This window comes from Bacillus sp. FJAT-29937, assembly GCF_001509555.1.
In the GTDB taxonomy this organism is placed as follows: domain Bacteria; phylum Bacillota; class Bacilli; order Bacillales; family Cytobacillaceae; genus Cytobacillus.
In genome coordinates this window covers 346029-403699 of the sequence record NZ_LMAS01000002.1, presented here as the reverse complement: position 1 = coordinate 403699, position 57671 = coordinate 346029, and the positions used below count along the sequence as shown (strand labels likewise).

The following is a 57671-nucleotide window of genomic DNA, read 5'->3' as shown; positions in this document are numbered from 1 at the left end:
AACGGTCTTGTTGTTTTCTCCCATCTAACAACGTTTGCCCATTGATTGTATAACTTTGGCAGATCACGATAAGAGTGGATAATCTTACTATAATGCTCACAGAAAAGAACTTCAGAGGTAGGGCGAACAACTAAACGTTCTGCCAGCTCCTCTGATCCCCCGTGGGTTACCCAAGCTACCTCTGGAGCAAACCCTTCAACATGGTCTTTCTCCTTTTGAAGCAAGCTTTCTGGGATAAATAATGGCATATACACATTTTCATGGCCAGTATCTTTAATGCGCTGATCCAATTCATTTTTAATATTTTCCCATAAAGCGTAGCCGTAAGGGCGCATAATCATGCATCCGCGCACACTTGAATAATCGATTAAATCAGCCTTCGTCACAACATCCGTGTACCACTGAGAAAAATCTTCATCCATTGCTGTAATGTCTTTAACAAATTCTTTAGCCATTTCTTTACACCTCTTTTAATTTTTGAAGGACACGGGGTTGGTTTTAAACTTTTAATGGGACAATAAAACCGTTTCCCTATCCTTATTAAAAAAAGCCATACTTCAAATTAGGGACCAATGCATGGCGGTACCACCCTAATTTAAAGCATAGCTTTACACTCGAATCATGATAACGGATATGAACCCGCTTGTATCTTCAATAATTATCCGATACAGTACTCGGAGGCAGGTTCAAGTGGTTGTTTATAGAAGCCTTGCAGCAAATAGCTTCCTCTCTAGGATAAACTAAAAACACTTTACTAATCCTCGTCAATGTATTTACTCTATTTTTGGAAATTATATAAATAAATCTTCGCAATGTCAAATTTCATTGAAAAAGCCCCTAGCTTGAAGCTAAAAGGGCTTAAGTTGAAAAATCAATTCTTAGTTTTCGAATGCTTGGTCAACAGACACATACTCATAACCAAGGTCTTTAGCAACGGCTTGGTAAGTAACGTTTCCGTTTAGAACGTTAACACCTAGTTTTAACGATGCGTTGTCTTCAACTGCTTTCTTAACACCTTTGTTAGCAATTTGCAGTGCATAGTTAATTGTAACGTTTGTAAGTGCGATTGTAGAAGTTCTTGGAACAGCACCAGGCATATTAGCAACAGCATAGTGAACAACGCCATGCTTTTCATATGTTGGGTTATCATGAGTTGTAATATGGTCAACTGTTTCAAAGATTCCGCCTTGGTCAACAGCCACGTCAATAACAACTGAACCAGGAGCCATAGACTTAACCATCTCTTCTGTTACTAATTTAGGAGCTTTAGCACCTGGAATTAGAACAGCACCAACTACAAGATCGCTTTCTTTAACAGCTTGAGCGATATTGAATGGGTTAGACATTAATGTTTGGATGCTGTTGCCGAAGATGTCGTCTAATTGACGAAGACGCTCAGGGCTAAGGTCAATAATCGTTACTTGAGCTCCAAGTCCGATCGCCATTTTCGCTGCATTAATACCAACTACTCCACCGCCGACGATAGTAACTTTACCGCGTGAAACTCCTGGTACGCCTGCTAGAAGGATGCCTTTTCCGCCATTTGTTTTTTGCAGGAATTGAGCTCCAATTTGAGTAGCCATACGTCCAGCTACTTCACTCATTGGAGTCAGTAATGGCAATGTGCGATTTACTTCAACTGTTTCATATGCAATCGCTGTAACACCAGTATCTACTAGAGCTTTAGCTAATTCTGGCTCTGCAGCTAGGTGTAGGTATGTGAATAATACTAAATCTTTGCGGAAAAATTTATATTCAGACTCAAGAGGTTCTTTCACCTTCATAACCATTTCTGCAGCCCATGCTTCAGCAGCTGTAGGAACGATTTCTGCTCCAACCTCTTTATAATCTTCATTTGTGAATCCGCTTCCAAGACCTGCCTCTGATTCTACTAAAACTTGATGACCTGCTTTAACAAGTGTATAAACACTTGCTGGTGTTGCAGCCACACGGTTTTCATTATTTTTTATTTCTTTTGGTACCCCAATAATCATAGAAAATATTCCCCTTTCCTAACATTCTAAAAATTATAAGCACCTTAAGTATAATAATTGAATTCAGATTAATCAACATGATTCGAGTACTTGTAAATATTTTGTCAGTTGTTATATTTTTCTGACTATTACCTACTTTAAGTTTCCATTTATTAATATGATAGGGAATGATAGAAACATGTAGCATCTCCACTTTCTTTGCCGAAAATAAACTAGTTTTGTCATACAGGAAGGAGTTTATTTTTATTGGAAGAATTCAAATAAGTAATGAAGGAGGGGATCAGTGTGAATACAAGTGCTGTTGCAAAGTTATTAGGGGTTTCGCCAAGCACAGTACAGCGTTGGGTAAGACAGCTGGAGCTCCAAATGGATCGGAACGAGCTTGGTCATTATTGGTTTAATGAGGAAGATATTCAATTGCTTAGACAGGTTCAAGATCAGCTGAGTAATGGAATCATCCTGCAGAATGTAACTGTTCAAGACGGCAAGCCACGGAGAGGAAGTCTGACAACAACCGTAAATATCAATGACAAAGCAACTGAAAAGCTGCTGGAGAAAATCGAATTGCTGGAACAGAAAGTGAACGGAAAAGCAGATGATGTCGTGTCCTATCAGCTGTTGCAGCACCGCCGTGAGATTGAAGATCTTCAGGGTATTATTAAGAATTTAACTGAACGGATCGAATTACTTGAAAATAAACAGAGCAGCCTAAAAAATAAGCTGCCTGCCGAAAACTTATTAATATTTGATAATGAGAAGCCCAAAAAGAAGGCAAAAAGAAAAAATATTATTACATCTCTTTTCGGTTTTTAGGGCAAAACAAAGGTGCCAGTCACCTTAAGGGGCAAGGGGATATTCCCTTGTCCCTTTGTGTCCTTATACTTCAAATCTTTCTACAAGCAGGGCAAGTGTCCGTACCATTACGCCTGTTGCACCGGATGGCCCGAGATTATGTTCTTTGCGGGTCGTTGCTGTTCCAGCAATGTCAAGGTGCACCCACGGTGTTCCTTCAGCAAATTCTCCAACAAATCCGCCTCCCATAATCGCATGTCCTTCTCGTCCTGGAGAGTTATTTAAATCGGCAATTTTACTGCTTCTAATTCTTTGTTTATCTTTTTCAAATAAAGGAAGTCTCCAGATTGGCTCCCCTGCTTCATAGGATGCTTCTAGAACCTGCTCCCATAGTGCTTCATTATTCGTTAAGGCGCCTGTCGTTTCATTTCCGAGCGCAACAATGACTCCTCCCGTTAATGTCGCAACATCAATTAGATAGTTAGCTCCATGGAACTTTGCATACGTTACAGCATCAGCTAATGCAAGGCGGCCTTCAGCATCTGTATTCAATACTTCAATCGTTTTGCCGCTCATAGAGGTGATCACATCATCAGGCTTAAGCGCATTTCCGCTAATCATGTTGTCAGTTGAAGGAATAACTGCGACTACATTTTGTTCGGGTCTAAGCTCACCAATAACTTCCATTGCCCCAAGAACTGCAGCTGCACCGCCCATATCCGCCTTCATGCCAACAATTCCATCCTTAGGCTTAATGGAGTAGCCCCCAGTGTCGAATGTAATCCCTTTTCCTACTAAACCAATGACATCCTTCCATTCTTCTTTTCCTTGATACTTCAGCACAATCATTTTAGGAGGTTCCACAGAGCCTTGGTTAACGGCTAGTAAGGCTCCCATGCCAAGCTTTAGCATATCTTCCTTTTCAAGGATCTCTGCTTCAAAATCATATTTAGCCGCCAATTCTAGAGCATAGTTAGCCATATCTGTAGCCGTCAGCATATTTCCCGGAAGATTGACAAGTGTACGGGCTGAGTTCGTTCCTTTACCATATGTATAACCGACCGTTAAAGCTGCCTTAATTTCCTCTTCTTCTAAAGAATCGCTATAGACAGTTATATGCTCAATGAATTTTTCTGGCTCATTTGATTTTTGTTTATAGCCAGCGAAGGAATAAGTCGATAATGTAAGTGCTTCACCAACAGCATGTGCAGCATCCATTGCATCTACGTTTTCATTCGAAAATGATGAAAGGAAAACAGCTGCGTCCTGTAGCTTGTCTGCTTTTATAGCTTTAAATGATTTCCCAAGTGCCTCACGTAAAACTTCAAAGCTATAATCATTTTCCTTGCCAAGCCCGACAATATATAATCTTTTTGCCCCTATTTTCCCGAAAGTATGTACCTTTGAAACGGACTTTTTCTTGGCAGTCACATCACCGCCTCTAACAAGGTCTGTTAATTGCCCGCCAAATTCATGATCAAGGCTTGAAAGAACACCGTCGAATTTATTGGGTCTTTCAAAAATTCCAAGGATGAGGCATTCATGTTCTTTTGCAAAATTTAATTCCTTTAACACTGTAAACATATTTCCACCTCCATATTTAATGCTCTCATTATATCGGAAAAAGGAAATTATTTCGACTAACTAATCATTCAAAAACAATAGTAACTCAGGTAATTTAGGAAGAGACTCAACCTCTTCAAACGGAACACGGTCAATATCCTTTGGAAAAAGGGAAAGACATTCTTCCATAAATAAATAGACGTATTCAAGATCGATCCCCCAGTGCATTGGACGGTAATCCTGCAAATAATCATGTGCCGCCTGCATCATGAGCCTGGCGCCTTTAATATTGCCGTATTCATAATGATAAATCGCTACACTCATTTGCAGCAGCCCTTTAAAAAATAAATTCCCCTTATCGGTCATCCACATTTCCTCGAGAAGATCATGGCAAGTGTAGTAATCCCCTTCGTTAAACTTTATAAAAAACTCATAATATTCCAGTGGGTAGTCCTTCAATCAAATCACTCCCCTATGAGATATTTTACAAAAATAATACAATTCCCCTCTGCTTTTCCTTCTAAAACCATTGCACTATCAGCAAATTATTATTATCATCTTAACAAAAGGATTTAATTCTGCGCAAAATAGTCGAAATTTTTCTAAAAAAAACGACAGAATTAAATATATTTCCTTTCGGTTGTTTAAAAGGTGGTTAATAAATGGATTTATTATTGAATTTTCCTCTTTGGTCGGCCATAGCGGCCATCTTCTTTGCCCAGTTTGTTAAAGTCCCAATTCACTTTATTGCTACTCGAAAAGTCAATTGGGCATTGCTTACGAGCACAGGCGGAATGCCAAGCTCTCATTCAGCTGCCGTTACCGCACTTTCAACTGGTGTTGCTTTGGAAACGGGTTTAAACTCACCAGTGTTTGCAATATCTGCTGTATTTGCCATTATCACTATGTTTGATGCGACTGGAGTTCGCAGACAAGCCGGGGAACAGGCCATTGTGTTGAATCAATTAATGTCAGATTTTAACCGTTTTGTGGAAGAAGCAAAGGTTTGGCAGAAAAAAGCAGAACAAGAGAAAAGGAAGGAACTTAAGGAATTGCTTGGGCATAAACCAATTGAAGTTTTTTTTGGAGGCTTAACCGGCATTCTGTTAACCCTTTTTCTACATTATATTATTTCTTGATACATATAACCAAAAGGGGTGAAATCATTGAGAATCGTTTCTATATGTCCAAGTAATACAGAGCTAGTTGAATATTTAGGCCTTACTCACCAACTCATTGGTGTTGATGATTTTTCTGACTGGCCAGAACAAATTAAACATTTACCTAGGCTCGGGCCGGATTTATCGATTCATATGGATAAAGTGGAAGAGCTGCAGCCAGATTTAGTTCTGGCATCTTTAAGTGTGCCTGGCATGGAGAAAAACATTGAAGAATTAGAGAAAAGAAACATACCCCATATCATTCTAAATCCACAAAGCTTGAAAGATATTGAAAATGATTTAATGATTACCGCGAAAGCATTAGCTCAGCCTGAGGCCGGTGAAAAAGCTGCTTCGGTATTCCGCTCACAAATCGAAGAATTAAGGAAGATCGCTGCGAATATAGAGGAAAAGCCTTCTCTTTACTGGGAATGGTGGCCGAAGCCTGTCTTTACCCCAGGTCAAGTCAATTGGCTAACTGAACTAAGTGAACTTGCCGGAGCCGTTAACTTGTTTAAGGATGTTGAATTGGCGAGTGTTCAAACTGATTGGGATGATGTGTATCGCCGGAACCCCGATTATATTTGCCTTGCATGGGTGGGTGTTCGGAAGGAAAAAGTTAATCCAGAAATTGTTCTGAAAAGACCAAATTGGGATCAATTGAACGCAGTCAGAAATCAGCATATTCTAGTTCTTGAGGAAGAGCTCTACTGCAGGCCATCCCCTCGTTTGATCGAAGGAGCGATTAGGCTGGCGAAAAAAATTCATCCGGAAGCTTATAAATCAATATAAAAACAGGCAAATCCGTTATCCGTGGATTTGCCTGTTTTTTTTATTTTCGCTCTGATTTAATATATTGCTGACGAAAAACCTGCATGGATTCATTTTCATTTAAAGCATGTAATTCTTCTTCGGTAAGAGATCCGTCACCCATTTCAACTACATAAACTTCAATTGTTCTTTTTCCCCATTCATTATAAACATCATCGACTGTTTCAAAATAGAGGTCAACCTTATTTCCTTTAATTGCTCCCCCTTTATCAGCAACGACTCCATATCCATAATCAGGGACAAAAATGATCGTTCCAATTGGGAATACATTTAAATCTGCTGCTACTGTTGAATATAAATCTCTTTTCACCTTTACGCCTGAATATGTAATACCGAATCCAGGATGGCCAGGATTTTTCCCTGTTGATTCATAGAAAGCGGTATAACCTGTAGCTATTACTTGTTTCACCGGATATTGTGACCAATCAATGGCCTCCTCTAATTTTGGCGGTGTTCCAGATACCGCCTGACTAGAAGAAATTTTTAAATCTACATTTGCAATCTGCTTTAAATATTTATAGGCGATACCCACACTCTTAAACGTATGATTAAAAGGATGGTCATCTGAATTCTTACTTTGACGAAAATCATCGCTATTAAAATAATTGACGATTGATTTTGCATGTACTCCAGAAATGGATTGAAAGGTTGTTAATAAAGCTGCTAAAAATAAAGTTGACATGATTACACGTCTTGTCCAAGTTTTTATTCTATTCATATTTTTATTTCACTCCTCCCAAGAATATTCATCTCCAACTTTCAAGAGATTATTCATGGAAGGGCCAAAAAAATAAATTAAATTGTCTGAAAATGGTCATTTTTGATCCAAAAAACCTATAATTTATAAAGCTTTCCCTGAATTTTAACAAATAAAAAATCCCCGCTAAATGCAGAGATTTCCAACTCATAGAAAGTATTTTTAAAACATTTGATACCCTTTTTTACGAAGAACTTTAATCGTTATTCCTGCCACTATGGCACCTGCCATCCCGCTGCTCAAAATCAGTACATCCGCTGTGGCGAGCTGGGCTAATTCATTTCCCAAGCTTGAAAACGATTCTTTAGTCTTTTGAAAATACTCAATAAAACGCACCTTATCAATGATTAGTATTGCAACAATTGGGTAGATAATTGCCATGATCCATGACATTCTCAACAGCATATTTAAAATAAATCCAATTCCAAAAAACAACACAAAAAATAGCAGCATGGAAATTGGCAATACGAAAATAGTCATCTGCATTGATTCCGTTCCTCCCTCAGCACATCAATAATTAGTGTACTTAATGTAGATTTGGGAGTCAATTATTATATTGGGTTAAATTGTCCTATTTAGTTATATGCTTTTTGATTTTATGCGCGTTATTTTTTTTATTTGCACGATATCTCTGATTTATGCACGTTAATCATTTTATTTGCACGTTTACTTTTATAAAAAAAAACCTAAGGAACTTGCTATCCTCAGGCTTTTCATTCAATCGATTTTATAAAAAATTAAATTTCCCTTTTTTCATAACTAGTGATGGGCCGCCAATCATATAGAGGGAACGGTTGTCGATAACTTTCTTCATGAATGAAGCTTTTGTGCCAACCATTTTCTTTCCGAACGCAACTCCAATTGCATCGTCTTCCCCTAGAGAACATACAGTCCCTTTAATATCTGGCTTGAACGATTCCAGCTCCGTTTTATTGCGAATAAGCGCAGTAATGTTTCTGGCACAAACCTCACCTTGCTGCATAGCAATTTGTGCAGTTGGAGGGTAAGGACGATTAATTTCTTCGTTAATAACAAGCGCGCAGTCCCCGATAATAAATACATCGTCATGGCCAGGTGCTCTTAAATCCGGCTGAACCTTTACACGGCCTCGCATGGCTTCAAAGCCTGATTTCTCAATAAGTGAGTTCCCGCGTACACCAGCTGCCCAGATGACTGTACCTGCTTTAATTTCTTCTACTTCTTCCTCGCCTTTTCCTACAATAATTCCATCAGGAGTACACTCTTTAATTGCAGTGCCAATGCGGAATTCAACGCCTTTTTTCTCCAAATGAGCTACAGCATACTCCACTAGCTCAGGATCAAACCCAGGCAGAACCATAGGTGCAGCTTCCACACAGATGACCTTTACCTTTTCGTAATCAACGTCATACTCATTGCATAGTTCCGGAATACGGTTTCCTAATTCACCAAGGAATTCGATTCCAGTGAAGCCAGCTCCGCCAACAACTATGGTTAAACGCTCATCTTTTTTCTCAGCTTCTGTATTATAAATGGCAAATTGATATTCGATATGTTCACGGATTTGTCGTGCAGAGTTCACGTTCACAATTGAGAATGCGTATTCTTTTAAGCCTTTAATGCCAAATGTTTCAGATTCACCGCCAAGAGCAACGACTAAATAATCATAATCAATCTCACCATTTGCAAGAATAACTTTTTTCTCTTCTGTTTTTACTTCTACTGCTGTATCTTTAATAAAATCAACCTTGTTTTGATCAATGACCGTTTTAATATCATATCTCACTCGGTCATGATGAAGAGTTCCTGCAGATGCTTCGTGCAGCCACGTTGTTTCATAATGATAATCATTTTTGTTAACTAAGACGATATCGGCTTCATTGACCCCTATTGCCCTTTGTAACCGAGTCGCTGTCATTAAGCCGCCATAACCTGCTCCTAATATGACAATCTTTTGTTTTCTCAATGTATATCTTCCACCTTTTAGAAGTTTTATTTATTATTACCGATTCACGTTACTCTTAATACTTTTTGGTTATCAAGAGTTTGTGATGTAATTCACTTAAGATGTCAAAAAAAATTAAGAAATTTGTCACAAAAAATTAACATTCTATCTACCCTCATATTATTCTTTTTTGATATGGATTTCAAGCCTAAAAACGTGAAAGGAAAATATTCGGAAAATTCGGGCCGTTATGGTGAAATTATTACTTAAATGTTTCGTTTATTCATAATATTATTAACAAGGAAGTGAGGTTTGTAGAAAAATATGTTATTATATACTGTGAAATTGCACTATCATGGTTGGGGGGTTATGTAGTGAAAGAAGATCAAAGAGTATTTGATATAACGATTATTGGCGGAGGTCCTGCTGGTTTATTTACTGCATTCTACGGCGGAATGAGGCAGGCTTCTGTTAAAATTATAGAAAGCTTGCCACAGCTTGGCGGCCAATTATCAGCCCTATATCCTGAGAAGTACATATATGATGTAGCAGGATTTCCAAAAGTCCGCGCTCAAGAATTAATAAATAATTTGAAAGAGCAAATGGCTAAGTTCGCACCCGCAACTGCACTTGAACAGTCTGTAGAGAAGCTTGAAAAGCAGGCAAACGGCCTTTTTAAGCTAACAACGAATAAAGAAATACATTATACGAAAACGGTTATTATAACGGCAGGAAACGGTGCCTTCCAACCTCGACGCCTTGAATTAGCAAGTGCGGCACAATATGAAGGAAAAAACCTTCACTATTTTATTGATGACCTCAATCAATTCGCTCGTCAAAAAGTTGTTGTATTTGGCGGAGGGGACTCTGCTGTTGACTGGGCGCTTATGCTAGAGCCGATTGCTGAGAAAGTAACAATCGTTCATCGTCGCGATAAATTCCGTGCCCATGAGCATAGCGTTGAAAATCTTCACAATTCTAAAGTGAATATTAAAACACCATTTGTCCCTGCCGAATTAATCGGCGATGACAAGGGCATAAGCCAAGTAGTACTAGAAGGTGCAAATGATAAGACAAGGGAAACAATTGATGTAGACGCAGTCATCTGCAACTACGGATTCGTTTCTTCCCTTGGCCCTATTAAAGAATGGGGTCTTACCATTGAAAAGAACTCAATCGTTGTCAATTCCAAAATGGAAACAAATATTCCAGGCATTTATGCAGCTGGAGATATTTGCACGTATGAAGGGAAAGTAAAGCTAATTGCATGCGGATTTGGTGAAGCTCCTACAGCGGTCAACAATGCAAAAGCATACATCGATCCAAAGGCTAAAATCCAGCCAATGCACAGCAGCTCTATGTTTGACTAACCATTAAGGGTGCCTAAAGGGCACCCTAATTTATTAACATTCCTCTGGTGTACCTGCCGCGGCGGCAGTTCTGAAGGAAGACCCGCATCCGCATGACGCGATCGCATTCGGGTTATCAATCGTAAACCCGCCGCCCATCATCGATTGCTTATAGTCAATTTTTGTTCCATTCAGGATCTGTGCGTCCTCTTTGCTAACAACAATTTTGATTCCATGCTGCTCGAATTGGCTATCATTTTCTTCTACTTCATGGGCAAAACCCATCCCATAAGATAATCCGCTGCAGCCCCCGCCTTTTACAGAGACCCGCAATAAGGCAGTTTCCTCTTCGTTAGCCTTCATCATATCTTTAATTTGCGAAGCAGCAGCTTCTGTCAAAATAACAACTTCACTCATTTAACTTCACTCCTTTAATTCATTTATGATTGTAAATCCTTAATTTAAACTTAATCACGGTATAAACTATGAAAACATCCTCTTTCTATAATAGTATATACACTACAGTTCGTGACCTCAACTAATCAGTTTCTAACAAATATAATTGCATTTAAGGTTCCGAAAAAGATAACATAGTGCTTTTATCATGCAATAAAGGTTAATTTTAGTTATAATGGTATATATAACTTGCAGAAAAACTGAACCGATTTTCCTAGGAGGCAATCACGATGATTGAAATTGAACCCATCTTTGACAAAAAGTGCGAATGTAAAATGTGTAAAAAATCGTTTACTAGCAAAAAACTGCGTTCTAGGTTTATAAAGGTAAAGAACTATGACACTGATTTCTGCCCTAAATATACCTCTGAGGAAGCCAATCCGATCCTTTATCACGTTGAAGTTTGCCCTCATTGCGGATACTCTTCAACAAGCGATTTTTCTCCCTATTTTCCACCCGGAACGATTGAAGACATACAAGCTCAGGTTTGTGACCAATGGAGTCCCCAAGATCTTGGACAGAAGCGTAAATTAAGAGATGCCATCAAAACATATAAATTAGCCGTCTATTGCGGCCTGCTGAAAAAAGAGAAGCATATCACCATTGCAGGCATGTATATGAGGTTAGCGTGGATCTACCGAATCCTGGAAAATGAGGAACAGGAACAAAGATTTTTGAAGCTGGCAGTAAAAACGTATGTAGATTCATATATGGCAGATGATTTTAGGGGTACACAAGTTTCTGAAGTGAAGCTTATGTATTTAATAGGCGAGCTTTCTAGACGAACTCATCGAAATGACCAAGCTGTTAAGTTCTTTTCAAAGGTGATTGAACAGCAAAATCGGTCGATCGAATCGGGGATTATCGAAATGGCTAGGGAGAGATGGTATGAAATGCGTGACAGCCAGAAGACTGCTAAGCAAGTTTAAGAAAAGGGTGATAAGAAGAAATGCCAACCTTTTCATGACAAGCTGAAACTTGTTATGATGAACGGCAAAATCTTTTTATCACCCCATTTTTAAAAAATATATTAAAACATTGGATTTTCCTCTAAATATTGATAGATATTTTCAACTAGTTCATCAGGAGTTTCCCCTGTAACTACCTCCCCATTTACGAGAGCAAATAAGGCAGATGCACATTTTCCGCAATAGCCTAAACATCCATATTCAATAACATCGAGGTCATAATCCTTCTCTAATATTTCAAGCGCCTTTTGAGATCCGCTCGCCAAATTGCTGACACAAAACTCAATGATGGGCTTTATCACTACAATCACCTCAGCCTGAAGCAATCAATCCGAATACTTCATATTTAAACATAAACCCTTTTTCATGCTACCTTTTTTCACAGATTTCTGCAATATTTTTAACTTTTATTAGTAAAACGTATAGGAACAAAAAATATTCCAGTATTACATCATATGGATTGTATTGTCAAGCTTCAATCTTATTAAGGTTGTGATTTTATGACAATTTAGTTATACTTTCTATGGGAATAGCGATTTACATATACAATTTCAGCAAAGTTTTTTCAGAATGGACATAAAGGGGATACAATATGAAAAACCTTGTAATTCTGGGCGGAGGCTATGGCGGGATGCGAGCCATTGAACGTCTTCTTCCCAATCAGCTTCCAGATGATGTTTCCATCACTTTAATCGATCGAGTACCTTATCATTGTTTGAAAACAGAATATTACGCATTAGCTGCTGGGACAATCTCTGATCAGCATGTAAGGGTGGCCTATCCTGAACACCCAAGACTAGAAGTGAAGTTTGGCGAAATCACCGGCATTGATCTTACTAACAAAAAGGTAGACCTGCTTGAAGGCACTTCGGTTCATTATGATGACTTAATTATAGGTTTAGGCTGTGAAGATAAATATCATAATGTGCCTGGTGCAGACGAATTCACGTTAAGCATTCAAACCATTGAAAAGTCTCGAGCCACATACCAGGCTTTAAATAACTTAACTCCAGGGTCTGTCGTTGGAATTGTCGGTGCTGGATTAAGCGGGGTTGAAATTGCATCTGAGCTGCATGAAAGCCGTTCGGATTTAAACATTAAATTATTTGACAGAGGGAGCCATATCCTTTCTGCCTTTCCCGAAAGATTAAGCATGTATGTTGAAAACTGGTTTAACAACCATGGGATAGAAGTTGTCAGTCATTCTAATATTACCCGTGTAGAAGAAAATGTCCTTTTTAATCATGATGAGCCCGTTCCATGTGATGCCATCGTATGGACTGCCGGCATTCAGCCTAATAAGGTCGTTCGTGATATGGATGTTGAAAAGGACCCTCAAGGGCGTGTTATTCTAACTAAGCATCATAACCTTCCTGGGGATGAACATGTGTATGTTGTCGGAGATTGTGCAAGCCTTCCACATGCACCAAGTGCCCAGCTGGCTGAAGGACAGGCTGAGCAAATAGTGCAAATCCTATTGAAACGTTGGAAAGGTGAGGAACTTCCTGAATCACTTCCAACGATCAAGCTAAAGGGTGTACTTGGCTCCTTAGGCAGTAAGCACGGATTCGGTGTCGTTGCTGATCGAGCCATTACAGGCCGAGTTGCTAGACTCCTTAAATCAGGAATCCTTTGGATGTATAAATTTCACAGAGGATAAGAAAGCCGGCATTAAAAATGAGCATCTCCTTTTCGGAAATGCTCATTTTTGCTATTCTGCTTTATATCCGTGTTTTTCCATTACTGAATAAATGGTTTTCAGCTTCGGATTGCCTTCTCCCACTACTTCATCTTCAATTAAGACGACCGGATAAAACATATCCTCTTCAATTACCCTTTGAGCAAACTCCCGTTTCTCAGCTTCTTCGGGTGGATTGTGGATGTCCACATACGTAATTGTGAAAGGCTGGTCTGGATACTTTCGACCGAGTGCAGCCTGAAGCCACTCATATGTTTCCTTTGAAGAAGGAAGGTTTACACAGCTTGGGCATAATACCTCCGCTCCATAAATAGTTAATTCCACTTGTCTTTGCATTCCCTATTCCTCCTTAAAATGAATATTATATTCATTTTACATGATTATGACGGTAGAAACCTTAGTAATTTTGCATTTGAGCGGAAATCCAATTCTTTAAATAGATTTTTCTCCTTATAATGATTATAATAAATATAAAGAAAGGAGTAGATTTAAATGCCTGAACAAACAACAATGATTGAGCAAGTTCAAGAAGTATTAGATAAATTGCGCCCATTTCTTCTACGTGATGGAGGAGACTGCGAACTAGTTGATGTTGAGGATGGAATTGTGAAACTGCGCTTACTAGGCGCATGCGGAACTTGCCCAAGTTCAACAATCACACTTAAAGCAGGTATTGAACGTGCTTTATTAGAAGAAGTACCTGGTGTTGTAGAGGTTGAACAAGTATTCTAATGTTTAATACGGTAAAAGCGATGTCTCGTCTGACATCGCTTTTTTTTATTATTTACATAGAAGACTGTTTCGTGATTCAGTATAAACTTGACTGCCGGCCTGGTCTATTTTCAAGCTGCGGCAATCCATTTCCGGAAACAGCTTGGATAACCCTTCAGCTAGAGCTTTCCCTTTGCCTTCTTCAGCTAAGCATAGCACGGTCGGACCCGCACCGCTCAAAGCTACTCCAAAAGCGCCAAGGTCAATTGCTTTTTCCTCAATAATGGCCATATGAGGAACTAGCTCTTTCCTGTAAGGATGATGGTATAAATCCGCCTTCATCATTTTTCCAGCAAGCTCAAAGTTGCTGCTAAATAGAGCGGCAATGAGAACATTTCCGATCGCTCCCGCTTGTACAGCATCACTATAGGAAAGGCTGCTAGGCAACACACCTCGGGATTCCTTCGTTAATAGTTCCTCTTTCGGCACAACGGCGATTACATCTAACGCTAAATGGCTAAAGACTTCAGCACTTACTTCTTCTCCTCTTTGACAGCCGACAATTAGTCCCCCTAAAAGGGAGGCACCGACATTGTCAGGATGCCCTTCGATTCTAGAAGCCAATTCCAATTTCTCTTGATCTGATAATTGAAGTTTGCAAAGTGAATCAGCTAATTCAATTCCAGCTACAATGGCTGCGGCACTTGAACCTAAACCTCTTGCAAGCGGAATATCGCTGCTTACGCTAATCTTGCAACCAGGCAGCTTTTGATTATATTTTTCTGCCGTTTGCATCGCAATTTGGATGATATAATTCGTTTCATCTTTTGGAAAAACATTCAGGTGCTCTGAAATAGGGATAATCTCCCAATGATCTGCATTTTCAACCTGTAAAGTTATATATACATTCAGGGCAAGGCCAATTGAATCAAATCCTGGTCCTAAATTCGCAGAGCTACCAGGGACTTTAATGATGAGCATTTCACCTTCGCTCATACATGGACAACTCCCTTAATATGTTCAGCCACCGCAACTTCATCATTAGGAAGCACAATTGGCTTAATAGGGCTGCATTCGATTGCCACATTCGGATCTTTCAAGCCATTCCCAGTAAGGATGGCAACCACTCTAGAATGCTGCGGAATTTCTCCATTTCGCAGTTGTTTATAGATTCCAGCTAAAGAGGCGCATGAGGCCGGCTCAGCAAAAATTCCTTCTGTAGAAGCGAGCTTTCTATACATATAAAGAATTTCTTCATCACTTACTTCATCAATTTTCCCATTAGATTCTTCTAATGCCGCATTGGCTAAATCCCAGCTAGCAGGATTTCCGATCCGAATCGCAGTAGCAACGGTTTCAGGATTTTCAAATACTTTATTATGAACGATCGCAGCAGAACCTTCTGCTTCGAATCCATGCATTTTTGGAAGCCCAGTTTGCTTCGCTTCATTGTATTCCTTAAAGCCCTTCCAGTAAGCACTGATGTTGCCTGCATTACCGACAGGGAGTGCAAGGATATCAGGTGCTTTTCCGCCAAGCTGATCACAAATCTCAAACGCACCAGTTTTTTGGCCTTCAAGGCGATATGGGTTTACAGAGTTTACGAGAGTAATAGGCTCTGTTTCACTGATTTTTCTAACCATTGCCAATGCTTGGTCGAAGTTTCCTTCAATGGAGATAATTTCTGCTCCATACATAACAGCCTGTGCAAGCTTGCCCATCGCAATTTTCCCCTCTGGAATAACGACGATGCAACGAAGGCCAGCTCGTGCCGCATAAGCTGCTGCAGCTGCCGATGTATTCCCTGTGGAAGCACAAATGACGGTTTCACTGCCCTCTTCCTTCGCTTTCGCTACAGCCATAACCATTCCACGGTCTTTAAACGAACCAGTCGGGTTTGTTCCTTCTGTTTTCACGTAAAGATCAATTCCCCATTCATCAGAAAGCTTATCAAGTCTAATTAATGGTGTATTACCTTCATTCAATGTTAGTAATGGTGTGTTTTCGTTAATTGGTAAATACTCTTTATATGCTTTTAGTAATCCTTCCCATCTCATACACTTGCGCTCCCCTCAACTCTATACGAGCTTTCGATTGTATTAACAGCTTGTAAATCTCTTAATTTAACTAAAATATCTTGGTAATCTTGTAATGAAGCCTGGTGAGTAACTAAAACGATCTCAGCAAGATCTTTATTTTTCAGCGGCAATTGAAGAATCTTTTCAAAGCTAACATGATGCTCTGAGAATACCGAAGTAATATTTGCGAAAACGCCTACTTCATCTTTTACATGCAAGCGTAAGAAATACTTCGAGTAGATTTCATTTGCATCCTTTAACTGCTTTTCGAATTGCGGAGTAACAGCGCTTTTTCCAGTTACACCTAAACGCATATTTTTCATAACCGCCACTAAATCTGACACGACGGCTGTTGCTGTTGGCAAGCTTCCAGCTCCTGGTCCATAGAACATCGTTTCACCCACAGCTTCTCCGTGAACGTAAACAGCATTGAATTCATCATGAACAGATGCAAGAGGATGTGTGTCAGCTAATAAAGTCGGCTGAACACTGACTGCCACTTTATCCCCATCTCTTTCAGCCATTCCTATCAGCTTCATCGTATAGCCAAGCTGGCGGCCATATTGCAGGTCTTCCTCTGTGATGCGAGAGATCCCCTCAGCCTTCACATCATCTAAATCTATTTCCATGGAAAAACCAAGCGTAGCCAGTATAGCCATTTTTCTTGCAGCATCTAACCCCTCAACATCAGAGGTCGGATCAGCCTCCGCATAGCCTAGTTCCTGAGCTTCCTTTAGAACATCCTCATATGCACTGCCATTCTTGCTCATTTTCGTTAAGATAAAGTTCGTTGTTCCGTTCACAATCCCCATCATTTTCGTAATTCTATCTGAAGCCAACCCATCTACAAGGCTTCTTAAAATCGGAATTCCGCCGCCAACACTCGCCTCGTAAAACAGATCACAGTCATGCTCTGATGCAACCTTCAAAAGTTCAGAGCCGTGTAAAGCCATTAAATCTTTGTTAGCCGTTACGACATGCTTTCGATTTTTCAAAGCCTTTGTAATATAATTTTTCGTTTCTCCGGTCCCGCCCATTACTTCAATAATGACATCAATTTCAGGGTCATTAATAATATCTTCCGGATCTGTCGTTAACTTGTCCGCAGCTATTTCCACTGATCTTGCTTTATTTAAATCCTTTACAAGGATCTTCTTCACTTTTACGGGACAGCCAATTTGATGCATAAGCTTATCCTGATGATTTTCAATAATGGTGATAACACCAGAACCAACCGTTCCTAATCCTAATAAACCGATTGAGATTGCTTTCACTCTCATTCCCCTCCCGAATTGTTCATTCTGTATGTACATTTGTATTTGTATAGTAGACATTATAGAGGGAAATTTTCTTTTTTACAATAGTTATTTTCAGATAAATTTGTATGTAATCGCTTACTGTTTCGGATTTACAGAAATTTTTTATTAAAAACATTTATGAGTGTCTACTCCCAACTAGAATGTAAATGTCGTTGGCTTCATTTCTCTGTGCTGGTGATTACTCCGTACATCAAGGCTTGTTCAATTAAGCCAACGACAATTTAGTTTTAAAAAAAAAAAACGACTCGAAATAAAGTCGCTTAGAAAATTTCATTTGGACAATGAATAATTCATTATTTTTTCAGCCATCCGATGATGGGAATTCTTAACTTTTGTACAGGCACTTCCGCAAAGTCATAGAAGCTCCCTAAAAAGCGCTCGTGCTCATTGGATTGCTGCAGAAACTTATGCAATCTTTCCTCCAATACTTTTTTCTCCTGCTCTGACGATGCCCCGTAATAGGTTTCAATGCAATAAAAATAATGAAGCGGAAATAACAAGCGGGCAAAAAACAGTCTCCAGGAGAAAGAGGTTAGTGGGACAATGCTTTGATAATCCCTCATAAATTGCCGAAGCTCCGGTTCGTATGTTTTAATATTGCGGAAATATTTCTCTCTTGTCCATTCAGCAAGATCTCTTGAAGAATGATCAAAAACCCAATCAAATGGATTTTTTATATAATAAGAATGGTCCCATGTTTTTTCCGTGAATCGTATATGACAAACCGTCCCGCTATCAATTGCCCCTGGGTTATCGTCCATTTCTGTGTCCACTAAATATTGAATCGCGTTTTCGGCGATCCCCCTATAATAAGGAAACGATTCCAAAAACATCCGGTCAACTTCATGCTCTGGCTGTTGAAAGAGCATTTCATTCCACACTTTTTCCATTTGGTCCAATCTCGTTTCCCATAATTGCTTCCACTGGCCAATCCTGCTGATCTTCTTTACGGGAAACGAAACGGTTCTTCCCCTATAATGAAACTTTGCAAGCTTTCTGCCGCTTCGCTGTAACTTTCGATTTTGTACTTGCTTATTCATAAGAACACAATATCTTCCATTTTCCCATTCACTAAATTGCTTTCCTTCCTTTGTCTTTAGGAACGTACTGCAATATTTTTCACCAGTCTGAACTAAATGGTCTGTAAGCATATTTAGTTCACTAAGCTCGTCATCCTCCATTCCGTTGATTGGGACAAGTATATAAATTTCTTCTTGCTTCCTGTATGCTTGATACTTTCCTATCCTAACCTCATCTTCAGCCTGCAGCCCGTATTGCGTTTTAAGAAGCTTTAACATCTCATGCCTCCTTATCAGTAATGAATCCCTTTAACGAAAATATATGTAGGGCAACAGCAAAACTTGTGCTTTTCTTGAATAACTAACCGCAGGCAGGAAATGCTGAGGAGGATGTCCGACAACAGAGAAGATGGAATAATTTTGATAAATAGGTTATATATATATTGAAACTAACAGGAAAAAGGTGGAGCCGATGAATGAAGAAAAACGTGTAGATTTGATTGAGCAAACAGCGCGCAAATGGCTGCAGGAACGAGGAGTCACAATTCAAGATATTGCGGATTTAGTCTTTTTCCTCCAAGAAAAGTATCATCCCGATTTACAAATGTCCGTTTGCATTGAAAATGTAGAACGTGTCCTCTCCAAAAGGGAAGTCCAAAACGCCGTCTTAACTGGCATCCAGCTCGATATGCTTGCTGAAAAGAAACAGCTATTAGAACCACTTCAGCACGTCATCGAAATTGATGAAGGCCTGTATGGCGTGGACGAGGTATTGGCATTATCCATTGTGAATGTATATGGATCGATTGGATTTACAAACTTTGGCTATATCGATAAATTAAAGCCCGGGATTTTAAAAGATTTGAATGATAAATCCTCAGGGATGGTTCATACTTTTTTGGATGATATTGTTGGGGCGATTGCGGCGGCTGCGTCGAGTAGGTTGGCGCATAGGGCTAATGGGGTGAAATAGGATTTTACTTCAAAGTTTTAATCAGAAAAACGGATGGGCTAATTTGTCCATCCGTTTGTTCTATTTTAGGTTACTTTCGCAGCTTATTCCGTCATCTCAAATCCATTTGGATTCTTTACTTGCCACTGCCACGTATCCTTACACATGTCATCGATGTCTCTTTCCGTGGACCACCTCAATTCTCTTTTCGCTTTCGTTGGATCGGCATAACTAACGGCGATATCTCCAGCTCTTCTTTTAACAATTTTATATGGAATTTCCCTACTCGATGCATTTTCAAATGCACGAATCATCTCCAAGACACTATATCCTTTTCCCGTGCCAAGATTATACGTGTGCACACCAGTCCGATGCAATATCCTCTCCAGTGCCTTTAAATGGCCACTAGCTAAATCAACGACATGAATATAATCCCTTACCCCTGTTCCATCATGTGTATCATAATCATTTCCGAACACGCTTAGTTCAGCCAATTTCCCTACCGCCACTTGGCTCATATATGGAAATAGATTGTTCGGGATCCCATTAGGGTCCTCGCCAATAATGCCGCTCCCATGAGCACCAACAGGGTTAAAATACCGCAGCAAAGCAATTCCCCAAGCACGATCAGAAATAAATAAATCTTGGAGCATTTGTTCACATATTAACTTTGTTTGGCCATATGGATTTGTCGCTTGAAGCGGATCATTTTCGCAAAATGGAACACGCTCCAAAAGCCCATAAACGGTTGCTGAAGAGCTGAACACAAGCTTCTTCACATTAAATTGCTCCATCACTTCACATAAATTAATCGTTCCCGAAATATTGTTTTGATAATAACGAAGAGGGACCTCAACCGATTCACCCACAGCTTTTAGACCAGCAAAATGAATGACCGCTTCAATATCCTGTTCGGAGAAAATAGTTGTTAATGATGCTTGATCCTTTATATCAATTTCATAAGTGATAAAATCTTTTCCAGTGACCTCCCTTACTTTTCTTAATGCTGCAGGTTTACTATTTGAAAAATTATCAGCGACAACAACCTCATATCCAGCCTGGAGAAGCTCAACACATGTATGAGTGCCAATATATCCCGCGCCGCCAGTGACAAGGATTTTCATTATCTTCCCTCATTTCGTTATGTTCATAAATAAATGAAAAAAAGTCACTATGTCGTGAGTAAGACATAGTGACTTTCTTTAAGGAATGACTTTTGTTATAAGGACCCAAATTATTCATACCTAATTACTTTTTGTCGAATAAATTTCTCATTAGCAATCATTTCTATAGCCATCGCTTCGACTTCTTCAATGGCTGGAAGCAGAAAAAGATTTTGCTTTTCTTCGAATTCATTTCTAGTAAAAACAATAAACCAAGTAACAATGAGTGTATATATGAAAAATAACTTTTCAACTTTATCGAGATAATAACTAGTATCTAAATCTATTAAATATAATTCATTTATTTGATAAAACGGCAGCTTTAATTGCCCAAAAAGTCCGGCTAAGTCACCCCAAGAAGGGCCAACCCTCATACTTCCCCAATCGAGAATATAGAGTTTATTTGTCTCCTTCTCTACCAACATATTGTAATCATAAAAATCGCCATGTTGTAGACTATAATGCAAATCTGGGTTGAATTGATTATATAATTCATAATCAATTATAATTTTTTCAAGACGTTTCATTAAAATATATGAAGTGGGTGAGTATCTTTTCGCCTTCATTTTTTTATATATTAGGTGGAAAAGCTGTTCGTTTGTGGATTTTTTATGAATTGAAACAAAAGAATTTATAAAATATATTGGATGGTTAGGATTTTTGTAACCATATATTGAAAGTTCTTCATCTGTTATTGGAATTAAATTTTTAATTTCACTATATTTTATAGAGGTTATTGATTTATTTGCTTTTATTGCTTTCTTAATTGTTTTCATATCCAATACAGGTTCAGTACCCTCAATTTCTTCCATTGTAATTAAGGCTAAGTTATCCGCACTAATTTCTATAAAATTGATCAATTTCGGGGTAATTTCTCTTATTTGCTTATAAGTATTATAAATTTCCAAATAAAAATTTTTCTCTCTTTCATATCCTGAGATTGTCGAAATTTTCGTTAAATACTTTCTAACTTCACCATTTACTATTTTGATATGTTCAATGCAAGCTAAATTTTGCTCTCCGCCCATATATACGTAGTTTGATTTCATCGAGGAATTAGAATCAATATCCCATTTCAATCTCTCAATTACTTTCTCCGGATTTATGATTAATTTTAAGCCTTTATATAATGTATAAGAAGCTAATTCATCATTACCTTGCATAGTAAAACATCTGGATAAACGCTGATAGTATTCTAGTTTATCAGGAAAAATTTTAACTAAGTTTTCAGCAACAATTACAGCTTTATCCCATCGCTTTTGGGCCATAAACTTTTCGAGATCCCTGTTTTTTTTGTATACAATTGTTTTTTTAAATAAATAAAGGAATCCTTCTCGGGATAATATTTTATATATTCTCTTAAAAAAATTCATACCATTTTATACTCCTTTTATTGGGCTTTGAAATAACAAAAAAATTTCCAATAAAGTATTTTTTCCTAGTTATCATCAAGCAGCCCTACCCGTTTCAGGTTACGGATTTTTAAATGGTATATTTTTTTAAAATAAACGGGACCCACCGCTCTTCTATATTCCTTATAAAAAATTAAAATTACCATTATCTATAAAATTCGATGTTGAATCATAAAGTTAAATAAATTTTCAGATCTAAATTTAAAGCCTTTAATTCCAGCAGCTGCAGCCGCTTCCATATCAGTATCTTTATCACCTATAAAATAGCTACTCCTGCTATCAATGTTAAACTCAGCTAGTGCTTTCATGATTAATCCTGGTCTTGGCTTTCGACATTCACAATCAGTTTTATAATGACCCAAACCAACAGTTGGATGATGTGGACAGTAGTAAAAGGAATCAATTTGCACATTATGCTTATGAAACAGCCCATCATTTATCCATTGATGAAGGTCCTCTACATTCTCTTCTGTATAGTACCCTCTTGCAATTCCAGACTGATTTGTTATAACGATAACAGTGTATCCTTTATCTTTTAAGTGTTTTATTGTTTTAACGGCACCGGGAATCCATTTAAAATCTTTCGGCATATAAACATATCCAAAATCTCTATTTAACACACCATCTCGATCAAAAAAAACTGCCGGCTTTCGCAAGGTTGTCACCTATTTCTGCACTGGAATTATTTTTTACTGCCTTGTATACATCATCCACTTTAATTGTTGATATACAACCATTTTCAATAATACAATCATGTCTTTCAAATCCTAAACTAAGAAGATTGTCACACTTAATAGCTGGAGTCAGAATAACCGATTTCTCAGATATTGGTCCCCATCTTAAAGGGGACGTTGGCCCATGTATTGCAATTATACTCGTTGAATCCACCGTTGCTGCCAGATGCATAATTCCAGTGTTAACTGTCACAATAGTACCTACTTCTTTTATTAATCCGGCCGTTTCTTCTAAAGAAATCTTTCCTGCCAATGAAACACAATTTGTACCATTTACCCCATTCACTTTTTGGGCCAACGCATTTGCAAATTCACTATCTTGCTTTCCACCGGTTAAGATGATTTTATAACTTTCTTCATTTAATCGTTCAGCCAGCTCCAGCCAAGATGACTTTGGCCATTCTTTTTTTTCTTTATGTGAACCAGATGCAAACATATGAAAAATAATATATTTCTGATTTGTGTTTAATATCGCTCTAATTTTATTTATACTTTCTGAGTTAATCAAATAGTCAGGTTTCAATTCTAATAACCGATTATCTATCATTCTTAATAAATTCCTATAATTCTCTAATTCATGTATATGATCAACATGATTTACCGTCCTATCATATATATAATGTCTAAACATATTTTTCCTCATGAACCCAACTTTAAATTTCGCTTTGATGACATACGATATTAAAGAATTTAATCTAGACCATGTTCCAAAGTCTAGTAATAAATCATAAGCCTCCTGTTTTCTTAATAGAAATAAACTACCCAATAAACTTGACATATCAAATTTAATGATCTGATTGATATGAGGTATATTTTTGGCGGCTTGAATATTCCCATTTGAACAAACAAGTGTAATATTGACGCTTGGATAGAGATGTTTTATTTCTTTAATAATAGAAGATAGCAGTATTGTATCTCCTATAGCTGCAATCATTACGATTATAATATTCTGAGGATGTTTGGTAATTATTCGTTTCTTTAATTTAAATAAACCTAGAATAAAAATTAACGGGATCCCAATAAATTTATCCAAAAACTTCAACTTTCTATTTCCACGTTCCTTCATAAATATTAACATCTCCCTAAGGACTTTTATTAAAACATCCTAATTCGAAATTTTATCGATTATATCGGATGTAGAATATCCGTCCACAAAAGAAATTATTTCCGTTTTACTAGCAAATTCTCTGCCCACCACTTCCTTCGCTTTATAATCTCCTCCTTTCACTAGAATATCTGGTCTTATTTCAGAAATGAGATTAAGCGGTGTATCTTCATTAAAGATGATGACTGCATCCACAAATTCAAAGAATGTTAACATTTTTGCCCGATCGTTCTCATTAACTATTGGCCTAGATGGCCCTTTTAATCTTTTCACCGAATGATCACTATTCAGACCTATAACTAGTTTGTCTCCTAATTGTTTAGCTTTTTTCAGATAGGTGGCATGGCCAATATGGAGAATGTCAAAACAACCATTAGTGAAAATAATCTTTTTACCTTCCCTTCTCCAATTACTAATTACCTGCTTATATTCTTCATTAAAAAATACCTTGCTTGATAGTTTATTTTTGTTTTCACTTAAGAATTCGAGCTGCATAAGTAATTCATCATCTTGTACAGCATATGTTCCTACTTTTCCAACTACAATTCCCGCAGCTAGATTAGAAATATTTACAGCATCGTCCATTCGGGCTCCAATTCCTAAAAAGGCTGCTAATGTAGAGACAACAGTATCTCCAGCGCCAGATACATCAAAAACCTCTTTAGCTAGCGTAAAGATATGAGTTATTTCATCCTCCCCAATTAAACTCATTCCCTTTCCAGACCTTGTTACTAGCAGATAATCTAAAGCATATTTTTTCCTTAGTAAAGGTCCATATCTATACATAACTTCATTTGTGTTCGGTATTTCAGCTCCTAAAATATTACTTAGTTCTGTCATATTAGGGGTAACTACCGTTGCATTTTGATATTTATCCCATTTATTCCCTTTAGGATCAATGATAATTGGGATTTCCAATTGATTGGCCAAAGTGATTACCTTTTGACAAATTTCTTTTCGGCAAAAACCTTTTTCATAATCAGAAATAATGATGGAGGTAATATGATCTTTTTTTAGTTTTTGTACAAGCCAGCTTTCAAGGTGCTTAATGGCTAAATCAGAAATATTCATTTTTACTTCATGGTCAATTCTAAGAACTTGTTGGTTCCCGCTCATTACCCTTGTCTTTATCGTTGTGCATCGATCATCAATAATGATTCCTGAACTGTCAATCCCCTGAAGCTTTAATAGATCAAAAAACTCATTTCCACCTTGATCGTTACCAACTGCTCCAACAAGAGACACTTTACACCCAAGTTGTACTAAGTTATTTGCTACGTTCGCTGCTCCACCTAGTGTTGTCATTTCATCTTTTTTATTTACAATAGGGACAGGGGCCTCTGGGGATATCCTCTTCATCTCGCCAAAATAATATTTATCTAACATGACATCTCCAATAACAAGTACATGACAATTTTGTACATTGGTTTTAAATAATTGAATAAGATATTGGCCATTCTTTATCATGTTAAAAACCCTCATCAATAATTTCGCAAATTATATGTCCTATTAATATATGAGCTTCCTGAATTCTAGCTGTATTATTTGAGGGAATAATAAGACAATGGTCACAAATTTCTTTTAACTGGCCACCATCATTACCAGTTAACCCAATTGTAATAGCACCAGATTTTTTCGCCTTATCTATGGCTTTGATAATATTTGAACTATTTCCTGATGTGGAAAGGCCAAATACAATATCATTTGGTTTTGTTAGTGCTTCAATCTGTCTACTAAATACCTCTTCATACCCATAATCATTTCCGACAGCTGTAAGGATAGATGTATCAGTGGTTAATGCAATAGCGGGTAATCCTTTTCTTTCTTTATAGAATCTGCCAACAAGCTCAGCGGCTAAATGCTGACTATCAGCAGCACTGCCTCCATTTCCCATAAAAAAAATCGTACATCCAAGCTCTATCGCATTTTTACATTTGTATCCAATCAATTCCACTTCATCCAATAACTGATTTTTAACTTTTTCTATTACTTCTTGATGCTCTAATACTCCCAATAATACAGAAATCGTCATAATCAACCTCCTAGTGAATCCCATATAAAAAAAAGCCCCTAGAGATATTCCCTAGAAGCATTTTGTCATATCTTGTCATGAATATTTAAATAGACATGGAATTATAAAATCTTTTAATAATTGATGATAAGCCTCTTTTAGAGATTTGACAGTGTTCATATAGTTCTAATTCAGACCTGGTAATATTCGCTTTGCGTATAGCTTCTCCTTGTATATAGTACTTTTCAACACCTTGTGAATGATGAAAGGCTAACATCTTTCTTTTTAGATTCCGCTCTTCTTCTGTAATATTAATGATTATTTCCTCAGAACTATTGGATGAACTCGGCAAAAATTTTATATCCCTGGTTCCAATAGGCTGTGTATGATTATATTCTGCATACTCAAACACATTTGTATAGCCTATTTTGTTGCAGATCGACTTAACAACAAAACTCGTTATATCATGATCAATATGTCCTCCTTCAATACAATGAACATATACTAGCTGTGGATTCAAATTTTGAAGCAACATCGAAATATCAGTTGAAATTGTTTCTAAATACCTCTGGCTACCTCCATCCGGAAATCCTAAACAATATATATTTTCTTCAGCTATATTAATTTGCGATAAAGCTTGTATAGCTTCTTTATATCTTAAGTTAGCCCTTTTATTCGATATATTAGTTTTCCTGTACCAACTTTCTCCGGCTCCTGCAGTTCCATTCGTAACAAAAACGACATTAATTTTGTCACCATTCAAACCATGACGATATAAAGTAGTACCTAAACCTAATACGTCATCATCAGGGTGAGCAGCAAAGACAAGAACGTCTGTCTTTTGATTTACTGGATTAATTATGACATTGCGTCCTATCATTTTATTCGGATATCTATATAAGCCCCTGCTATATTCTACATACTTAATAAACCTCTCAAATGCAGGAATGTATTTTCTTAATTTAAGAATGAACTTACAAATAAATCGATCATCGATAAATCGTATTAATTTATATATAAATCTACTAATAGATCGACCTGTATTTATCAAAACAACCTCCTTATAATGCAAAAAGCCTTACAGAAAATACCCCTGCAAGGCTTTATCATTAATATGCACTTAAAAATATAAATATTTAATGATATCATTGACCTTTTCTGCAATAAAAACATTCTTAATTCGACTAGCATCTTCTTTATTTTTAAATCCATACCCATATGTTACAGCAATAAAATCAATATTTAATTGCTCAGCGCCAATAGCATCATAAATACTATCACCAATCATAACTACTTCAGACAAATCAACTTGTTCAATCTCTTTTAAACACATCAATATAATGTCAGACTTATTATGTGCATCTTCATCATCAGTGCCATGAATGGTATGAAAATATGGTGATAATCCAAAATGATTTATTATTTTCTTGGCAAAATCATCCCTTTTAAGAGTAGCAACAGCTGCTTTACATTTTTTTTCATTAATTAATATAAGCAGTTCTTTTATTTGATCATAATGATTTGCTTCGAAGATTCCTTTTTCTTTATATCTCTCCCGATATAAATTAACTGCTTTCTTTGCTTCGTTTTCAGAAAAACCACATACGTTAATAAAAGAATCCATTAGTGGGGGACCTATAAAACTTTTTTGCTGATCAACTGTTAACTTGTGAATTCCCATTTTATTTGCTGTATAATTTGCACACTCCATAATTCCCTGAGAAGTATCAAGTAACGTACCATCCAAATCAAAAATTATCGTAGAATATTTCATAATTCCACCATATTTCTATTTTGCAGTTCAATAACATCGCTGTATACAGTTGATGTAATAAAATGGATATCCATTTCCCGACTTATTGTGGTTAAATATTCACTGATAGCCTCATTTTTCTTCACAAGTTCTTGAATTTCCGCATTATTGATTATTTCAGATGAATAATAGTTGGCACTCTTATCTAGGCTAAATCCATCAAAACCTGCTAAATATACACATTTAATTGATAAACGATTTAATAGGTTGATCAGCATTAAGCCAGCATTATCAGTAATAATGGAATTTTCAATAAGTAAATCTGAATAATTAATGACGATTGGTGAATACTCATTTGACTTAGCTATATTGGAGGTCGTAATTACAGAAGTGTTTTCTGGTGTCAAAGTATTAACGTTTGATAGGCTGCGAAATCGCTTTAAGTTACTAATAAACACAGCATCTACCCTAAATAATTGTGGAATAAAATTAACACATAAAACAAAAGGGTTATTTATTTTAATAAAATCATTGATTTTATTCTTTTGCAGGTCAATGGATTTTCCAGGTGCTATGACGAGAATCTTCCTATCAAACACCATATCACTTAGAATATTAAGATTCTCGGAATCATTTACATAGTGGCTTTGATATTTTATATATAATTCTTCTATAAAGTATTGATCATAAATATCCCTTTTTTCTATTGGTATTTGCTTCAAAATTGCATTTATTGCCTTTACCGAAATGGTCTGTTTATTCAATAAATTTGAGGCGTAATTTGGATGGCATTGATTGATGGCTGCAAGGTAATATGGAATAGAATAACCCCATTTCGTCTCATTAAAATTATTACTTAAATGCTCATCAACGATCTCTAATAAAGGGATGATGTCATATTTATGTTCTATATTTTTATTAATGTAATGTGTAATCAATTCTGTACATAGGTTTCCTGCTCCTCTTCCCATACCAAAAACGGAGGAATCGATTATCATCTTTCTTTTTGTATGCAGCATCAATAGTTCCTGTGCATTCGAAAAAGACAATTGAAGATTATTATGTGAATGAAATCCAATAACTATTGATTCATCCAAATTATTGTCTAGAAGATGAAACATTCTAAGAAGGTCATTTTTATACATAATCCCCAAGGTATCTACCAAGTAAAAAGCATAAGGCTTCAAATTATTCACTTTTTGTGTGAGCTTTAACAAATTAGAATCGGAATAACTGGTTGTGCCGACCGGCTGTATAAATACCTTATACCCCTTTTCCTTTAAGAGCTTCCCATAAATCAATGCTTCTTCTATTTCATTTTCATGAAAAGTTACCCGTATACCGTCTATTGATTTACCATCACATTCAGAAATCTTATCAATAGAAATATAAGGTTGTGCGATCATTCCTACATACATGACATTTTCATTTTTAGGATCAATATATTCTCTTATTCTTTCAACGCTATTAAATATAGTCTTATTCTTATCAAAATCCTTTTCTTCCAAAAATCCGCATTCAATAATATCAATTCTAGATTTAGATAAATTTAATATCACTTTTTTTATTGTTCGTTCCCCAAATTTCCAATCGTTTATATAACCGCCGTCACGAAGTGTGCAGTCGAGAATCATTATTTTACTCATAAATAAATTCCTGATTGCCTACTTGATTTTTTATTTTCAATTTTACTGCTTCCAAATCTTTTGGAGTATCTACTGATAACGTTTCAACAATGGCATCAATAAATTTTATTTTTTGGCCATTTTCCAAAAACCTAAACTCATCAATATCCTCAGCTGTCTCTAAAGGCCCTCTTTTAGCTGTATAGCAGAATTCTAAAGCACTTTTTGTAAAACATTGAACTCCAACAAATTTCTTATATACAAAATTGTATGTTCCTTTTGGGTATGGAATTGGACTTCGCGCCATGTACAACGCATATTCATTCACATCTGTAGCAATCTTTATCTTAGAAAAATCTACCGCCTCTAAGGGATTTTTTAATTCTGTCATAAGATTTGCAACAAATAATGAATTGGGATCAATATCTTTTGGAATTATTTTCTTGATTGCATCACTTTCAATTAATGGCTCATCACCATTTACATTAATATAAAAATCTGCCTCGACTTTTGTGGAAACTTCAAAAAGTCTATCTAAATGAGTTTTATGGTTAGTTGAGGTCATTATTGTTTTAATTCCAAGATCCTTACAGACATTTTCAATTCGCACATCATCTGTTGCTACGAAAACTTCATCTAATTCTTGGACCATTTTCAATTGATTATGAACCCACCAAATCATTGGCTTTCCACAAATATCAGCTAAAGGTTTACCTGGGAATCTTGAAGAATTATATCTAGCTGGAATAACACCAATCATTTTCATTCTAACAACTCCTTGTATTTTCCTAAATTGTTAGCTAACTAAAATATCTCTTCTTACCATAATTTATTTTCTATATACCAATTGATCGTATGCTTAATACCATCATCAAACGTATAAGAAGGTGTCCACCCTAATTCATTTGTTATTTTGGAATGATCGATGGCATATCTTCTGTCATGTCCTTGACGATCCTTTACAAATTTTATTAAAGCATCACTTTTTCCTAAGTAACGGAGAATAAGTTTTACAACCTCAATATTTTCTTTTTCATTATTTCCACCTATATTGTATATTTCACCTATTTTGCCTTTATGGAATATCATATCAATCGCTCTACAATGATCATGAACATGAAGCCAATCTCGTATTTGTTTACCATCTCCGTAAACTGGAAGCGATTTATCTTGAAGTGCATGATAAACCATTAATGGAATTAGCTTTTCTGGAAACTGATAGGGTCCATAATTATTTGAACATCTTGTAATGTTGATCGGTAAACGATACGTTTCATAATAAGCTCTTACCATCATATCTGCAGCTGCTTTCGATGCCGAATATGGGCTGTTTGGAGCTAAATTTGTTTGTTCAGTAAAATAACCTTCCTCGCCTAATGTTCCATATACCTCATCAGTAGAAATTTGAATAAATTTGACACCTGATTTGAATGTTCTACTTTGCTTACAAGAGTTACTTTCCTTCCAATGGTTTTTTGCCGCATCCAATAATGCCTGGGTTCCTAAAACATTCGTTTTCAAAAAAACTTCAGGGTCTTCTATACTTCGATCCACATGCGATTCTGCAGCAAAATTTATGACAGCATCAATGTCATATTTGATAAATAGTTTATCTAACAAACCACGATTACATATATCCCCTTTTACAAATCGATAGTTATGATCATCTTCTATTTCTTGTAAATTCTTCAAATTCCCAGCATAAGTTAAGGAATCCATATTGATAATGGTATAGTCATAATGATTCAGCATGTATTTAATAAAATTCGAACCAATAAATCCTGCTCCTCCTGTGATAAGAATATTCACGATATTTCCTCACCTCCCATTCTAAAAAAAAACAGTTATTGAACTGCTTTACTCTTATCGTCAACTACTTCCAATAGATATTTTCCATAGTCTGTTTTCAAAAAAGGACGTGCTAACTCTAACAATTGCATTCTTGATATATATCCCCTTCGAAAAGCAATTTCCTCAATACATGCCACATATAATCCCTGACGTTTTTGAATGGCTTCAACAAAATTTGAAGCTTCCAAAAGGGATTCATTTGTTCCGGTATCAAGCCACGCTAATCCTCTTCCTAATAATTGTACTTTTAGCTCTCCTCTAGTAAGGTATTCCTCAATAATTGATGTAATTTCAAGTTCACCTCGAGCAGATGGTTTTACCTTTTTAGCTATCTGTACAACATTATTATCAAAGAAATATAAGCCTGGGACAGCATAAGTTGACTTTGGATTATCTGGCTTCTCTTCAATGGAAACAGGATTCTCATATTCATCTACCTCAATCACACCATAATCTCTTGGATCTTTTACGAAACAGCCAAAAATAATACCTCCTTTTATTAAGGAGGCAGCTTCCTGTACTCTATTTCCAAAATCTGACCCATAAAAGATGTTATCTCCTAAAACTAAAGCTACAGGTGAATCACCAATAAATTCTTCACCAATTATAAATGCTTCAGCCAGACCATTTGGTTTTTCTTGTACAGCATATTCAATTGTCATACCTAGATGGCTTCCATCTTCTAGCAGCTCATGAAACACATCGATATCTCTTTGAGTTGAAATAATTAATATCTCCCTTATCCCAGCTAACATTAAGACTGATAATGGATAGTAAATCATTGGCTTGTCATATATAGGTAAAATTTGTTTAGAAATAGCTTTTGTCAGCGGATATAAACGAGTTCCCGAACCACCTGCTAAAATAATTCCTTTCAAAAAATCACCTTTTTTCTGATTATTTTACTTAAATTAATTCATGGATTTCCTTCAAGCTTTGATGTTCATTATTAAATTCGTATAGCTTCAAAGTGTTGCGTTTTTTGTTATTGCTTTATATATCAATTCTTATTAGATATATATCCGTGTAACATAGATCCTCTATTCCAAATTGCTGCTACCATCTTAGATAAATGTGGATTTATATTGAAAAGAGCACATTTAACTTTTTGGTTTTTACTAAAAGTTACATTGCCTCGATGCCTATATACTTCCATAAATTTATTCCTCAAATCCTCATAGGAATCTCTCTCCTCGGGACAAAACCTCTTGAGCAAGTAGTAAAAAGTAATTAATAAACTTAAATAATGTTCATATGCTTTATCATACAGTTCAGAGTATCCTTTACCTTTAAAATAAATTATTCTTTCCTCTAAAGCCTCCAGCTTATCGAGCCTTTTTAAATTAAATTTCTCTCCTGTAATGCTAGTATTCCTTTGGAGATAATAATATAATGGGATAGTTGTATATACGACTGTATTTACTTCATCCAATAAGTGGTACATAATAAAATCATCCTCATGAATTTTTCCCACTTTAAACCGGATTCCATTAAACAATTCCTTTTTAAATAATTTATTCCATGCAACTAAAGTGATCCATTGCAAATCACTATTATATAAATTACTAAGTGCTTCACGACTATCACAAGTAAATATTGATTCTTTTATTTTATTGCTGTGGTAGGAATCGGTATTATAGTTATGATTTTGATTTTCCAACACTCTAAGAAAATTACATATTGAGATATCCGCATCATTTTTCTTTGCATTTTTGTATAAGATTTCATACATCTGTGGATGAATATAATCATCAGAATCTACAAAACAGATGAAATCTCCATTTGCAATTTCCACCCCAGTATTTCTAGCTGCGGATAAACCTTTATTTGCTTGATGAACCACTTTAATTCTTTTATCTCTCGATGCATATTCTTCACATAATTCTGGACATCTATCTGGGGAACCATCGTTAACTAAAATGATTTCTAAGTTTTGATACGTCTGTTCTATAATCGAGTCTAAACATTTTGGAAGATAATTTTGAACATTATAGATTGGAACGATTACCGAAATTAACTCTTCCATTTATCCATCCTCACTTTTAGATGTTTGTTCATCAATATTTATTTGGATGTTTTTTTAAGAATCAATAACTTATTTTCTCTCATGCAGATATATAATAATAGAATTCTACACTTTCAGTTAATTAACAGCTGCTGTAGAATAATTATTAACATTCAGTGCAACGAAATCAATTTGCTCTTGGGTCATGACTGGAGATAACGGCAAACTTACTACTTCCCTTGCCAGTAACTCAGTGATTGGTAAAGTAAATTCTCTTAACTCTGAATAAGCCTTTTGTTTATGTGGGGCAATCGGATAATGTACCATAGTCTCTATCCCTTTAGACATCATGTATTTTTGAAAATCGCTTCTATTTGCTACTCTAATAACAAATAAATGCCATACATGGTTTTTCTCATCCCTTGGTATTTTCGGAAGAATAATATTTGGGTTATTTATATTTTCACAATAATATTGAGCAATTTCCCTTCGTTTCTCATTATCACTATCTAAGGTTGGCAGTTTCAATCTGAGAAAACCTGCTTGTAATTCATCTAGCCTGCTATTCACTCCTTTAAGTATATGAATATATTTTTCAAAAGAACCATAGTTCCTTAAGGCTTTGATTCTTGCAGCCAAAAGTTTATCATTCGATGTAATTGCCCCACCATCACCAATTGCACCTAGATTTTTTCCAGGATAAAAACTGAATGCAGCAGCGTCTCCTAGACTACCGACCCTTCTTCCATTTATCATTGCACCATGGGCTTGCGCTGCATCTTCAATTATCTTAACATTATATTTTTTCCCTATTGACCATATAAGATCCATATCAACACAGCGACCATATAAATGTACTAACATTATTGCTTTCGTGTTTTTTGTAATGTGATTTTCTATTAAGTTTACATCAATATTAAAGGTCTCTATATTAGGTTCTATTAGTACTGGTGTTGCACCTGTTGATGTAATTGCTAAAATTGTAGCTATATAAGTATTACTCGGAACAATTACTTCATCACCTTCTTTAATGTCATACCCTTTTAAAATTAAGGTTAATGCTTCTAAACCATTTCCAACTCCTATACAGGTTGAAGTGTTACAATATTGTGCAAATTCGGCCTCAAATTTACTTACTTGTTCTCCTAAAATAAAATTCGAATCCTCTAAAAATCCCTTAAAATACTCTAAAGTTTCTTTATGAATACGATCATTAACAGCTTTTAAATCTAAAAATTTTATCATATTGCAATCCCCTGCTCTATTTAGTAAATTAAGATTTAAATTTTAATTTTTCTTAAACTCTATTCGCCGTTTCCATGAATTTGTCATAATCTCTAATATAATCATTCTCATCATAATAATTACTTGCCAAGACTAATATAATGCAGTCATCAGAAAATTCAAGCATTTCTCTCCATATGACTTTATTAACAAGTAGACCTTGATTAGGTTTATTTAATATATATTTATGTTTTTCTTTCCCATTATCTAATATGACATTGCATGAACCACTTACGCATATAAGAATTTGCTGCAAATCTCTATGAGCATGAAATCCCCGTGCTAAATTTTGTTTATTTCCGTAAATATAATAAACACGCTTAATCTCAAAGGGAATATTTTTGAATTGTTCAAGTGCAACTAATGCTCCCCTGTCATCTTCAATAGCGAAAAAATCTATTAACACATCCTTCATTAAAAGCCCTCACACCTTTATAATTTTTGTGAATCACAGTTGCTTCCAAATTAATTAGAAAGCCTCTCTAAACAGCTAATCCGAATCAACAATATTATTTAATAAAACCAAAGATTAACTTGCATTTTTGATATGCTGCAATAGATAAATACAATAAATGAGTTTTATATAATAAAACTTTAACTAGCAGTTTGAAATTTTTGGATTTATTCAATTTTATATATTCCTTTATCTTTAAAGACTGTAATACCGTTTCAAAAACTTTAGATAATTCTTTAGAACCCTTTACCACATCTCTTGAGGCTATATACTCTGATAGCAACCTATTACTCTTATAAATAAAATAAGCTTCCTTATATTCAGGAAGCATTTTTTCTTCTATTAAGATGTACTGTATCATTTGTAAAGCCTCAATAAATCCTATTATGTTTTTTTTACTTTTAGTATTTGTAATAGAATTATTATGTTGAACGTAGTGATAAAGCTTTTTATTAATAAATTTACATTTATTGACCTTTGTTAAAACCTTAAATATAGTTGGAATATCTTCATATTTAATATTTGGATACCTAATATTATATTCATCAAATATACTTCGTTTAATTAATTTGTTCCATGAAAATCCTTCAACTAGCTCTTTTTTATTCAATAAAAATTCTTGAATAATTTCTTTTCTATTGAAAATTTTTTTATCAAAATCAGAATGATCGTGATAACTCAGAATATTACCATCTGTGTCAACTTTGTCCCAATTGCAAATAACTAAATCCACATTACTTAATTTTGCCTCGTTAAATAGGGATTCAATCATGTTGTGTTCCATGTAATCATCAGCATCAATAAAAGCTATATATTCCCCGCAAGCAATATTTAATGCCCGATTTATGGCAGTAGCTTGGCCGGCATTTTCTTGATTTAGAAGAATAATTTTCGAATTACTTTTAGCGTAATCCTTTAGTATCATTAAACTGCCATCTGTTGATCCATCATTTACAATGATAATTTCAATTTGACTCATTGTTTGATTTATTACACTATCAAGGCATTTTTTTAGAAACTTCTCATTATTATATACCGGTATGATAATACTTACTTTTATAAGCTCCATTCACAATTCACCAACTAATATTAGATAATTGTTATTTACCCTTAAAATTTCCATACTAAATTTACCTATTTATATAAACCAAATCTAAACTACATTCTCTTCTGAAAATACATTATCCAAATCAACTCTTTCAAAAATCTCAAGCATTCCTCCTCTAGTAGCGTTATAAATTTTAATGCCATGTCTATCTGCATACTTCTTTGCTTCCTTAAAGGCGCTTATCATTTTTTCCCCAGCCGCAAATGCTAATGGGTCTACTACACCGTAATCTTTAAAATGGTTATTTGTATTACTAGAATAATTACAATCCACACCAATTAAATAAATCTCTACAAATCCCAAATATACAGCCAATTGTAATAAAGAATATGTGATTGTATATCCATCATAGATGACTGCAAAAGCATCTTCACTAAATTTAGTATGATATTTCTGATGATGCCAAGTATGATTAAGCAAATTAAGAGGATATATATAATATTCATTTGATAGCTTATTTTGTTTTGAAATTACATCACCAACAAATTTATATTCAACATCTAGATGATCGATTTCACTTTTATACTTACTATAAAAATCAGGAAATTGAACTCCATAATAGTTAGGTCTCCACTCCGTTTCATCAAATGCTAAAAAAATTGAATTCATACTAAATGTAACTTCATTTCTTAATTTATCTAGATCCTGTATTATTAGACTTGGCCCTGTTCCTACAATAAAACATCTTTCGCCTTTATGTTTATCTTTTAATGTTTTTAACTTTTCGTATTGGCTATTTCTATAAATTCCATTAACTCTTAAAATCTTATTTACATTGAAAATAAAATTTGGGAGAATTATTTTCTGTATTTTCCTTACAAACTTAAGCAAAGGATAAATATATTTGTTTCCCTTTAAGATTTTTTTGATAGTCAAGGATAACTCCACCTTATGCATATACAATGATTTAATACTTCAGCACTTTTTTATACTGATGAAATAACTGACCTTTCTTGTTTATAGATAGTGTCTAACAATTTCCCATTGTTAATTTCATAGACAAGATCGCAATTTTCTATAGTGGTTAATCTATGTGCAATAATGATAACTGTTTTTTCTCCTTTTAAACTATCAATTGCTTTCATTATTTCTTTTTCCGTTTCATTATCTAATGCTGAAGTGGCTTCATCCATAAATAATATTTCCGGATTATGATATAAAGCTCGAGCGATTCCTACTCGTTGTCGTTGTCCCCCAGATAACCTTATTCCCCTTTCGCCCACAAATGAATCTAACTTATTAGGTAGTCCTTCAACAAAATCCTTTAATTGAGCTTGCTCTAATGCTTTCCACACTTCTTCATCATCTGTTTGTTCATTATCTATTCCAAATGCTACATTTCCACGGATCGAATCATCAGATAGAAAAATGGATTGGGGAATATATCCAATTTTCGTCTGCCATATAGATCTGACATCATTTATATTTTTTCCGTTCACCAAAACCTTTCCTTTCTCCGGTTGGAGAACACCTAAAATTATATCAATAAGTGTTGTTTTTCCTGCTCCTGACTGGCCAATAAACGCTACAGAATGACCAATTGGAATCGATAAGGAAATATCCCTTATAGAATATTCAGTTTGATTAGGATATCGAAAAGAGACATTTGCTAATTTAATTGACTCTATATTATTGTTCATATCCATATTTGAACAGTTTGATGTTGGATCAGAAATTAGATTGCTATGGGGTAATTCATTTTCTTGATTAGTAATTAAGTCTTCATATACAACCTCTAGAGCAGGAAGACTAAATCGAATGGTTGTTGACATGGCCATAACGCGATTGAGTGACGGCAACAATCTGAATGCAGCCATGGCGAATAAGGCCATTGTAGATACAAGTTGTGAAGCATCATTTGCTTGAAAAATAACAATCAACATCGTAATCATTACAATTGATACAATAATTGTTTCTAAAAAAAGTCTTGGGGTTTGTTCTAACATCAGTCTAAATCTATTTATTTTCGCATCATTTTTGCTCTGCTTTGTATAAGCACTAACAAAGAAGTTCTCTTTTCCCATTACTTTTATTTCCTTGCTCGCTCCTAACCCCTGATTAATCCATTTAATCATTCTGCCACTTGTAACTTGATGTTTTTTTCCTAGTTCGTTTAATTTTTTTCGAAATATTTTAAAAAACAAAAAAACACTTCCACCTAGTAAAATAGTTGCTACGATAGTTGCAATAGGAGTAATTGTTAATAACAATACTAAAATACAAGTTATAACAAGTATTTCTGTAATTAGCAGAAAACTAGACATGATGATGTTTTGTAATACTCTACGCACTTCTTCATGTACATTTCTTAGTAAATCAGCGGTGTTTTTTTGTAAATGAAATGTATACGGCTTATTTAAATATGATTTGTACAATCTTGCGGATAGTCTGGCTTGTTGGTTTAACACTACTCTAGTTTGTATATATTGAAAAAAGAGGAGGTATAAATTCTTTAATACAAACACCAAAAGGAGCAGGAGGGCTGAAAATATAAGAAATGTAGTTGTCGACTTGAAACCAAATAACTCATATATGAAAAATAGACTTTTGTGTTCGAAAATTACAGATGGCTTTGTTACGATTTCTACAAACGGAACAATTAAACCTATTCCTAGTGTTTCGAAAAGTGCAGCAAAAATGATCATGAGAAATATCATAATCAACTTTCTCTTTTCTCGTTTATTAAATAACAAAAGTAATTTTTTAAGAGAATCACCCAATTTCTTTTCCACCTTTACCGTTTTACTTACTAGACTAAACTTGAATAATATTATAATGATTATTCACTTTCACAATTCAATCGTTTACTAAGGCGTATAACTTTTTCATTTCATTCAAGGAAGAATTAATTGTTTCTCTTGATAGGTTTTCTTCAAACTTAAGTCTTAAAAGGGGATTTATAATTAACTTTTTTATTGCTTCATAGATGTTGTCCTCATTAAAATTTATTATTAATCCGGTCTCTCCATTTATAATTTGTTCTTCAGCACCGAAAAAATTTGTAGCAATGATTGGTTTGTTTAAAATTCTTGCTTCTGCAAGGGCAATGCAATATCCTTCAAAACGAGATGGTTGAACATAAATATCACATTGATTAATATAAGGATACGGATTTTTCAATGAGCCTAGCAAAATAAAACAATCTCTAACTTCATATTGGTCAATTAACTTTTCAAGTTTCGTTCTTTCTATGCCATCCCCTATGACATACCATTTAAACTTAAATCCATCTTCTTTCAATTTTGCAGCAACAGAAATTGCTACATCATAACCTTTGGCATAAGATAATCTACCAACCGTAAGTATTCTTATTCCATCAAGTGAATCTCCAAAACCTTCACCTTGTTCTGCCATCCGCTTAATATCATCAGTTAAGATAATGTTATAGAAGGTTTTGCACTTACCTGAGTGTTCTGGAAATAACTTATTATATTTATCTACACAAGCCTTCGAAACCCCAAATACCCGATTAAATTTACTATAATATTGGCTTAAATTCCTTAGGTTTTCCCCAAAGTCTGAGCTGTGCAGCCATGCTATCTTATAATCAGCACTTACCTTTTCAGAAATATAGTAAGTTGTAACATATGTTTGGTGGAAATCAATTGCTAAATCATACTTACCTTTATACTTTGGCAAGAATTTAAATAGCACTTTAAATTCATCAATGTTTTTTAAAATATTTAATGTTACTTTCCTCTTTAACGCTAATAGTGCCACTTTTGCAGTTGAAGCATATTTATATTTTTTTAATGTTTCCAGCAATATTACTTTGGGACCGAAATCCAAAATATTCCTGTCCAAATCAGAGATCTCAATTTCTTCGATTTTTACCCAAGATGGAATTTCTTTAAGATATTCACCATCTTTTCTAATAAATAAAATCGTGATATCAAATTTATCTTTATCTATAACAGTTAAAATATTCAACAAAGCTTTTTCTACTCCACCAATACGCATGTTATTCATCATTATTAATATCTTTTTCTTCATTAACTATCCTCACTTTTCCGCCATTATTTGATAAAATAATTTTTCATATTCTGGGATGATTTTTTGGGGAGAAAAGTCATGAGCTCTTTTTACTCTACAGACTTTATGATTTTCAGAATCCTCCTTAATTGTTTTATAGATATTCATAGCTAAAGCTTTTGAATCATTTATAGGGGATAATAAACCATGTTTCCCGCCTTCAAGAATTTCGGATGGCCCACTGGGACAATCAGTTGATACAACTGGAATACCCACTGACAAAGCTTCAGCAATTACTACTGAAAACCCCTCATACCTTGAGCTTAGAACGAACACATTAGCAGAACGCATATACTTGTATGGATTATCAACAAAACCCTTTAAAATTACACTATCTTTTACATCTAATTCAACGATCAGTTGTTCCAAGCATTCTCTTTGTTCTCCTTCTCCTAATATTAGTAACTTGTTTTTTACATTATTATTTATCAAATATTGATGAGCTTTAATTAAATCATCAAAACCTTTCATTTTTGTCAATCTACCAACGCCTAAAATGATTGGTTCACTAATTTCTCCTAGGTCGCTCTTTTCTTCAATCATCCGATGAATATCTTCTAATCTAATTGGGTTATATATTCGTTTAACTGGTACAGTTATTTGCGGGAACATTTGCTCAAATGTGTGTTTTACCCCATCTGAAACTGCCATTATCATGTTCAGCTTTGGATATAATACTCTAATAATTAGTTCATGAATTTTATTTTTCGTCTTAAGATAATGTTGTAAATCTATGTGTATCCAACCTATAGCTGGCTTTTTGGTTATAACTGAGGCTATTGAGGACAAATAAGTAGGAGTCAATTCTAATGAACCAATGATTAAGTCGGCATCTTTGGCAGCCTTTATTACGGCTCTTATCACTTTAAAAACATGAAAATATGATTTTTCTTTACTTGTCAGTACCTTAATAACGTTTATACTTTCAGGAATTGAATGTATTAAATCACCATAATAATTTACAACTAATATGGAAGGCTCGAAAGAACTTTTATTTAGATGTTTAATCACATCAAGTGTAACCCTCTCAGCTCCACCTCCTTGAAGGCTTTGCATTATAAATAGTATTTTCTTCTTTTTCACTAAAGAATTCATCCCCGTTCATCTTTTACTTATATTTCGAACTATAAGGATAAGTACTGTATACACGGTTGAAAAAAAACCTTTACCAAGGTTATCAATTCTCTTAATATAGTTTTCACCAAATCTGTTTGTGAAGTAGTTAGTATTATTTATTAGGAAAGAATTCGATTTCCAATTATCAAAACTGCTATAAACTAGGTTCCTCGTTGATTTCATTTTTTTATAGAAACCAACAAAATTAAATTTATAATATTTCAATTGCCTGTACATATTAGACCACATTAATATCTTTACATACTGATAACAAAGCCCTTCTACATTCTTTTCTGTGAGTTCATTATTTGCTTTATAAAAAGAATACGTATCCTCTAAAACATCATAGATGTCATTTATTTTCGGGGAGATGGTTGTTAAAATACTGCCTTTTCGATTCTTTCTATATTTATACAGAGGTTTATTGATATAAATATAATCATTAACATACAAAAGTAGTTTATAGATAGTGCCTACATCTTCATAGATCTTTCCTTTTGGAAACTTTATTTCATTAAATAGACTCGTTCTATATACTTTATTCCAAGCGCTTGGTTGGACTGTCCATAATTCATTTGGAAGCTCCATTCCCTTTACAATATTCGTATAATCATCTTCACCAACATCCATCCAATCAAAAACAATCATATCTGGCTGGTTTTGTAATGCTGCGAATACTTCAGAAAAATAATTATCTGCAATATAATCATCACTATCTAAAAAAGTTACATAATCATATTTAACAAATTTTAGTCCATAATTCCTTGCGTCTGATAATCCACCATTTTCTTTACAAACATAGTGAAAATGATTATGAGATTGAACAAATTGCTGGGCGATTTCACCAGAATGATCTTTTGATCCATCATTCACAAGGATCACTTGGATATTCGAATAATCCCCCATCCTTTTTACAACAGATTGTAAACATATTTCAAGATAATCCTGGACGTTATAAATTGGTATGATTAGACTAAGTCCGTTCACATCTTCTCTCCTCAACTTTATTTATCAGCTGATAAATAAGCGATATGGCACAACGCCTGCTATATTGATATAAAGTCTTAACACAAAATACAATATCCAAAAGCAGGAAATAAGGATAACAAAGGTTTGACCATGACGCTTCTTTTTACTATTCAATAATAGGTGAATCAAGATAGGGTAATAAAATAAGTTAAAGCATGAAAAATATATTTGAATTCGATCAATAGCCTCAATACCTGCTAAAGAATATAACCACAAATTTACTATGACAAGATTTGTGCTAAAGTGATACAACTTATAGCTGATATTTAATTCCTTATCATCTTTAGGAAAATATAGGGAAATGGAAACAATGATCATTTGAATGATAACGGGGATTAATTGCAAAAGGCCTTTTTCTTTATTTACTTCAAAAAAGAAGGAAAGATTGGTTGTGTATTTTTCTGCATATATACCGGAGAAATTAATAATTAAGTCCCCTACAATATTTTTAATTCCAGGTAAAAAATAAATGACTATTGTCATTAAAAACAAAGGGATTACTAACTTGCTGCTGAACCTTTTCTTAGGCATGAAGAAAAATAAGATAGCAAAAATAGCACTATTATGAAATAAAAGTGCTATGAGAATAACAATTACATACTTCATTCTATCTAACTTGTTATTCGTAATTAAATAATTCACGAAACAAAAGACGATTGCAACAGCAATCATTTGGCGTAATTGATTATAACTATTCAAATACGTATATGTCAGAAGAAAGAAGAACAAGCCAATGATATAATTGGGTAAATGTTTTTTTATTCCTGCAAATATAAAGAAGAGAAAAAGAAAATAGACACCAATTGAAAAAACAAAAAAGTTATTATATCTTATTGCTAAGTCATAAATAAAACTAATACCTGGCTCTAATGCTCCAATATAGGATTTATGAAGAAAAAAGCCATAATACATTGGATAATCTACGCCAACCTCTATTCCTTTAAATGCAGCCAATCCTAACAGAATCAAAAACCAGAAAAACAATGTTATGTTATTTCGGGAAATATATAATTCATTGCTGCTCGTGTTAATATTTCGGACAATTGTCACCCTTGAAAGGAATAGACCGTATAATACGGTAAGGGATAATAAAAAATAAATGACCATAGCTTCACCTTATTATTGTTAAAATCCATTTTTTTAATAAGCGCCTTTTTTATAAATGACTTGAACTATCGTTTTAAAAATGATTTTAATATCTAATAATAAAGTTTTATTAAACACATAATACAGTTCAATATTTACACGTTCAGGGTATCCGACTTCACTTCTCCCGCACGCTTGCCAATAACCTGTCATTCCAGGTTTAACAGAAAGAAATTCCTTTGTTCTATCTTTATACTCATTTAGCTCTTCTAAAACTACAGGCCTCGGACCAACTAAACTCATGTCACCCTTTAATACATTAAAAAATTGCGGTAACTCATCTATACTCGTTTTCCTTATAAATATACCAAACCTTGTAATCCTCGGATCTTCGCCCGGTTCTAATTTAAAGTTATTTTGCACGTATTTTTGATAAAGAGCTTCATTTTCTTTCAACTTTTTTTCTGCGTCTTTAACCATTGATCGAAACTTATAAATGATAAATTTCCCCCCATTTTTACCGATCCTCTCCTGTTTAAAAAACATAGGCCCTTTATTTTTGCCAAACAAATACAAAACTGAAAAAACTAAGATGAACGGAAAGGTTATGAATATACCAACTATTGATCCAACAATATCAATGATCCTTTTTGTGAAATGGTATAAGAGGTTACTATAACTATATTTAACCTCCTCTAATGACTTATATTTAAAATTAGCTTCAGCCAATTTTTTCTGTTTCTGCAAGTCATTCACCCCAAAGTTGTATACTTGTGCTCGATTAATTTTTTCAAATATGTTAATACCTCGTCCTTAATCTCTTCATTTTGCAAAGCAAATTCAATCGTTGTTAAAATAAAGCCAATTTTCTCTCCGACATCATACCTTTTGCCTTCAAAGTCATAAGCAAATACTTGTTGAATTTCATTTAATTTTTGAATGGCATCAGTTAGCTGAATTTCTCCCCCTGCTCCTTTTTCTTGTTTTTCTAAAAAACTAAAAATCTCAGGGGTTAAAATGTACCGGCCCATGATCGCTAGGTTTGATGGGGCAGTTCCTTTTTCCGGCTTTTCAACGAAACTAGAAACCTCGTAACGTCTGCCTAATTTGTTGCATGGGTCTACAATCCCATAGCGGTGAGTTTCATTATCAGGAACAGTTTGCACACCAATGATTGACGAGCGTGTTTTTTCATACTCATTCATTAACTGTTTTAGACATGGTGTTTCGGCTTGGATAATATCGTCACCTAACAAGACCGCAAACGGCTCATCTCCAACAAATTTTCGTGCACACCAAACCGCATGACCTAAGCCTTTTGGTTCCTTTTGTCTGATATAATGAATATCTACTTTTGAAGGAGCTTGAACCTTTTCCAATAATTCAAATTTACCTTTTTCCATTAAATTGTATTCGAGCTCGAAGGCGTAATCAAAGTGATCTTCAATCGAACGTTTCCCTTTCCCTGTAACGATAATGATGTCCTCGATTCCTGAAGCAACCGCTTCTTCAACAATGTATTGAATGGTTGGTTTATCGACGATTGGCAACATTTCCTTTGGCATGGCTTTCGTTACAGGCAGAAATCTTGTCCCTAGTCCAGCTGCAGGTATAATAGCTTTTCGCACTTTATTCATTTACAATTCCTCCTTTCTTTTGCTGTAAATGCTCAAAATAAAATTGGGCATCTAACCCGTCCTCACATCACACTTTTGACGACTTGCGTCTAAGGTATTTCAAACCCACAGCATGATCGAGTGAATCCATTGATAAGGGTAAGGAAACATCACCACGAAATTGGTTAATTATTAAAATCAAACATCTCAATGAAAATAGCGTACAGATGATGATAAAGTATTGATTCCCCTGAAAAAAACATCTTAGTTTGGAATGTGCTAGGAAATCCTCCCTATTTAAAATATGGCACTTTCCCAATTTAAGAACTTTTTCAATCAAAGGGACTAACATAAAAATTTTAAATAGTGATAGGGCTGTACTAAATCTATATATTTTATTTCCTTAACGCACAAATTATTCTTTATAATGAATGACTTTAATGACTTCTGGGAACCAAGAACCATTACATACAGGCTATTCCCCTTCTTTTTATTTGTTTCAATAAATTATCAAAATAGGTTGTCCAAAGGTAATTGATATCCAATTTATTCAACCCCTTATTCCCCACAAAAAAAATCGCTACAAAAAATGTAGGCGACTTTAAAAATAAAACCATTTATTTTTTTCGATTCTTTCAGCTTCTTCTCGATCTATTCCTTTTCCATTTAACAGTGCGCTTGTATTCATTTTAAACCTTTCGACATAATCTTTTCCAAGTTCCTCATTCAATACATCATAAGCTTCCACTAGTTTAAATGCATTCCTAGATAATCGATGCGAGTCGGATGCAATAAAATGAGTCAGATTATGTTTAATTAATTGAAGGGAAAACTTCCTCAGCTGCTTTCCACTTTTACCAATTAGACTGGAAGCAGTAATTTGAGTTGCAGCCCCATTTTTAACCAATTGATGTAAAAGATTAGGACTCTCCCTTATTTGAACATTTCTTTCTGGATGCACAATAATGGGGATTATACCTTCCATTTGAATATCGAAAAATAGTTTTTCGGCATATGCAGGTACATGTGAATTCGGTAATTCAATTAATAAATATTTATGTTTATTATTTAAGGTCAATATTTTTCCGGCTTTATAATCATTAAGAAGTTCTCCGTAAATACGAGGTTCTTGTCCAGGAAAAATTTTTACGGGAATCTCTTTTCTTTTTAAAATAGAATTTAACTTATTTACTTTTGCAAGTATTCTATTCGCTTTATTGTAATACCTACTATTTTTGTGATGAGGCGTTGCAAAAATAGCCGTTATTCCTTTACTGGCTGCATGTTTAGCCATTCCTATACTTTCAATAAGGTCTCTTGCTCCATCATCTATACCGGGGAGAATATGGCAATGGATATCAATTATTGTATTCCCCTCCAATCCTTTTCGTAACTTTGAAGTTGTTTGAGAATAATAGAGTTGTTATCTATCAAAGTAATAATAATCATTATAATTTTCTTTTGTATTATTAAGAACTGCTCCCAAAATCTTTGCATTTACATTCAATAGTAGGTTTTTTGCCTTTTCTGCATGTTCAAATTTTGTCTTGCCATGATCAATAACTAAAATTACTCCGTCACATTGATTAGCGAGTATTTGAGCATCAGTGACTGGAAGGACCGGGGGAGTATCAATAATAATAAAATCAAATTCTTTCCTAATAGCTGCTAATACATTTCCCATAGACTTTGAACTAAGTAGCTCAGAAGGGTTTGGAGTGATTGGCCCGCTAGTCAATATGTACAAGTTATTAATTTTAGTTTCTTTTATTGCTTCCATTAAAGGGATTTGTTTAATAAGAATGGTAGTTAATCCAATAAAATTATTTTTCTTAAATACTTCATGAACTTTAGGTTTTCGAAAATCGGCATCTATTAACAAAACTTTTTTTCCTTGCTGTGCGAACACAATAGCTAAATTGGCGGTAGTTACTGTTTTCCCTTCGCCTGGAGATGAAGAAGTAATCATAATCATGCGGTTTTCTCGATCGATATTAGAGTATTCAATGTTTGTTCGAATGGTTCGATATAGCTCTGAAATTGGCGATTTTGGATTGTTCATTGTGATTAGTTCTCTTGTATTTATTTTTTTCTTCTTTTTAAAAAGACCCACATTTTATCCCTCCTGTCTTTTTCGAACTTTCTTTTTTGCATTTTTTTCTGTGTTTTTTTCTACTTTTGTTTGGAAATCACTTGCTGACTTTATTGGGATTGATCCTAATACTGGTAAATTTAACGTTGATTTAATATCATGCTCCGATTTAATCGTGTCGTCTAAATATTCTAATAGAAATATTAGGCCTATAGATAGTAATAAACTAGCTGTAAAAGTAATTAACATATTTAACATTGGACGAGGCTTAACTGGATCTATGCTTGTTTCTTCATTGGCGCTGGACAAAATTGTCACATTATCAACATTCATAATTACTTTTATTTCGTTCATAAATATATTGGCGATCGTGTTAGCAATTTCTACTGCCATTTTTGGTTCCTTATCTTGGACAGTAATGTTGACAACTTGTGAATTTTGTTCACTTGATATACTGATTTGATTGCTTAGTTCTTTTAAAGATCTATCTATTTTCATTTCTGCTTTTACTTTATCTAGAATAACTGGAGTTTTAATAATAACTCTATACGTATTGATTAATTCCACGTTTGTTCTAACATCTATTTGCCTGCCTGTTTCTTGATCGATATTTTTTTGATTGATTAATAGCTGTGTGGAAGATTCGTATATTGGAGTTAAATAATGATAACTGATAATTCCGGCAGCAATGACTGAGAGGGATGTAATTAATACGATAAGTAATAAGCGTTTTTTTACGATTTTTAAAATGTCATGGATTTTGATACGCTCCTCCATTAAATGAACCTCCGCATATAGAAAAATTGATTAATCTCTTAAACAACCTAATTTCATATATATATATATGCAGTAGAACTACTATTCACTATAGTTAATTATTCGTTATTTTGATTCAATCCACTTTTTGGGTAACGTTTACGCCCATAATAAAAAGGATGGAGCATTTTCCATCCTTTCGTGCTATCTGATATTATTTTTTAAATATTACTCTTCTACAAAAACTCCCACTCATCCAACGAATCAACCACATAACTAGGCTTCCTCTCATACCCACCCAGCAATTCCTTCGTCGTTACCCCCGTATGAACAAGTAATGTATCCAGCCCTGCATTCATCCCCGCTAGGATGTCAGTATCATAATTATCCCCGACCATAAGGGTTTCTTCTTTCTTTGTTCCAAGTAATTGGAGAGCTTGTTCCATAATAATGGATTCTGGCTTTCCAATAAAAATCGGCTTAGTTTGCGTGGAAACCGTAATAACCGATGTTAACGATCCATTGCCTGGCAGCAGTCCCCGCTCTGTCGGAATGGCAATGTCCCCATTTGTTGAAATAAAAGTAGCGCCATTTCTGACAGCCAGACAAGCAGCGGCGAGCTTTTCATAAGTAATGGAGCGGTCAATTCCTACGACAACATATTCCGCATGTTCCTCCACAAACCTGAAACCCTTTTCTTGTAAAGCATTTCGAATGCCTTCCTCACCAATTACATATACCGAGGCATCCTGCTTCTGTTCATATATGTAATTAGCCGTTGCCATACTCGTTGTAAAAACCTGCTCATCCGTAGCAGGTATCGTAAATTGGCGAAGCTTTTCAGCTACCTGGGCAGGCGTTCTTGAGGAATTGTTCGTGACGAAAAGATAAGGGATATCCCGCTTACGAAGCTGGTGAACAAAATCTGCCGCTTCTTTAATCAATTCTGTTCCCCGGTACATCGTGCCGTCTAGGTCAATTAAATATCCTTTATATTTCATCTTGATCACCCCTCAATTCCGAAATGCTGATACTGGACCAAGCTCATGAAGCAAGTATGCCCTGACTTTCTCGGGAAATTGCTTTAGAATAGATAAATGCTTGCTAAATTCCGACTTTACTTCATTATGATTGACCTCTGTATAGTTTTGAACAAGCATTTTGCGGTATTTTATAATATGTTTGCAGCTTTTCGTTAACTCATCATGGATGACCTTTTCATCATCCAGTATGTCCACAATATCATCATAGCTCCCAGGGTCGCGCATAATGAATCCATCAATCATGGCATTCCCAACATCGAGAATCGCTTCAATAATCAATTGGCTTGTCCGCTCCAATGCAGCTTTTTCAAGCTGTGAATGAAGCTCCTTTATTTCTTCTAAAAATGCAAATTGCTGCTCTAAAAAAACAAGAGTGGTTTCAATCTTTTCCCGATCAACAAAATACATATTACTCACCCTTCTTCCATTAAGATAGCTTCAATCCCTTGTAGAGAAAATCTGGACGAGCATAATAATAGCCTTGCGCTAAATCAACTTTATTTCTTGAGAGGACTGAGGCTTCTTCTTTATTTTCGATTCCTTCTGCTACTACTAAAGAACCGGCTTCCTTCGCAATAATGAGCAATCCTTTTAACATCGACTCTTTTACCGAATTCTTATCTATATCCTGAATAACCGAACGATCAATTTTTATTATATCAGGCATGATTTCACTTATGGAGTGCAAGCTTGCATATCCTGCACCTGTATCATCAATGGCCACACGGAAGCCAAGCATTCTCAATACCTTTATATTGTATAAAAAGTTCTCCATCCCTTCAATGGAATCACGCTCTGTGATTTCAAGAGTGATTTGTCTTGGGGAGATATTTTTACACTTTGCCAGCATATTCTTAATATCACGAATAAACCGTTCATGCCCTAACGTTATAGGTGTAAAGTTAATAAAGATATCCTGTGTGCATCCCGTTTTATAAATCTGTTGAAGGGTTTTCTCGAAAACGATCATTTCAAGGTCATATAGCATCCCAGTCTGCCGAGCTATAGAGAAGAGCTGGAGCGGACTTTCTAATACAGAGCCCTTCGGACCGCGTGTCAGCATTTCCCATGCCCTCACCTCACCCGTGGCAATATCTATAATCGGCTGAGCTAGAAGGTATATATCTTTTTGTGCCACTATTCGATTAACCATAAACAGCATTTCATTATATTCAGATTGAACTCGTTTCTCTGCCATGGAAAGTGCATGCTGATTTGCTTTTAATATGGCTTCTTGGATCGAATAATGCCTTTTCTCAATAAACATATATCCTGTTTCAAACACTGGTTTCGCAAGAGGAACCAGTTCGGCTAGTTTTTTTTCAGAAAGTCTTAGGATTCTTTTCATTTTTTTATCAATATCTGTAACAGAATGACTATCATGGTTAACCTTCATAAACAGTGTCAGACCATCGCTTGAATAATCATGAAGAGCCACAATCTCTTCCGACTTTACTTCTTCTTTGATCACATCTTGAAAAGTCAGCTTTAGTAATCGAATAAAACCTGTATACCCCTGTTCTCCAAGCTGTTCCGGCAATTCTCGCAAATTTTTTATATTAAACACAATAGCTGCCACTTCATATCCACCATCAAAAGCTTTTCTTACTGCTTTCCTAATTGGGTCACGAATAATAAATTGCGGCGGATAAAATTTAAGCTTATCTTCTGGCAGTAAGATTTTTATCCATTTGTTCAAATCATTGAACCTTCGTTTGTTTTGCCGGGGCATGGTCTCATTCCTCTCAGATGCAGCGTCAAAAATTTCATATGCCACCATTTTATCACAAAATCTGACCATTTCCTCCAAAATTTGATAGTTAAATCGGACAAATTGCCTGATTCCGTTAGAGAAGCGGTGAGAATTATCATTATTTCTGTTATGATAGAATCAATATGATTAACTGAAATTTATGTATATAAAGGAGTAATTAATAATATGGCAGAACGATTTTTTTTATATGATGATTTGGTAGATACAAAAACGCGCTTCGTCAGCTTTACCGGTGATAATCAACGCTTTGATTTGGCAATTGTCCAATCCGATCGCTATTATGGCAAGCAAATCGTTCTTGATATTCAAGGAAGCCGTTTTGCAATCATTGGACCAGATGATTTAAAGGAAGAAGGCTATTTAGAGTATGCCTTCAATCTCTCTGAAGAAGACGCAGAGGAATTGCGCTCCTTTTTATATGAATTAATTTAGCAATATGCTGTCTTTTGTTTATTATCACCTTAATCACAAATAATAAAAGAGAACTATTACTTTAAGGAGTGATTAACGTGGATGATAAAGAACAGCGAGAGTACTCTGATTTTTCCAATGTTGAAAAGCAAAGGAATTACCTAACCGCGGAAGACTTTCCTGATGGACCATACGGATCCCCAATAAAAAGACATGATCCCGTAGAAAATAAGAGTACGCCCTTCCGCGAAGAACAGCGCAGATATAGTGCCTTTAATTACGAAAATAAAACCTTACATGAAGACATGCCTCGACAAATGGAAGGAGCTCATCCTACCCATGATGACCCTGAAAGAAGCATGGAGCCGCCGTATGATGATTATCAGGACTAAATAAAATCCCTAAAAATTAATTAAGCAGCAGAAGAAATTTTCTTCTGCTGCTTTTTTTAATTTCGCATGGAATGAAGACCTTTTAGTAAGAATCCACCATTGAACTGATTAGGCTCATAGGAAATGATGAATGCTTTAGGAGCGAATGAAAGAATAAGGCTTCTTAGTCTTGGTTCAGAATTACGTTTCGCCAACACTTTCATAACAAGGCGTTGACCGTCCTTTCCATCAGCTACCCAAGACGTTACTCCATAACCTTTTTCTCTGACTTTCATTGGAAGTTCATGCTCAATTGAATCAACGATCACTTCAAACACAATATAACCGAGTGCTAAATAAGATTCAATTTTGCTTCCAAGAAAGACGCCTATTCCCCATCCCACACAATAGGCTGCGATATTAATCGGCTTGTCCAAATTATCAAGAACAATGGTTAATCCCATCAGGTAAACAAACACTTCTCCCATCGAAAGAATCGATGCTACAAGACGGTAGCCTTTAATAACTAGAATCACTCGCAAAGTAAAAAGGGATACATACACGATATTAATAGTAATAATAGTAAGTAATATTGATAACATGGTTTCTTCCTTAGCTGTTCAATGACATTTATTTTTTTGATCTCTTAATTTTCAATTTTCGGGAAGTCTTTCTTCAACCATCTTAGTAATGAAACAATGAGTAATAGGTAAATGATAAAAATTGGGACAGACACAATGACCGCAGAAGTTTGAATGACCCGCAGTCCTCCGATCAGCATTAAGGAAACAGCAATAATTGCCAACATCGCGCCCCATACCATGCGATGCCATCTCGCTGGGTCCTGATCATCTTTAAGCTCTTTTGTCGCAATCGCTGAGAGGATGTAAGTTGCTGAATCTAATGAAGTCGATAGGAAAATAATACCTAGGACAACAAAGAACGGAAGAACAATTGCGCTTAGTGGAAGTGATTTCAGGATTCCAACAATCGCTGCTGGTCCACCACTTTCATTAAGAATATCTTTAACTGGTAAAATATCATTTAACTGCAAGTGCATCGTATAGCCGCCAAACACCATGAAGTAGATCCAGCCACCAATTGAACCCCACAATAAAATGTGAGTAATCAATTCACGAATCGTCCGCCCCTTTGAAATCTTTGCTACAAACAAGCCCATAAATGGTGCTGTTGCTGCAAACCAAGCCCAGTAGAAAACGGTCCAGCCTTGAGGGAATCCGCTTTTATTAATTGGGTCCGTATAAAAACTTAGCATTGGAAAATTTTGCAGCATTAATCCGAAACTGTTCGAAAAATACGATAAAATAAACGAAGTTGGCCCAACAATGAATACAAATACCGCTATTGCGAGTGCCATATAGACGTTAATATCAGCTAGTCTTTTGATTCCTTTTTGAAGCCCTAAATAGGCACTAGCAGAATATATAATCGTAATACTGATAACAATAACAATGTTTAGCCCTAGAGATTGTTGAATACCTAAAATATCACCGATTACTGCTGACATCATCGGGACCCCTAAGCCTAATGAAGTTCCAAGTCCGCCAACAAGGCTCCAAATAACAAGAACGTCGATTAACTTCGCGAGCCAGCCATCTGCATATTTCCCAAGCGCCCCACTGAGTGCAACACTCATTTTCAATGATGGACGTTTCTTTACAAAATACGAGTAAGCGATTACAACAGTTGGAAACGCATATAATGACCAGGCTGAAATTCCCCAATGGAATAAACCATATGTCACTGCCCATTCCGCAGCTTCATTACTTCCAGGCTCTATGCCAAACGGCGGTCCCATAAAGTAATAAACAGGTTCCATCATGGACCAGTACATAATACTCGTACCCATTCCGGCAGTGAATAACATCGCTCCCCAGCTAAAAGTGGAAAACTCTGGCTTCCCTTCGCCTAATTTTATTTTTCCGTATCGGCTAAAAGCTAACCAGATTAGAAGAATAAATAAGCCTATCGTTAAAAACTGGAATGCCCAATCCATTTTATATGTGATTGAACTCATTAAGCTATCCAAATATGGCTCTGCCTCTTTACGATTTAAAACAAGCATAACTGTGGCTCCGAAAATGACAACGAGCGATGTCCAAAATACCATCGGATCAATTCTTACTTTCCCCATCTTTTTCCCCCCAAATTCTAAAAAATAGATATGTGATAATTAAATTATCATGATTAGACTTTCTAACGCGTCTATATTTTTTAGAAGGATTATTATTTTCCGTATGATTATATTATCACAATCAAAATAAGAGAACAATAAATATTCTAATAATTTTCAATATAAAATTAGTTCGTAAGGCCCTATGGAATCAGGAAACTAACTTCATGGGCCTTATTATTGACTAGGATCAAACAGCTAAAATACTAATGTAGTCACGTTTTTTTCCCTTAGAGTACATTCGCTTCTGCTTTACAGACCAAAACGTTTAATCTTTTCATCCCATTTTTTATTAAAGGCAGGTTTGTCGTTTTCTTTTACATTCATTTCTCCAACAATGTAGAAGTTTTCCTTATCGGAAGTTTGGGTTACGATAATATCAGCATCAATCCACCAGCCTTCGCGGCCAAGTTTCATTTTCTGTGTAATTGTATATTTGGCTGAGAGCGGATCAGCGTTACTCAATGTTAATTCACGTTTTAAGTTGTGTTCAACCGTCACATCAATGTCATCAAAACGGTAAATCCCTTCGCCAAATACTCCGCCAACACCATCTGTTATACAAGTCCAAGTATCTGTTAGAATATCGTATGAAATCGAACGATCTACCTTTCCAGGTGCAAGGATCGTTGTCGGTGTTAATGGCGCACTTTGAGGATTCATATTTGGTCCTGCTGTTTGATTGCCCTTAAAGATTGGCAATGAAAATTTCGCCGTTTCCAAATTCAACGTTAGAGTGGCATCCTCAGGCATCGGCCAGAACATTGGCCAGAAAGTAGTCGCTATTGATAAACGAACACTGTGTCCAGCCTTAAACTGATGTCCACAGCAGTCTAAATCAACAAATGCTTTCACTTTTTCACCAGGAGTCAACAAGTTTACTTCGCCATGTCCATTTAAATGAGTTAAATTCATAACGCCATATGAAACACGAGTTACAGCTCCATCTGGTGCTACATCTGATAGCTGTGCAAAAAGCATTGCATGTGGTTTATCACTCGCTAATTCTACTTCAAATCTAGGATATCCAACGATTTCTAGCGGACTCTCTAATACTTCTCCTTCAAAAACCATCGCCATGCCATCATCGAAGCGTTGGTCTGCAGGGCTTTCGCCAAGCACTCCAGCCCCCATCCATTCACCTGCTAATAGACCATGATTTAATGGAGTTTTTAAAAGTACTTTCTCTTCCTTCTCATCACGTTCTTCTACTAGCTGACCTTTAGTTAATTCATATGTTTTTGGAACCACTTCCTCTGTTGGCCATGACTCAAGCCCAACCCAATGTCCATTACTTACTGGTTTAGAGGTAGATGGAGGCATGCTTTCTTCCACCCATACATTTACCATTGGTCCATCCATTACGTCATTTTCTATTCCTTTAAGCCAATGATCCCACCATTTAACAGCTTCCTGTAAAAAGCCAATCGCAGGTCCTGGAACGCCATCATGAGGATAAACATGAGCCCATGGCCCAAGCATCCCTTTTCTAGGAACAGATAGACCTTTTAATAAACTTAGCACAGTATTCTGATAGGAATCTTCCCAGCCGTCAATGGCTAGAACAGGCACTTCAATATCATCATAGTTTTCACAAACAGAACCATGCTTCCAATACTCATCCCTTGTTTGGTGCTCCATCCATTGCGCCATCCATAAAGGCATATTTTCTAATCTTTCCAGCCATTTTTCACGCCAAACATCTCCAACAATATGTGGATCAAGCGGACGTGCCTGATAAGCTAACATAATGTTGCCCCACCAGAAATTATCATTTAGCAGGCAGCCGCCCTTATAATGAATATCATTGTTATATCGATCATCTGTAAAACCAATGGCAATAATTGCTTTTAAAGCTTTTGGTCTTCTCGCAGCAACTTGCAGAGAATTAAAGCCCCCCCAAGACTTGCCCATCATTCCAATTTTTCCATCACACCAGCTTTGATTTGCGATCCACTCAATGACTTCCAGTGCATCATCCTGTTCTTGCTTTAAGTACTCATCTTTTAGGAGACCATCCGATTCCCCAGACCCTCTCATGTCAACTCTAACAACTGCGTATCCGTTCCCTGCAAAATAACCGTGCATTGGTTCATCTCTAGCCCTTGTTCCATCTGTTTTGCGATAAGGAATGTACTCTAAAATAGCAGGTACCTTTTTCCCTTCCTCAACTTCCGGCAGCCAAATTCGACTGGATAGTTTAGTACCATCTTCTAAAGGAATCCAAGTATTTTCAATTGCTTGATACTTAAAAGGAAACTCTGTAATAATTTCTTTTTCTTTGTATTCTGATGACATTGTTGAATCCTCCCTCACATGATTTGCATTGCAACAAAGCGACATATTTTGGTGGCCACTTAAAGCGCTTTCAAACTTAGTTATTAAACATCCATTATTATTATATAATCATGATTAAAAATTTACGTGCGTTTAGTATAACACCCAAAAATATGTTTAGCAACTTGAAATCTTCAAAAAACTCCAAATTAAATAATTGGCAAATATTTTACTATGGGTATAATATTGTTATAATATAATCATGATTAAATTTGTAAGTACTGGAAAAAGGCAACGATTTACTTGGAAGAATCATTTAAAATAACTTATAAATTTAGGGGGAGATTAGATATGAAAAAAAAGGAAATTCAAATGGGACGTATGTGGAAATACTTTGTAGACGCAACTGCCGAAATTATTGAAGAAGAAGGATTAGAAAATGTAACAATCAGGAAAGTGGCAGATAAAGCAGGCTATAATAGTGCAACGATTTATAACTACTTTTCGGAGATTTCCCATTTGATTTTTTTCGCTTCGATGAAATTTATGAAAAACTACACAGATGAGGTATCACTTTATATTGAAAAAGGGAAGGATCCGCTCGAAAAGTATTTATTAGCCTGGGAATGTTTTTGTAATCACTCCTTTAAACAACCGCAAATTTTCCATGCGGTATTCATTATGGACTTAGGAGATCAACCAGAAAAACTGCTTGAAGATTATTATAAAATCTACCCTTCTGATTTAATTAATATCCCGGAGGAACTTAAATCAATCCTATTTGAACGTAATGTGTCAAAAAGAGGACGATCCTTTTTGGAAATTGCACTGAAAGAAGGATTAATTAAAGAGGAAAACGTTGATTCAATTAATGAATTAACGATTTTAATTTGGCAGGGAATGTTCACCAATATCTTAAATAATCGCAAAAGCTACGAGTTTCAAGAGGCTGTAAAAATTACGATGGGCTATATATCTGAGATTGTCAACAATGCGAATTTATTTAATTTTCAAAAAGCCAATTAAAAAAATCGGGCGCTAGTAAATAAAGCGAGGAATCTTCTGTCACCTTTAGAAGGACAAAGTTACCTCGCTTTAATTAATATGGGTCTGGCAGCTTAGATTTAGTATAGCCCTTTTCATCTTTACTTATTTACTTTTTTCGCCACAAAATAGGCACAGCCAAAATTGCAAAATTCATACAAGTATTCCGATAATGTACTAATTTTCGTATCAAAGGTGGCTTTCTGATTTTGATCGTCAAAGAAGCCGCGCAGCCTTAGCTGGCCATAACCCCAATCCCCTACAATATAATCATACCGGTTTAAAATATCGCTATATCTGCCTCGAAATGCTTCTTCATTAAAACCATCTCGTATATCTTCAATTACCTCATAGCAAACGTTATTAACACAAATCACATCTATCACCTCAGTTTAAAAACAGCGTCTATCATCCCCATTATATTGGAAATGTTTGTATTCCGAAAGTATTTCTTATTTAAATTATAACTGATAGCCCATCAATTTCTAAGAGAAAAAAATATTTGGCTGGTTATTCTATAAGCAAGGAGGTGCTTCACATTAGAAAATCATTGATCATCTTAGGGATATGCAGCCTTACAGCGCTAACTGCTTGTCAAAACAATAATATGGCAAATGAAAACGATGGAATTTACGAAAGAAGCGGCAACACCCTGAATGTAAATAATCAGCGCCCTGAGCTATATAATCAATATAACAATGGAAACAACGCGAATAACAGAAATGTTAGGAACACGAATAATAATGGTACAAT

The 57671-nt window shown here is 35.4% G+C and carries 59 protein-coding genes, 1 pseudogene and 1 other annotated feature (2 of these 61 cut by a window edge); of the genes and pseudogenes, 12 read left to right on the top strand and 48 right to left on the bottom strand.

The window, feature by feature from the left end; genetic code table 11:
• Together proS and ald are read right to left on the bottom strand one after the other, a co-directional pair.
• On the bottom strand, positions 1 to 455 hold the 5' portion of the coding sequence (proS, locus tag AR328_RS05690) for a proline--tRNA ligase (protein WP_066291513.1). 976 nt of this gene lie to the left of the window's left edge; the window shows 455 of its 1431 coding nt (coding positions 1-455); the start codon lies at positions 453 to 455; its stop codon lies off the left edge, out of view.
• A 106-nt stretch (positions 456 to 561) separates the two neighbouring features.
• Positions 562 to 777, bottom strand: a binding site (T-box leader).
• A gap of 101 nt (positions 778 to 878) precedes the next feature.
• Positions 879 to 1994 (bottom strand): alanine dehydrogenase, encoded by a 1116-nt coding sequence (ald, locus tag AR328_RS05685; protein ID WP_066291510.1) that lies wholly within the window; start codon positions 1992 to 1994, stop codon positions 879 to 881.
• Between the two features lie 285 nt (positions 1995 to 2279).
• Here ald and AR328_RS05675 point away from each other — a divergent pair, with 285 nt between their 5' ends.
• Positions 2280 to 2807, top strand: a complete 528-nt coding sequence (locus AR328_RS05675) for a MerR family transcriptional regulator (protein WP_066291503.1) — start codon at positions 2280 to 2282, stop codon at positions 2805 to 2807.
• A 63-nt stretch (positions 2808 to 2870) separates the two neighbouring features.
• On the opposite strand, the gene AR328_RS05670 is transcribed toward AR328_RS05675, so the two are convergent.
• Together AR328_RS05670 and AR328_RS05665 are read right to left on the bottom strand one after the other, a co-directional pair.
• Positions 2871 to 4370, bottom strand: a complete 1500-nt coding sequence (locus tag AR328_RS05670; protein ID WP_066291499.1) for a leucyl aminopeptidase — start codon at positions 4368 to 4370, stop codon at positions 2871 to 2873.
• Positions 4371 to 4430: 60 nt separating this feature from the next.
• Positions 4431 to 4808, bottom strand: coding sequence for a DUF309 domain-containing protein (locus AR328_RS05665; RefSeq protein WP_066291495.1), 378 nt, complete (start codon positions 4806 to 4808; stop codon positions 4431 to 4433).
• Positions 4809 to 5011: 203 nt separating this feature from the next.
• Here AR328_RS05665 and AR328_RS05660 point away from each other — a divergent pair, with 203 nt between their 5' ends.
• Together AR328_RS05660 and AR328_RS05655 are read left to right on the top strand one after the other, a co-directional pair.
• The gene (locus tag AR328_RS05660) at positions 5012 to 5488 is read left to right on the top strand and encodes a divergent PAP2 family protein (protein ID WP_066291492.1); all 477 of its coding nucleotides are present in this window, start codon (positions 5012 to 5014) and stop codon (positions 5486 to 5488) included.
• A 27-nt stretch (positions 5489 to 5515) separates the two neighbouring features.
• Positions 5516 to 6301, top strand: a complete 786-nt coding sequence (locus AR328_RS05655; RefSeq protein WP_066291487.1) for a cobalamin-binding protein — start codon at positions 5516 to 5518, stop codon at positions 6299 to 6301.
• Positions 6302 to 6341: 40 nt separating this feature from the next.
• On the opposite strand, the gene AR328_RS05650 is transcribed toward AR328_RS05655, so the two are convergent.
• The 3 genes from AR328_RS05650 to AR328_RS05640 all read right to left on the bottom strand — a co-directional run bounded on the left by AR328_RS05650 (position 6342) and on the right by AR328_RS05640 (position 9042).
• Entirely contained in the window at positions 6342 to 7058 is a 717-nt protein-coding gene (locus tag AR328_RS05650) for a 3D domain-containing protein (RefSeq protein WP_066291484.1), read from the bottom strand.
• Between the two features lie 201 nt (positions 7059 to 7259).
• Positions 7260 to 7583 carry a YuiB family protein gene (locus AR328_RS05645; protein ID WP_066291482.1) on the bottom strand — a complete coding sequence of 108 codons (324 nt, stop codon included), beginning with the start codon at positions 7581 to 7583 and terminating at the stop codon, positions 7260 to 7262.
• 241 nt (positions 7584 to 7824) lie between these two features.
• Positions 7825 to 9042, bottom strand: coding sequence for an NAD(P)/FAD-dependent oxidoreductase (locus AR328_RS05640; RefSeq protein WP_066291479.1), 1218 nt, complete (start codon positions 9040 to 9042; stop codon positions 7825 to 7827).
• A gap of 353 nt (positions 9043 to 9395) precedes the next feature.
• On the opposite strand from AR328_RS05640, the gene AR328_RS05635 reads away from it, so the two are divergent.
• The gene (locus tag AR328_RS05635) at positions 9396 to 10391 is read left to right on the top strand and encodes an NAD(P)/FAD-dependent oxidoreductase (protein ID WP_066291475.1); all 996 of its coding nucleotides are present in this window, start codon (positions 9396 to 9398) and stop codon (positions 10389 to 10391) included.
• 33 nt (positions 10392 to 10424) lie between these two features.
• On the opposite strand, the gene AR328_RS05630 is transcribed toward AR328_RS05635, so the two are convergent.
• Entirely contained in the window at positions 10425 to 10787 is a 363-nt protein-coding gene (locus AR328_RS05630; protein WP_066291473.1) for a HesB/IscA family protein, read from the bottom strand.
• Between the two features lie 269 nt (positions 10788 to 11056).
• Between AR328_RS05630 and AR328_RS05625 the strand changes: the two genes are divergently transcribed.
• Positions 11057 to 11755 (top strand): DUF2225 domain-containing protein, encoded by a 699-nt coding sequence (locus AR328_RS05625; RefSeq protein WP_066291466.1) that lies wholly within the window; start codon positions 11057 to 11059, stop codon positions 11753 to 11755.
• A 101-nt stretch (positions 11756 to 11856) separates the two neighbouring features.
• Here the strand turns inward: AR328_RS05625 and AR328_RS05620 are convergent, their stop codons facing one another.
• Positions 11857 to 12093, bottom strand: coding sequence for a YuzB family protein (locus AR328_RS05620; RefSeq protein WP_225313747.1), 237 nt, complete (start codon positions 12091 to 12093; stop codon positions 11857 to 11859).
• Between the two features lie 293 nt (positions 12094 to 12386).
• Here AR328_RS05620 and AR328_RS05615 point away from each other — a divergent pair, with 293 nt between their 5' ends.
• On the top strand, positions 12387 to 13454 hold the full coding sequence (locus tag AR328_RS05615) for an NAD(P)/FAD-dependent oxidoreductase (RefSeq protein ID WP_066291459.1): 1068 nt from the start codon (positions 12387 to 12389) through the stop codon (positions 13452 to 13454).
• A gap of 51 nt (positions 13455 to 13505) precedes the next feature.
• On the opposite strand, the gene AR328_RS05610 is transcribed toward AR328_RS05615, so the two are convergent.
• A complete protein-coding gene (locus tag AR328_RS05610; protein WP_066291456.1) occupies positions 13506 to 13829 on the bottom strand; it encodes a YuzD family protein in 324 nt (107 codons plus the stop codon).
• Between the two features lie 100 nt (positions 13830 to 13929).
• Between AR328_RS05610 and AR328_RS05605 the strand changes: the two are divergent.
• Positions 13930 to 14225: pseudogene (locus AR328_RS05605) on the top strand (NifU family protein).
• Positions 14226 to 14273: 48 nt separating this feature from the next.
• On the opposite strand, the gene thrB reads toward AR328_RS05605, so the two are convergent.
• From thrB to yutH, 4 genes are all read right to left on the bottom strand, one after another.
• Positions 14274 to 15200: a homoserine kinase gene (gene thrB / locus AR328_RS05600; protein WP_066291447.1), complete on the bottom strand. Its 927-nt coding sequence runs from the start codon at positions 15198 to 15200 to the stop codon at positions 14274 to 14276.
• Positions 15197 to 16261 (bottom strand): threonine synthase, encoded by a 1065-nt coding sequence (gene thrC, locus AR328_RS05595; protein WP_066291446.1) that lies wholly within the window; start codon positions 16259 to 16261, stop codon positions 15197 to 15199. Before thrC ends, thrB begins: the two co-directional genes overlap by 4 nt.
• Positions 16258 to 17562 carry a homoserine dehydrogenase gene (locus AR328_RS05590; RefSeq protein WP_066291442.1) on the bottom strand — a complete coding sequence of 435 codons (1305 nt, stop codon included), beginning with the start codon at positions 17560 to 17562 and terminating at the stop codon, positions 16258 to 16260. The genes thrC and AR328_RS05590 overlap by 4 nt, the downstream gene beginning before the upstream one ends.
• A 332-nt stretch (positions 17563 to 17894) precedes the next feature.
• Positions 17895 to 18899: a spore coat putative kinase YutH gene (yutH, locus tag AR328_RS05585; protein WP_066291438.1), complete on the bottom strand. Its 1005-nt coding sequence runs from the start codon at positions 18897 to 18899 to the stop codon at positions 17895 to 17897.
• 193 nt (positions 18900 to 19092) lie between these two features.
• Here yutH and AR328_RS05580 point away from each other — a divergent pair, with 193 nt between their 5' ends.
• Complete coding sequence (locus tag AR328_RS05580) at positions 19093 to 19593, top strand: phosphatidylglycerophosphatase A family protein (RefSeq protein WP_066291435.1); 501 nt, start codon at positions 19093 to 19095, stop codon at positions 19591 to 19593.
• Positions 19594 to 19676: 83 nt separating this feature from the next.
• Here AR328_RS05580 and galE read toward each other — a convergent pair whose 3' ends face one another.
• From galE to AR328_RS05430, 30 genes are all read right to left on the bottom strand, one after another.
• Positions 19677 to 20696 carry a UDP-glucose 4-epimerase GalE gene (gene galE / locus AR328_RS05575; RefSeq protein WP_066291433.1) on the bottom strand — a complete coding sequence of 340 codons (1020 nt, stop codon included), beginning with the start codon at positions 20694 to 20696 and terminating at the stop codon, positions 19677 to 19679.
• Between the two features lie 110 nt (positions 20697 to 20806).
• Positions 20807 to 22108, bottom strand: coding sequence for a phosphotransferase (locus tag AR328_RS05570; protein ID WP_066291431.1), 1302 nt, complete (start codon positions 22106 to 22108; stop codon positions 20807 to 20809).
• Between the two features lie 188 nt (positions 22109 to 22296).
• Entirely contained in the window at positions 22297 to 22737 is a 441-nt protein-coding gene (locus tag AR328_RS05565) for a D-glycero-alpha-D-manno-heptose-1,7-bisphosphate 7-phosphatase (protein WP_231734761.1), read from the bottom strand.
• Positions 22738 to 22777: 40 nt separating this feature from the next.
• Complete coding sequence (locus tag AR328_RS05560) at positions 22778 to 23947, bottom strand: glycosyltransferase family 9 protein (protein WP_066291419.1); 1170 nt, start codon at positions 23945 to 23947, stop codon at positions 22778 to 22780.
• A 39-nt stretch (positions 23948 to 23986) separates the two neighbouring features.
• Positions 23987 to 25453: a D-glycero-beta-D-manno-heptose-7-phosphate kinase gene (gene rfaE1 / locus AR328_RS05555; protein WP_066291411.1), complete on the bottom strand. Its 1467-nt coding sequence runs from the start codon at positions 25451 to 25453 to the stop codon at positions 23987 to 23989.
• 1 nt (position 25454) lies between these two features.
• Complete coding sequence (locus tag AR328_RS05550) at positions 25455 to 26018, bottom strand: D-sedoheptulose 7-phosphate isomerase (RefSeq protein ID WP_066291407.1); 564 nt, start codon at positions 26016 to 26018, stop codon at positions 25455 to 25457.
• Between the two features lie 85 nt (positions 26019 to 26103).
• Positions 26104 to 27048 carry a PIG-L deacetylase family protein gene (locus tag AR328_RS05545; RefSeq protein WP_066291404.1) on the bottom strand — a complete coding sequence of 315 codons (945 nt, stop codon included), beginning with the start codon at positions 27046 to 27048 and terminating at the stop codon, positions 26104 to 26106.
• 69 nt (positions 27049 to 27117) lie between these two features.
• Positions 27118 to 27771: an HAD hydrolase-like protein gene (locus AR328_RS05540; protein ID WP_066291400.1), complete on the bottom strand. Its 654-nt coding sequence runs from the start codon at positions 27769 to 27771 to the stop codon at positions 27118 to 27120.
• Positions 27768 to 29396: an aldolase catalytic domain-containing protein gene (locus tag AR328_RS05535; RefSeq protein ID WP_066291398.1), complete on the bottom strand. Its 1629-nt coding sequence runs from the start codon at positions 29394 to 29396 to the stop codon at positions 27768 to 27770. The genes AR328_RS05540 and AR328_RS05535 overlap by 4 nt, the downstream gene beginning before the upstream one ends.
• A complete protein-coding gene (locus AR328_RS05530) occupies positions 29389 to 30141 on the bottom strand; it encodes a 3-deoxy-manno-octulosonate cytidylyltransferase (RefSeq protein ID WP_066291397.1) in 753 nt (250 codons plus the stop codon). The genes AR328_RS05535 and AR328_RS05530 overlap by 8 nt, the downstream gene beginning before the upstream one ends.
• A 53-nt stretch (positions 30142 to 30194) precedes the next feature.
• Positions 30195 to 31184 carry a dTDP-glucose 4,6-dehydratase gene (gene rfbB / locus AR328_RS05525; RefSeq protein WP_197414419.1) on the bottom strand — a complete coding sequence of 330 codons (990 nt, stop codon included), beginning with the start codon at positions 31182 to 31184 and terminating at the stop codon, positions 30195 to 30197.
• A gap of 35 nt (positions 31185 to 31219) precedes the next feature.
• Entirely contained in the window at positions 31220 to 32104 is an 885-nt protein-coding gene (gene rfbA / locus AR328_RS05520) for a glucose-1-phosphate thymidylyltransferase RfbA (RefSeq protein ID WP_066291393.1), read from the bottom strand.
• 122 nt (positions 32105 to 32226) lie between these two features.
• A complete protein-coding gene (locus AR328_RS05515) occupies positions 32227 to 33252 on the bottom strand; it encodes a glycosyltransferase (protein ID WP_066291392.1) in 1026 nt (341 codons plus the stop codon).
• 117 nt (positions 33253 to 33369) lie between these two features.
• Positions 33370 to 34476: a DegT/DnrJ/EryC1/StrS family aminotransferase gene (locus tag AR328_RS05510; RefSeq protein ID WP_066291390.1), complete on the bottom strand. Its 1107-nt coding sequence runs from the start codon at positions 34474 to 34476 to the stop codon at positions 33370 to 33372.
• Positions 34477 to 34528: 52 nt separating this feature from the next.
• Positions 34529 to 34930: a sugar 3,4-ketoisomerase gene (locus AR328_RS05505; RefSeq protein WP_066291388.1), complete on the bottom strand. Its 402-nt coding sequence runs from the start codon at positions 34928 to 34930 to the stop codon at positions 34529 to 34531.
• 94 nt (positions 34931 to 35024) lie between these two features.
• A complete protein-coding gene (locus AR328_RS05500; RefSeq protein ID WP_066291387.1) occupies positions 35025 to 36038 on the bottom strand; it encodes a glycosyltransferase in 1014 nt (337 codons plus the stop codon).
• 84 nt (positions 36039 to 36122) lie between these two features.
• Positions 36123 to 36953, bottom strand: coding sequence for a 6-hydroxymethylpterin diphosphokinase MptE-like protein (locus AR328_RS05495; protein WP_066291385.1), 831 nt, complete (start codon positions 36951 to 36953; stop codon positions 36123 to 36125).
• 50 nt (positions 36954 to 37003) lie between these two features.
• Positions 37004 to 38797 (bottom strand): ABC transporter ATP-binding protein, encoded by a 1794-nt coding sequence (locus AR328_RS05490; RefSeq protein ID WP_066291381.1) that lies wholly within the window; start codon positions 38795 to 38797, stop codon positions 37004 to 37006.
• A gap of 76 nt (positions 38798 to 38873) precedes the next feature.
• Entirely contained in the window at positions 38874 to 40070 is a 1197-nt protein-coding gene (locus tag AR328_RS05485) for a glycosyltransferase (RefSeq protein WP_066291378.1), read from the bottom strand.
• 9 nt (positions 40071 to 40079) lie between these two features.
• Entirely contained in the window at positions 40080 to 41192 is a 1113-nt protein-coding gene (locus AR328_RS05480; protein WP_197414418.1) for a glycosyltransferase, read from the bottom strand.
• Positions 41193 to 41210: 18 nt separating this feature from the next.
• Positions 41211 to 42212 carry a glycosyltransferase family 2 protein gene (locus tag AR328_RS05475; protein ID WP_066291371.1) on the bottom strand — a complete coding sequence of 334 codons (1002 nt, stop codon included), beginning with the start codon at positions 42210 to 42212 and terminating at the stop codon, positions 41211 to 41213.
• 24 nt (positions 42213 to 42236) lie between these two features.
• Positions 42237 to 43361, bottom strand: a complete 1125-nt coding sequence (locus tag AR328_RS05470; protein ID WP_066291365.1) for an EpsG family protein — start codon at positions 43359 to 43361, stop codon at positions 42237 to 42239.
• A 33-nt stretch (positions 43362 to 43394) separates the two neighbouring features.
• Entirely contained in the window at positions 43395 to 44069 is a 675-nt protein-coding gene (locus AR328_RS05465) for a sugar transferase (RefSeq protein ID WP_082677147.1), read from the bottom strand.
• 23 nt (positions 44070 to 44092) lie between these two features.
• Positions 44093 to 44977 carry a UTP--glucose-1-phosphate uridylyltransferase GalU gene (gene galU, locus AR328_RS05460; RefSeq protein WP_066291357.1) on the bottom strand — a complete coding sequence of 295 codons (885 nt, stop codon included), beginning with the start codon at positions 44975 to 44977 and terminating at the stop codon, positions 44093 to 44095.
• A 580-nt stretch (positions 44978 to 45557) separates the two neighbouring features.
• Positions 45558 to 46322: a tyrosine-protein phosphatase gene (locus tag AR328_RS05455; protein WP_066291948.1), complete on the bottom strand. Its 765-nt coding sequence runs from the start codon at positions 46320 to 46322 to the stop codon at positions 45558 to 45560.
• A 57-nt stretch (positions 46323 to 46379) separates the two neighbouring features.
• Entirely contained in the window at positions 46380 to 47018 is a 639-nt protein-coding gene (locus tag AR328_RS05450; protein ID WP_082677146.1) for a CpsD/CapB family tyrosine-protein kinase, read from the bottom strand.
• Between the two features lie 54 nt (positions 47019 to 47072).
• Positions 47073 to 47825 carry a YveK family protein gene (locus AR328_RS05445; RefSeq protein WP_082677132.1) on the bottom strand — a complete coding sequence of 251 codons (753 nt, stop codon included), beginning with the start codon at positions 47823 to 47825 and terminating at the stop codon, positions 47073 to 47075.
• A gap of 215 nt (positions 47826 to 48040) precedes the next feature.
• Positions 48041 to 48805 (bottom strand): TIGR01457 family HAD-type hydrolase, encoded by a 765-nt coding sequence (locus AR328_RS05440; RefSeq protein WP_066291352.1) that lies wholly within the window; start codon positions 48803 to 48805, stop codon positions 48041 to 48043.
• A gap of 12 nt (positions 48806 to 48817) precedes the next feature.
• Positions 48818 to 49255 (bottom strand): DUF86 domain-containing protein, encoded by a 438-nt coding sequence (locus tag AR328_RS05435; protein ID WP_066291351.1) that lies wholly within the window; start codon positions 49253 to 49255, stop codon positions 48818 to 48820.
• 19 nt (positions 49256 to 49274) lie between these two features.
• Entirely contained in the window at positions 49275 to 50648 is a 1374-nt protein-coding gene (locus AR328_RS05430; protein ID WP_331457154.1) for an EAL domain-containing protein, read from the bottom strand.
• Between the two features lie 138 nt (positions 50649 to 50786).
• On the opposite strand from AR328_RS05430, the gene AR328_RS05425 reads away from it, so the two are divergent.
• Together AR328_RS05425 and AR328_RS05420 are read left to right on the top strand one after the other, a co-directional pair.
• Complete coding sequence (locus AR328_RS05425; RefSeq protein ID WP_066291349.1) at positions 50787 to 51053, top strand: DUF3055 domain-containing protein; 267 nt, start codon at positions 50787 to 50789, stop codon at positions 51051 to 51053.
• Between the two features lie 77 nt (positions 51054 to 51130).
• On the top strand, positions 51131 to 51424 hold the full coding sequence (locus tag AR328_RS05420) for a cytosolic protein (protein WP_066291347.1): 294 nt from the start codon (positions 51131 to 51133) through the stop codon (positions 51422 to 51424).
• A 56-nt stretch (positions 51425 to 51480) separates the two neighbouring features.
• Here AR328_RS05420 and AR328_RS05415 read toward each other — a convergent pair whose 3' ends face one another.
• From AR328_RS05415 to AR328_RS05405, 3 genes are all read right to left on the bottom strand, one after another.
• Complete coding sequence (locus AR328_RS05415; RefSeq protein WP_066291342.1) at positions 51481 to 52005, bottom strand: DUF2179 domain-containing protein; 525 nt, start codon at positions 52003 to 52005, stop codon at positions 51481 to 51483.
• Positions 52006 to 52049: 44 nt separating this feature from the next.
• Positions 52050 to 53558 (bottom strand): BCCT family transporter, encoded by a 1509-nt coding sequence (locus AR328_RS05410; protein ID WP_066291336.1) that lies wholly within the window; start codon positions 53556 to 53558, stop codon positions 52050 to 52052.
• 291 nt (positions 53559 to 53849) lie between these two features.
• Entirely contained in the window at positions 53850 to 55895 is a 2046-nt protein-coding gene (locus AR328_RS05405; protein WP_066291328.1) for a CocE/NonD family hydrolase, read from the bottom strand.
• A gap of 330 nt (positions 55896 to 56225) precedes the next feature.
• Between AR328_RS05405 and AR328_RS05400 the strand changes: the two genes are divergently transcribed.
• Positions 56226 to 56900: a TetR/AcrR family transcriptional regulator gene (locus AR328_RS05400; protein ID WP_066291325.1), complete on the top strand. Its 675-nt coding sequence runs from the start codon at positions 56226 to 56228 to the stop codon at positions 56898 to 56900.
• Positions 56901 to 57019: 119 nt separating this feature from the next.
• On the opposite strand, the gene AR328_RS05395 is transcribed toward AR328_RS05400, so the two are convergent.
• On the bottom strand, positions 57020 to 57295 hold the full coding sequence (locus AR328_RS05395) for a YutD family protein (protein WP_066291321.1): 276 nt from the start codon (positions 57293 to 57295) through the stop codon (positions 57020 to 57022).
• Positions 57296 to 57420: 125 nt separating this feature from the next.
• Between AR328_RS05395 and AR328_RS05390 the strand changes: the two genes are divergently transcribed.
• Positions 57421 to 57671, top strand: partial view of a YhcN/YlaJ family sporulation lipoprotein gene (locus AR328_RS05390; protein ID WP_331457153.1) — the beginning only. Its footprint extends 457 nt past the window's final position; only the first 251 of its 708 coding nucleotides appear in the window; its start codon is at positions 57421 to 57423; its stop codon lies off the right edge, out of view.

Excerpts from the sequence above, each read along its gene's own strand:
- ald (WP_066291510.1), bottom strand. The coding sequence starts at position 1,994 with ATGATTATTGGGGTACCAAAAGAAATAAAAAATAATGAAAACCGTGTG.
- AR328_RS05670 (WP_066291499.1), bottom strand. The coding sequence starts at position 4,370 with ATGTTTACAGTGTTAAAGGAATTAAATTTTGCAAAAGAACATGAATGC.
- AR328_RS05660 (WP_066291492.1), top strand. The coding sequence starts at position 5,012 with ATGGATTTATTATTGAATTTTCCTCTTTGGTCGGCCATAGCGGCCATC.
- AR328_RS05650 (WP_066291484.1), bottom strand. The coding sequence starts at position 7,058 with ATGAATAGAATAAAAACTTGGACAAGACGTGTAATCATGTCAACTTTA.
- AR328_RS05645 (WP_066291482.1), bottom strand. The coding sequence starts at position 7,583 with ATGCAGATGACTATTTTCGTATTGCCAATTTCCATGCTGCTATTTTTT.
- AR328_RS05630 (WP_066291473.1), bottom strand. The coding sequence starts at position 10,787 with ATGAGTGAAGTTGTTATTTTGACAGAAGCTGCTGCTTCGCAAATTAAA.
- AR328_RS05625 (WP_066291466.1), top strand. The coding sequence starts at position 11,057 with ATGATTGAAATTGAACCCATCTTTGACAAAAAGTGCGAATGTAAAATG.
- AR328_RS05615 (WP_066291459.1), top strand. The coding sequence starts at position 12,387 with ATGAAAAACCTTGTAATTCTGGGCGGAGGCTATGGCGGGATGCGAGCC.
- AR328_RS05610 (WP_066291456.1), bottom strand. The coding sequence starts at position 13,829 with ATGCAAAGACAAGTGGAATTAACTATTTATGGAGCGGAGGTATTATGC.
- thrB (WP_066291447.1), bottom strand. The coding sequence starts at position 15,200 with ATGAGCGAAGGTGAAATGCTCATCATTAAAGTCCCTGGTAGCTCTGCG.
- thrC (WP_066291446.1), bottom strand. The coding sequence starts at position 16,261 with ATGAGATGGGAAGGATTACTAAAAGCATATAAAGAGTATTTACCAATT.
- AR328_RS05590 (WP_066291442.1), bottom strand. The coding sequence starts at position 17,562 with ATGAGAGTGAAAGCAATCTCAATCGGTTTATTAGGATTAGGAACGGTT.
- yutH (WP_066291438.1), bottom strand. The coding sequence starts at position 18,899 with ATGTTAAAGCTTCTTAAAACGCAATACGGGCTGCAGGCTGAAGATGAG.
- AR328_RS05580 (WP_066291435.1), top strand. The coding sequence starts at position 19,093 with ATGAATGAAGAAAAACGTGTAGATTTGATTGAGCAAACAGCGCGCAAA.
- galE (WP_066291433.1), bottom strand. The coding sequence starts at position 20,696 with ATGAAAATCCTTGTCACTGGCGGCGCGGGATATATTGGCACTCATACA.
- AR328_RS05570 (WP_066291431.1), bottom strand. The coding sequence starts at position 22,108 with ATGAATTTTTTTAAGAGAATATATAAAATATTATCCCGAGAAGGATTC.
- AR328_RS05565 (WP_231734761.1), bottom strand. The coding sequence starts at position 22,737 with ATGCCGAAAGATTTTAAATGGATTCCCGGTGCCGTTAAAACAATAAAA.
- AR328_RS05560 (WP_066291419.1), bottom strand. The coding sequence starts at position 23,947 with ATGAAGGAACGTGGAAATAGAAAGTTGAAGTTTTTGGATAAATTTATT.
- rfaE1 (WP_066291411.1), bottom strand. The coding sequence starts at position 25,453 with ATGATAAAGAATGGCCAATATCTTATTCAATTATTTAAAACCAATGTA.
- AR328_RS05550 (WP_066291407.1), bottom strand. The coding sequence starts at position 26,018 with ATGACGATTTCTGTATTATTGGGAGTATTAGAGCATCAAGAAGTAATA.
- AR328_RS05540 (WP_066291400.1), bottom strand. The coding sequence starts at position 27,771 with ATGAAATATTCTACGATAATTTTTGATTTGGATGGTACGTTACTTGAT.
- AR328_RS05535 (WP_066291398.1), bottom strand. The coding sequence starts at position 29,396 with ATGAGTAAAATAATGATTCTCGACTGCACACTTCGTGACGGCGGTTAT.
- AR328_RS05530 (WP_066291397.1), bottom strand. The coding sequence starts at position 30,141 with ATGAAAATGATTGGTGTTATTCCAGCTAGATATAATTCTTCAAGATTC.
- AR328_RS05515 (WP_066291392.1), bottom strand. The coding sequence starts at position 33,252 with ATGGAAGAGTTAATTTCGGTAATCGTTCCAATCTATAATGTTCAAAAT.
- AR328_RS05510 (WP_066291390.1), bottom strand. The coding sequence starts at position 34,476 with ATGATAAAATTTTTAGATTTAAAAGCTGTTAATGATCGTATTCATAAA.
- AR328_RS05505 (WP_066291388.1), bottom strand. The coding sequence starts at position 34,930 with ATGAAGGATGTGTTAATAGATTTTTTCGCTATTGAAGATGACAGGGGA.
- AR328_RS05500 (WP_066291387.1), bottom strand. The coding sequence starts at position 36,038 with ATGGAGCTTATAAAAGTAAGTATTATCATACCGGTATATAATAATGAG.
- AR328_RS05485 (WP_066291378.1), bottom strand. The coding sequence starts at position 40,070 with ATGAAGAAAAAGATATTAATAATGATGAATAACATGCGTATTGGTGGA.
- AR328_RS05470 (WP_066291365.1), bottom strand. The coding sequence starts at position 43,361 with ATGGTCATTTATTTTTTATTATCCCTTACCGTATTATACGGTCTATTC.
- galU (WP_066291357.1), bottom strand. The coding sequence starts at position 44,977 with ATGAATAAAGTGCGAAAAGCTATTATACCTGCAGCTGGACTAGGGACA.
- AR328_RS05450 (WP_082677146.1), bottom strand. The coding sequence starts at position 47,018 with ATGAACAATCCAAAATCGCCAATTTCAGAGCTATATCGAACCATTCGA.
- AR328_RS05445 (WP_082677132.1), bottom strand. The coding sequence starts at position 47,825 with ATGGAGGAGCGTATCAAAATCCATGACATTTTAAAAATCGTAAAAAAA.
- AR328_RS05440 (WP_066291352.1), bottom strand. The coding sequence starts at position 48,805 with ATGAAATATAAAGGATATTTAATTGACCTAGACGGCACGATGTACCGG.
- AR328_RS05435 (WP_066291351.1), bottom strand. The coding sequence starts at position 49,255 with ATGTATTTTGTTGATCGGGAAAAGATTGAAACCACTCTTGTTTTTTTA.
- AR328_RS05430 (WP_331457154.1), bottom strand. The coding sequence starts at position 50,648 with ATGGTCAGATTTTGTGATAAAATGGTGGCATATGAAATTTTTGACGCT.
- AR328_RS05425 (WP_066291349.1), top strand. The coding sequence starts at position 50,787 with ATGGCAGAACGATTTTTTTTATATGATGATTTGGTAGATACAAAAACG.
- AR328_RS05415 (WP_066291342.1), bottom strand. The coding sequence starts at position 52,005 with ATGTTATCAATATTACTTACTATTATTACTATTAATATCGTGTATGTA.
- AR328_RS05410 (WP_066291336.1), bottom strand. The coding sequence starts at position 53,558 with ATGGGGAAAGTAAGAATTGATCCGATGGTATTTTGGACATCGCTCGTT.
- AR328_RS05405 (WP_066291328.1), bottom strand. The coding sequence starts at position 55,895 with ATGTCATCAGAATACAAAGAAAAAGAAATTATTACAGAGTTTCCTTTT.
- AR328_RS05400 (WP_066291325.1), top strand. The coding sequence starts at position 56,226 with ATGAAAAAAAAGGAAATTCAAATGGGACGTATGTGGAAATACTTTGTA.